The organism is Mycolicibacter kumamotonensis (assembly GCF_002086285.1).
In the GTDB taxonomy this organism is placed as follows: domain Bacteria; phylum Actinomycetota; class Actinomycetes; order Mycobacteriales; family Mycobacteriaceae; genus Mycobacterium; species Mycobacterium kumamotonense.
Genome location: NZ_MVHU01000015.1, coordinates 1 through 55,820, shown reverse-complemented (window position 1 = coordinate 55,820; position 55,820 = coordinate 1). Strand labels below are relative to the sequence as shown.

The 55,820-nt window shown below is 68.7% G+C and carries 53 protein-coding genes and 4 pseudogenes (1 of these 57 running past the window's edge); 35 read left to right on the top strand and 22 right to left on the bottom strand.

Annotation, left to right across the window (positions count from 1 at the left end; genetic code table 11):
- Positions 1–328 carry the 5' end (the start) of a type II NADH:quinone oxidoreductase Ndh gene (gene ndh, locus BST28_RS11875; protein WP_019737701.1) on the bottom strand. 1,058 nt of this gene lie to the left of the window's left edge, so 328 of the gene's 1,386 nt are visible here — the first part of the coding sequence; it begins with the start codon at positions 326–328; the stop codon falls past the left edge of the window.
- 108 nt (positions 329–436) lie between these two features.
- Entirely contained in the window at positions 437–1,108 is a 672-nt protein-coding gene (locus tag BST28_RS11870) for an SDR family oxidoreductase (RefSeq protein ID WP_019737700.1), read from the bottom strand.
- 171 nt (positions 1,109–1,279) lie between these two features.
- On the opposite strand from BST28_RS11870, the gene modA reads away from it, so the two are divergent.
- The 7 genes and pseudogenes from modA to BST28_RS11840 all read left to right on the top strand — a co-directional run bounded on the left by modA (position 1,280) and on the right by BST28_RS11840 (position 6,317).
- Entirely contained in the window at positions 1,280–2,044 is a 765-nt protein-coding gene (gene modA, locus BST28_RS11865; RefSeq protein ID WP_019737699.1) for a molybdate ABC transporter substrate-binding protein, read from the top strand.
- 4 nt (positions 2,045–2,048) lie between these two features.
- A complete protein-coding gene (locus BST28_RS11860) occupies positions 2,049–2,837 on the top strand; it encodes an ABC transporter permease (protein ID WP_065287319.1) in 789 nt (262 codons plus the stop codon).
- Positions 2,838–2,899: 62 nt separating this feature from the next.
- A pseudogene (locus tag BST28_RS25245) lies at positions 2,900–3,328 on the top strand (ATP-binding cassette domain-containing protein); the annotation flags it as partial.
- Between the two features lie 267 nt (positions 3,329–3,595).
- Positions 3,596–3,946 (top strand): TOBE domain-containing protein, encoded by a 351-nt coding sequence (locus BST28_RS25240; protein WP_420093438.1) that lies wholly within the window; start codon positions 3,596–3,598, stop codon positions 3,944–3,946.
- Positions 3,947–3,983: 37 nt separating this feature from the next.
- The gene (locus BST28_RS11850) at positions 3,984–4,883 is read left to right on the top strand and encodes an alanine and proline-rich secreted protein Apa (RefSeq protein ID WP_083081162.1); all 900 of its coding nucleotides are present in this window, start codon (positions 3,984–3,986) and stop codon (positions 4,881–4,883) included.
- A 56-nt stretch (positions 4,884–4,939) separates the two neighbouring features.
- Complete coding sequence (locus tag BST28_RS11845) at positions 4,940–5,254, top strand: GlsB/YeaQ/YmgE family stress response membrane protein (protein WP_019734801.1); 315 nt, start codon at positions 4,940–4,942, stop codon at positions 5,252–5,254.
- Between the two features lie 34 nt (positions 5,255–5,288).
- Positions 5,289–6,317 carry a zinc-binding alcohol dehydrogenase family protein gene (locus BST28_RS11840; RefSeq protein ID WP_019734800.1) on the top strand — a complete coding sequence of 343 codons (1,029 nt, stop codon included), beginning with the start codon at positions 5,289–5,291 and terminating at the stop codon, positions 6,315–6,317.
- Between the two features lie 26 nt (positions 6,318–6,343).
- Here BST28_RS11840 and BST28_RS11835 read toward each other — a convergent pair whose 3' ends face one another.
- From BST28_RS11835 to BST28_RS11825, 3 genes are all read right to left on the bottom strand, one after another.
- Positions 6,344–7,111, bottom strand: coding sequence for a CPBP family intramembrane glutamic endopeptidase (locus tag BST28_RS11835; protein WP_080575728.1), 768 nt, complete (start codon positions 7,109–7,111; stop codon positions 6,344–6,346).
- A gap of 67 nt (positions 7,112–7,178) precedes the next feature.
- Positions 7,179–7,580: an MmpS family transport accessory protein gene (locus tag BST28_RS11830; protein ID WP_234808262.1), complete on the bottom strand. Its 402-nt coding sequence runs from the start codon at positions 7,578–7,580 to the stop codon at positions 7,179–7,181.
- Between the two features lie 5 nt (positions 7,581–7,585).
- Positions 7,586–9,991, bottom strand: coding sequence for a phosphoketolase family protein (locus BST28_RS11825; protein WP_019738202.1), 2,406 nt, complete (start codon positions 9,989–9,991; stop codon positions 7,586–7,588).
- Positions 9,992–10,030: 39 nt separating this feature from the next.
- On the opposite strand from BST28_RS11825, the gene BST28_RS11820 reads away from it, so the two are divergent.
- Complete coding sequence (locus tag BST28_RS11820; protein ID WP_083081161.1) at positions 10,031–12,430, top strand: CaiB/BaiF CoA-transferase family protein; 2,400 nt, start codon at positions 10,031–10,033, stop codon at positions 12,428–12,430.
- A gap of 10 nt (positions 12,431–12,440) precedes the next feature.
- Positions 12,441–13,919, top strand: coding sequence for an acetyl-CoA acetyltransferase (locus tag BST28_RS11815; RefSeq protein WP_083081160.1), 1,479 nt, complete (start codon positions 12,441–12,443; stop codon positions 13,917–13,919).
- 15 nt (positions 13,920–13,934) lie between these two features.
- Here the strand turns inward: BST28_RS11815 and BST28_RS11810 are convergent, their stop codons facing one another.
- From BST28_RS11810 to BST28_RS11800, 3 genes are all read right to left on the bottom strand, one after another.
- Positions 13,935–15,167: an NAD(P)/FAD-dependent oxidoreductase gene (locus tag BST28_RS11810; RefSeq protein WP_083081159.1), complete on the bottom strand. Its 1,233-nt coding sequence runs from the start codon at positions 15,165–15,167 to the stop codon at positions 13,935–13,937.
- A 62-nt stretch (positions 15,168–15,229) separates the two neighbouring features.
- On the bottom strand, positions 15,230–15,865 hold the full coding sequence (locus BST28_RS11805; protein ID WP_083081158.1) for an endonuclease: 636 nt from the start codon (positions 15,863–15,865) through the stop codon (positions 15,230–15,232).
- 55 nt (positions 15,866–15,920) lie between these two features.
- On the bottom strand, positions 15,921–17,735 hold the full coding sequence (locus BST28_RS11800; RefSeq protein ID WP_234808261.1) for an NAD-binding protein: 1,815 nt from the start codon (positions 17,733–17,735) through the stop codon (positions 15,921–15,923).
- Between the two features lie 156 nt (positions 17,736–17,891).
- On the opposite strand from BST28_RS11800, the gene BST28_RS11795 reads away from it, so the two are divergent.
- A complete protein-coding gene (locus tag BST28_RS11795) occupies positions 17,892–19,367 on the top strand; it encodes a sensor domain-containing protein (protein ID WP_083081157.1) in 1,476 nt (491 codons plus the stop codon).
- Positions 19,368–19,375: 8 nt separating this feature from the next.
- Here the strand turns inward: BST28_RS11795 and BST28_RS11790 are convergent, their stop codons facing one another.
- Positions 19,376–20,611, bottom strand: a complete 1,236-nt coding sequence (locus BST28_RS11790; RefSeq protein WP_083081156.1) for an alpha-hydroxy acid oxidase — start codon at positions 20,609–20,611, stop codon at positions 19,376–19,378.
- A gap of 44 nt (positions 20,612–20,655) precedes the next feature.
- On the opposite strand from BST28_RS11790, the gene BST28_RS11785 reads away from it, so the two are divergent.
- Positions 20,656–21,129, top strand: coding sequence for a DUF1810 domain-containing protein (locus tag BST28_RS11785; protein WP_083081155.1), 474 nt, complete (start codon positions 20,656–20,658; stop codon positions 21,127–21,129).
- 19 nt (positions 21,130–21,148) lie between these two features.
- Here BST28_RS11785 and ahpD read toward each other — a convergent pair whose 3' ends face one another.
- Complete coding sequence (gene ahpD, locus BST28_RS11780; RefSeq protein WP_019739049.1) at positions 21,149–21,688, bottom strand: alkylhydroperoxidase, AhpD family; 540 nt, start codon at positions 21,686–21,688, stop codon at positions 21,149–21,151.
- A 49-nt stretch (positions 21,689–21,737) separates the two neighbouring features.
- Complete coding sequence (locus BST28_RS11775; RefSeq protein WP_019739050.1) at positions 21,738–22,325, bottom strand: peroxiredoxin; 588 nt, start codon at positions 22,323–22,325, stop codon at positions 21,738–21,740.
- A gap of 127 nt (positions 22,326–22,452) precedes the next feature.
- Between BST28_RS11775 and BST28_RS11770 the strand changes: the two genes are divergently transcribed.
- Both BST28_RS11770 and BST28_RS11765 read left to right on the top strand, forming a co-directional pair.
- Positions 22,453–23,388 (top strand): hydrogen peroxide-inducible genes activator, encoded by a 936-nt coding sequence (locus BST28_RS11770; protein WP_083081154.1) that lies wholly within the window; start codon positions 22,453–22,455, stop codon positions 23,386–23,388.
- A gap of 49 nt (positions 23,389–23,437) precedes the next feature.
- A complete protein-coding gene (locus tag BST28_RS11765) occupies positions 23,438–24,199 on the top strand; it encodes an enoyl-CoA hydratase/isomerase family protein (RefSeq protein WP_019738962.1) in 762 nt (253 codons plus the stop codon).
- On the opposite strand, the gene BST28_RS11760 is transcribed toward BST28_RS11765, so the two are convergent.
- On the bottom strand, positions 24,200–24,436 hold the full coding sequence (locus tag BST28_RS11760; protein WP_019738963.1) for a (2Fe-2S)-binding protein: 237 nt from the start codon (positions 24,434–24,436) through the stop codon (positions 24,200–24,202).
- Between the two features lie 10 nt (positions 24,437–24,446).
- Positions 24,447–25,151, bottom strand: coding sequence for a hypothetical protein (locus BST28_RS11755; protein ID WP_019738964.1), 705 nt, complete (start codon positions 25,149–25,151; stop codon positions 24,447–24,449).
- Positions 25,152–25,376: 225 nt separating this feature from the next.
- On the opposite strand from BST28_RS11755, the gene bfr reads away from it, so the two are divergent.
- The 4 genes from bfr (at position 25,377) to BST28_RS11735 (ending at position 30,472) form a co-directional block, all read left to right on the top strand.
- Positions 25,377–25,859 carry a bacterioferritin gene (gene bfr / locus BST28_RS11750; RefSeq protein WP_029249606.1) on the top strand — a complete coding sequence of 161 codons (483 nt, stop codon included), beginning with the start codon at positions 25,377–25,379 and terminating at the stop codon, positions 25,857–25,859.
- A 56-nt stretch (positions 25,860–25,915) separates the two neighbouring features.
- Entirely contained in the window at positions 25,916–27,958 is a 2,043-nt protein-coding gene (locus tag BST28_RS11745) for an MDR family MFS transporter (RefSeq protein ID WP_083081153.1), read from the top strand.
- Between the two features lie 61 nt (positions 27,959–28,019).
- The gene (locus BST28_RS11740) at positions 28,020–28,514 is read left to right on the top strand and encodes a carboxymuconolactone decarboxylase family protein (RefSeq protein WP_065287334.1); all 495 of its coding nucleotides are present in this window, start codon (positions 28,020–28,022) and stop codon (positions 28,512–28,514) included.
- Between the two features lie 194 nt (positions 28,515–28,708).
- Positions 28,709–30,472, top strand: coding sequence for a CocE/NonD family hydrolase (locus BST28_RS11735; protein WP_083081175.1), 1,764 nt, complete (start codon positions 28,709–28,711; stop codon positions 30,470–30,472).
- Between the two features lie 4 nt (positions 30,473–30,476).
- Here the strand turns inward: BST28_RS11735 and BST28_RS11730 are convergent, their stop codons facing one another.
- Positions 30,477–30,935 (bottom strand): SRPBCC family protein, encoded by a 459-nt coding sequence (locus BST28_RS11730; protein ID WP_083081152.1) that lies wholly within the window; start codon positions 30,933–30,935, stop codon positions 30,477–30,479.
- 123 nt (positions 30,936–31,058) lie between these two features.
- Positions 31,059–32,048 (bottom strand): esterase family protein, encoded by a 990-nt coding sequence (locus tag BST28_RS11725; protein ID WP_083081150.1) that lies wholly within the window; start codon positions 32,046–32,048, stop codon positions 31,059–31,061.
- A gap of 368 nt (positions 32,049–32,416) precedes the next feature.
- Here BST28_RS11725 and BST28_RS11720 point away from each other — a divergent pair, with 368 nt between their 5' ends.
- The gene (locus BST28_RS11720) at positions 32,417–33,499 is read left to right on the top strand and encodes a DUF7159 family protein (protein ID WP_083081148.1); all 1,083 of its coding nucleotides are present in this window, start codon (positions 32,417–32,419) and stop codon (positions 33,497–33,499) included.
- A gap of 1 nt (position 33,500) precedes the next feature.
- On the opposite strand, the gene BST28_RS11715 is transcribed toward BST28_RS11720, so the two are convergent.
- On the bottom strand, positions 33,501–34,073 hold the full coding sequence (locus BST28_RS11715) for a YceI family protein (protein WP_029248697.1): 573 nt from the start codon (positions 34,071–34,073) through the stop codon (positions 33,501–33,503).
- 142 nt (positions 34,074–34,215) lie between these two features.
- On the opposite strand from BST28_RS11715, the gene BST28_RS11710 reads away from it, so the two are divergent.
- The 8 genes from BST28_RS11710 to BST28_RS11675 all read left to right on the top strand — a co-directional run bounded on the left by BST28_RS11710 (position 34,216) and on the right by BST28_RS11675 (position 41,488).
- Positions 34,216–34,638 carry a hypothetical protein gene (locus BST28_RS11710; protein WP_019737859.1) on the top strand — a complete coding sequence of 141 codons (423 nt, stop codon included), beginning with the start codon at positions 34,216–34,218 and terminating at the stop codon, positions 34,636–34,638.
- A gap of 103 nt (positions 34,639–34,741) precedes the next feature.
- Positions 34,742–36,157: a glucose-6-phosphate dehydrogenase gene (locus BST28_RS11705; RefSeq protein WP_043337254.1), complete on the top strand. Its 1,416-nt coding sequence runs from the start codon at positions 34,742–34,744 to the stop codon at positions 36,155–36,157.
- Between the two features lie 13 nt (positions 36,158–36,170).
- A complete protein-coding gene (gene gnd / locus BST28_RS11700) occupies positions 36,171–37,190 on the top strand; it encodes a phosphogluconate dehydrogenase (NAD(+)-dependent, decarboxylating) (protein WP_065287337.1) in 1,020 nt (339 codons plus the stop codon).
- Positions 37,191–37,277: 87 nt separating this feature from the next.
- Positions 37,278–38,273: a DUF4129 domain-containing protein gene (locus BST28_RS11695; RefSeq protein WP_065287338.1), complete on the top strand. Its 996-nt coding sequence runs from the start codon at positions 37,278–37,280 to the stop codon at positions 38,271–38,273.
- On the top strand, positions 38,270–38,758 hold the full coding sequence (locus BST28_RS11690; protein WP_083081144.1) for a hypothetical protein: 489 nt from the start codon (positions 38,270–38,272) through the stop codon (positions 38,756–38,758). Before BST28_RS11695 ends, BST28_RS11690 begins: the two co-directional genes overlap by 4 nt.
- Positions 38,755–39,759 (top strand): AAA family ATPase, encoded by a 1,005-nt coding sequence (locus BST28_RS11685; RefSeq protein WP_413784767.1) that lies wholly within the window; start codon positions 38,755–38,757, stop codon positions 39,757–39,759. Before BST28_RS11690 ends, BST28_RS11685 begins: the two co-directional genes overlap by 4 nt.
- Complete coding sequence (locus tag BST28_RS11680; protein WP_083081142.1) at positions 39,756–41,039, top strand: DUF58 domain-containing protein; 1,284 nt, start codon at positions 39,756–39,758, stop codon at positions 41,037–41,039. The genes BST28_RS11685 and BST28_RS11680 overlap by 4 nt, the downstream gene beginning before the upstream one ends.
- Entirely contained in the window at positions 41,039–41,488 is a 450-nt protein-coding gene (locus BST28_RS11675; RefSeq protein ID WP_065287341.1) for a hypothetical protein, read from the top strand. The genes BST28_RS11680 and BST28_RS11675 overlap by 1 nt, the downstream gene beginning before the upstream one ends.
- 13 nt (positions 41,489–41,501) lie before the next feature.
- On the opposite strand, the gene BST28_RS11670 is transcribed toward BST28_RS11675, so the two are convergent.
- Together BST28_RS11670 and BST28_RS11665 are read right to left on the bottom strand one after the other, a co-directional pair.
- Positions 41,502–42,632, bottom strand: a complete 1,131-nt coding sequence (locus tag BST28_RS11670) for a nitronate monooxygenase (protein ID WP_019735362.1) — start codon at positions 42,630–42,632, stop codon at positions 41,502–41,504.
- Between the two features lie 155 nt (positions 42,633–42,787).
- Positions 42,788–43,579 (bottom strand): HAD family hydrolase, encoded by a 792-nt coding sequence (locus tag BST28_RS11665; protein ID WP_083081140.1) that lies wholly within the window; start codon positions 43,577–43,579, stop codon positions 42,788–42,790.
- 111 nt (positions 43,580–43,690) lie between these two features.
- Here BST28_RS11665 and BST28_RS11660 point away from each other — a divergent pair, with 111 nt between their 5' ends.
- The 5 genes and pseudogenes from BST28_RS11660 to BST28_RS24745 all read left to right on the top strand — a co-directional run bounded on the left by BST28_RS11660 (position 43,691) and on the right by BST28_RS24745 (position 48,322).
- Entirely contained in the window at positions 43,691–43,936 is a 246-nt protein-coding gene (locus BST28_RS11660) for a hypothetical protein (RefSeq protein WP_065287343.1), read from the top strand.
- A gap of 129 nt (positions 43,937–44,065) precedes the next feature.
- On the top strand, positions 44,066–44,545 hold the full coding sequence (locus BST28_RS11655) for a hypothetical protein (RefSeq protein WP_165758078.1): 480 nt from the start codon (positions 44,066–44,068) through the stop codon (positions 44,543–44,545).
- 24 nt (positions 44,546–44,569) lie between these two features.
- On the top strand, positions 44,570–45,844 hold the full coding sequence (locus BST28_RS11650; protein ID WP_083081136.1) for a competence/damage-inducible protein A: 1,275 nt from the start codon (positions 44,570–44,572) through the stop codon (positions 45,842–45,844).
- A 48-nt stretch (positions 45,845–45,892) separates the two neighbouring features.
- Positions 45,893–46,702, top strand: a pseudogene (locus BST28_RS24750) (lipase maturation factor family protein); the annotation flags it as partial.
- 180 nt (positions 46,703–46,882) lie between these two features.
- The gene (locus BST28_RS24745) at positions 46,883–48,322 is read left to right on the top strand and encodes a recombinase family protein (protein ID WP_079626715.1); all 1,440 of its coding nucleotides are present in this window, start codon (positions 46,883–46,885) and stop codon (positions 48,320–48,322) included.
- Positions 48,323–48,540: 218 nt separating this feature from the next.
- Here the strand turns inward: BST28_RS24745 and BST28_RS24070 are convergent, their stop codons facing one another.
- The 4 genes from BST28_RS24070 to BST28_RS11630 form a co-directional block, all read right to left on the bottom strand.
- A complete protein-coding gene (locus BST28_RS24070; protein WP_162936197.1) occupies positions 48,541–48,714 on the bottom strand; it encodes a hypothetical protein in 174 nt (57 codons plus the stop codon).
- Positions 48,714–50,270 (bottom strand): replication initiator, encoded by a 1,557-nt coding sequence (locus BST28_RS11640; protein ID WP_225520766.1) that lies wholly within the window; start codon positions 50,268–50,270, stop codon positions 48,714–48,716. The genes BST28_RS24070 and BST28_RS11640 overlap by 1 nt, the downstream gene beginning before the upstream one ends.
- Positions 50,271–50,350: 80 nt before the next feature.
- Positions 50,351–51,751, bottom strand: coding sequence for an FtsK/SpoIIIE domain-containing protein (locus BST28_RS11635; RefSeq protein ID WP_083081132.1), 1,401 nt, complete (start codon positions 51,749–51,751; stop codon positions 50,351–50,353).
- 48 nt (positions 51,752–51,799) lie between these two features.
- Positions 51,800–52,135, bottom strand: coding sequence for an SCO3933 family regulatory protein (locus tag BST28_RS11630; RefSeq protein ID WP_033711101.1), 336 nt, complete (start codon positions 52,133–52,135; stop codon positions 51,800–51,802).
- 164 nt (positions 52,136–52,299) lie between these two features.
- Between BST28_RS11630 and BST28_RS11625 the strand changes: the two genes are divergently transcribed.
- From BST28_RS11625 to BST28_RS11610, 4 genes and pseudogenes are all read left to right on the top strand, one after another.
- Positions 52,300–53,502 carry a hypothetical protein gene (locus BST28_RS11625; RefSeq protein WP_033711110.1) on the top strand — a complete coding sequence of 401 codons (1,203 nt, stop codon included), beginning with the start codon at positions 52,300–52,302 and terminating at the stop codon, positions 53,500–53,502.
- Positions 53,499–54,218, top strand: coding sequence for a creatininase family protein (locus BST28_RS11620; protein ID WP_033711100.1), 720 nt, complete (start codon positions 53,499–53,501; stop codon positions 54,216–54,218). The genes BST28_RS11625 and BST28_RS11620 overlap by 4 nt, the downstream gene beginning before the upstream one ends.
- A gap of 278 nt (positions 54,219–54,496) precedes the next feature.
- Positions 54,497–54,853, top strand: a pseudogene (locus BST28_RS11615) (alcohol dehydrogenase); the annotation flags it as partial.
- Between the two features lie 62 nt (positions 54,854–54,915).
- A pseudogene (locus BST28_RS11610) lies at positions 54,916–55,742 on the top strand (IS3 family transposase); the annotation flags it as partial.
- Between the last annotated feature and the right edge of the window lie 78 nt (positions 55,743–55,820).

The window sequence follows — 55,820 nt, the reverse complement described above, 5'->3', positions numbered from 1 at the left end:
TGTCGTAGGTGTGGCCGAGCACCTCCGAGGTGACGAACTTACCGGCCAGATCGATGTGCGTGACGTCACCGAGCAGCACCTGGGCGTTGCGCTGCTTGCGCAGCACGACGCGCGTCGACGGGGCGATCTCGCCTTCGGACAGGATCCCGGTCGCCACCTGGTACAGCAGCGGCTGGAACAGGTGGTGAGTGGTGCGGGCGATCAACTTGACGTCGACGTCGGCCCGCTTGAGTTTCTTGGCCGCGGTCAATCCGCCGAATCCGGAGCCGATGATGACCACCTGGTGGCGTCGTCGGCTCTGCGCAGTGACTTCAGGCTGGGCACTCATGGGAATGTGGTTGCTCCTCGACGGCGACTGCGTTCATAAATACGCTAGTCGACGGGGTTGGTGCTCACCGCATTCCCTGGTTGTGGGATTAACCACTCGGGCCCATTATCAGCCGAAATGGGCTAATGCCCCGTGGCTGACGTGCAGCGTCTGGCCGGTGATGTGCCGGGCGGACGGCGTGGTCAAGAACACCGCCAGGCGGGCGATCTCGGCGGCCGCGCTGGGCGGGGCACTGGTGAGCCCGTCGTAGCCGGGGCGCGCGCCGGCGCCGGAGGCGACGACGTTGACGGTGATTCCCCGGGTGCCGAAGGCGGTGGCTTGCCCGGCGGTCCAATTCGACAGCGCGGCCTTGATCGCCGCGTCGGCGCTGCCGTCGACCGGGTTGTCTGGGATCACCGAAACGATCGTTCCACCGGAGCGCAGGTGATCGCCGACGGTCGCGACGGTCAGCACCGCCGAGAGCACCGTGGCGTCCAGGGCGTTGCGCCAGGCGGCGGCCTGATCGGCCAGCGAGTAGGCGCGCGGATCGCCGCCCTGCCAGCGCGGCGCCGGCACGTTGACGATGGTGTCCAGGTGGTGCGGGAACAGGCCGCGGGCCTGCAGCAGGCTGGCCGGGTCGGTGTTGTCGCATACGACCGCGTTGGCCTCGAGTTCCTTGGCTGCGACCTCGAGTTCGGGACCCCGCATCCCCGCCAGCGTCACCTTGTGGCCGGCTTCGGTGAAACCTTCGGCTACGGCGCGACCCAGCTCGGTGTCACCACCGGTGACCAGCACATCCATCGGTAGGACCTCCTCGTGTTCCCAGCTATGTTACTGGACAGTAGCCGGTTTTCGGGCCAGGGGCGGAACTCGGCGCAGACACGATCCGGCCACGGTCCGGAAAAAGCGGGCCGAGGACGGCACCCGCTGTGCGGCTTCGCCGCGCTCGCGCTTCCCATTAGGCTGCGAGCCATGTGGCGAACCCGGGTGATCTCCGGTGCGGTATCGGTCATGCTGGCGGCGGGATTGACGAGCCTGACCGGATGTAGCTCCGAACCCGGCACGCCGTCGATCACGGTGTTCGCGGCGGCGTCACTGCGGCCGGCGTTCACCGAGATCGCCGAGCAGTTCACGACCGATCATCCCGGGGTCGACGTGGAGTTCAACTTCGCCGGCTCCTCGGACCTGGCCACCCAGCTGACCCAGGGTGCGGGCGCGGACGTGTTCGCCTCGGCCAACACCGCCCAGATGGACAAGGTCGCCCAGGCCGGCCTGCTCGACGGCGAGGCGCTGCCGTTCGCCACCAACACGCTGGTGATCGTCACCGCCCCCGGAAACCCGCACGCGGTGCGGTCCTTCGCCGATCTGGCCGCTCCCGGCCTGGCCGTGGTGTTGTGCCAACCACCGGTCCCGTGTGGAGCGGCCACCCACAAAATCGAGGACGCCACCGGTGTCCGGGTGCACCCGGTCAGTGAGGAACCCGACGTCACCGACGTGCTCAACAAGGTCACCACCGGCCAGGCCGACGCCGGTGTCGTCTACCGCACCGACGCGATCCATGCCGGCGACAAAGTCGCCACCGTCGAGTTCCCGGAGGCCGCCGGGGCGGTCAACACCTATCCGGTCGGAGTGCTCAAAGATGCGGCGCGACCCGGGCCTGCCCAACAATTCGTCGACCTGGTGACCGGTGCAGCGGGGCAGAAGATCCTGCACGCGGCCGGCTTCGGCAAGCCCTGATCCGGTGCACCGGCCCAACGACCTGCCGGGCTGGGTCTACGTGCCCGCCGCGATCGGCGCCGCGTTCGTGGTGTTGCCCCTGGCGGCGATCGCGGTCAGGGTCGACTGGCCGCATTTCTGGACGTTGATCACCAGTCCGTCGTCGACGGCCGCGCTGCGGCTCAGCCTCAAGACCGCCGCGGCCAGCACCGTGCTCTGCGTCCTCCTGGGCGTGCCGATGGCGCTGGTGCTGGCGCGCAGCCGGGCCCGGGTGGTGCGGCTGCTGCGGCCCCTGACGCTGCTGCCACTGGTGCTGCCGCCGGTGGTGGGCGGAATCGCGCTGCTGTACGCGTTCGGGCGACTCGGCCTGGTGGGGCGCTACCTGGACGCGGCCGGGATCCATATTGCGTTCACCACCACCGCGGTGGTGCTGGCGCAGACCTTCGTGTCGCTGCCGTTCCTGGTGATCGCGCTGGAGGGCGCGGCCCGCACCGCCGGCATCGACTACGAGGTGGTGGCCGCAACCCTGGGCGCACGGCCGAGCACCGTGTGGTGGCGGGTGACGTTGCCGCTGCTGACGCCGGGTCTGGTCTCGGGCGCGGTGTTGGCGTTCGCGCGGTCGCTGGGAGAGTTCGGGGCGACTTTGACCTTCGCCGGGTCCCGTGAGGGTGTCACCCGGACGCTGCCGCTGGCCATCTATCTGCAGCGGGTGACCGACGCCGACGCCGCGGCGGCGATGTCGCTGGTGTTGGTGGCGGTGGCCGCGGTGGTGGTGCTGGGGTTGGGCGCTCGCCGGCTGGCCGGTGTCTGGTGACCGCCGTGGCGGACGGGCTGACACTGCACGCGGTGGTGGCCGAGCGGGGCCTGGATGTGCGGGTGAGCGTTGCGCCGGGGGAGGTGCTTGCCGTCCTCGGACCCAACGGCGCCGGGAAATCCACTGTGCTGCATGTGATCGCTGGACTGCTGCGGCCCGACACCGGTGTGGTGCGAGTCGGCGATCGGGTGCTGACGGACACCGGAGCGGGGGTGCATGTCGCCACCCAGGACCGTCGGGTCGGTCTGCTGCTGCAGGATCCCCTGCTGTTTCCGCACCTGAGTGTGGCGGCCAATGTGGCGTTCGGTCCGAACAGCCGGCGTCGCGTCGGCCGCCGGCAGCGCACACGGGCGGTGGCGGCCCCGTGGCTGCGGGCGGTCGACGCGGCAGATCTGGCCGAGCGCAGGCCGCGCCGGCTCTCCGGCGGACAGGCGCAGCGGGTCGCGATCGCGCGTGCCCTGGCCGCTGAACCCGAGGTGCTCCTGCTCGATGAGCCGCTGGCCGGGCTCGATGTGGCCGCCGCGGCCGCGGTGCGCTCCGTGCTGCGCGATGTCATCTCCACCGCCTGCCGGACCACGGTGCTGGTCACCCACGACCTCCTCGACGTGTTCGGGCTGGCCGATCGGGTCCTGGTACTCGAGTCGGGCCGGGTCGCCGAGATCGGCGCCACCGCCGAGGTACTGGCCGCGCCCCGCAGCCGATTCGGGGCGCAGATCGCGGGATTCAATCTGGTGGCCGGGGTGATCGACGGCGAGGGCATGCTGCGCACCCGGTGGGGGGAGCGGTGGCATGGAACCGCCGATGACGATCTGGCCGTGGGGCGACCGGCGGTTGCGGTCAGCACACCGCAGGCGGTCGCGGTGTATCGGGAGCCGCCGCCACACGGCAGTCCGCGCAATCTCGTCGAGGTGACCGTCGCCGACGTACAAGCCCGCGGCAGCGCGATCCAGGTCCGTGGCATCGACCAGCCGGACGGGGCCCCGGGCCTGGCCGCAGACATCACCGCCGACGCCGCTGCAGAGCTGCGGCTGGCGCCCGGGCAGGTCGTCTGGTTCGGTGTCAAGGCGCAGGAAGTGACGCTGCGCGCGACACACCCCGGCGTGGATTAACTTGCGTACGGGTGCGGACGGGGTAGGTTTTTCTGCCATGAAGCAGGTGGACCCGACCTCAACGGCCCACAGGGGCATCCGAGCGCTGACCGCGACGACGTGGGCCGTCGCGATCGCCGGTGCGCTGGCGTTCGCCACGGCGACGCCGGCCTACGCCGACCCGGTGCCGCCACCTCCCCCCGCGCCGTCGGGAAGCGCCGACACCCCGCCGGCCGACACCCCGCCGGCCGACGCCCCGCCGGCCGACGCCAACACGCCGCCAGCCGACGCGAACGCGCCGGCACCCGTCGCCGAGCCGGGCGCACCCGAGGTGGGTCGGGTCGATGACGCGGCCGGCGGTTTCAGCTACGTCCTGCCGGCCGGATGGGTGCAATCCGACACCAGCCACCTCGAATACGGGTCCTCGTTGCTGAGCAAGAAGACCGGCGAGCCGCTGTTGCCGGGGCAGCCGGCGCCGGTGGCCAACGACACCCGGATCGTGCTCGGCAAGCTCGACCAGCGGCTCTACGCCAGCGCCGAGACCGACAACGCCAAGGCCGCCACCCGCCTGGGCTCGGACATGGGCGAGTTCTTCATGCCCTATCCCGGGACCCGCGCCAACCAGGAGAGCACCCCGCTGGCCGGGGGCGGGCTGACCGGTAGCGCGTCCTACTACGAGGTCAAGTTCACCGACCCCGCCAAACCCGTCGGCCAGATCTGGAGCGGCGTGATCGGTGTGCCGCCGGCCGACGGCAGCACCGCGGCCCAGGCCGAGCGCTGGTTCGTGGTGTGGTTGGGTACCGCGAACAACCCGGTGGACCGCGGCGCGGCCCAGGCGCTGACGGAATCGATCCGCCCGCTGCCCGCCGCACCGGCTGAGCCGGCCCCGGTGCCCGGCGTCCCGGGTGTTCCCGCGCCTGCGCCCGCGCCGGAGCCCGCTCCGGCCCCGGCGCCGTGATCACCGGCTGATCGCAGTCGCCCCCGCGGCGCTAGCAGACCGATTAGCCTGGCGCCATGAATGCGCAATGGGATGTGGTGGCGGCGAACGGCTTTCTGGCCGAGCGTTCGACCACGCTAACCAGTGTGGGCTGGGTCGGCTACATCATCATCGGGGCTATCGCCGGGTGGATCGCCGGCAAAGTCATCAACCGTGGTGCCTCCGGCATCCTGATGAACATCATCACCGGGATATGCGGTGCGTTGCTGGGCGGGTTCCTGCTGAGCTTCAGATTCGACACCGCGTCCGGCGGCTGGTGGTTCACCCTGTTCACCGCGACCCTGGGGTCGATCCTGCTGCTGTGGCTGCTCGGGCTGGTGCGTAAACGCTAACCCGTTTCGGGGCAACGGCGCGCAGAATGGCGTCATGGGCACACCGCAGTCCAACGTGACCATGAGTGCCTGGCGGGTGCAGCAGCCCGGCCCGATCGCCGGCAAGCCACTGCGCCGAGTCAGCACCGCTATGCCGCGGCCGCAGCCGTCGGAACTGCTTGTGGCGGTACGCGCCTGCGGGGTGTGCCGCACCGATCTGCACGTCGTCGAGGGTGACTTACCGGCTCACCGCCCCGGGGTGACACCCGGCCACGAGGTGGTCGGCGAGGTCGTCGAGGTCGGCGCCGAAGCCGGTGCGGACTTCGCCGTGGGTGACCGGGTGGGGATCGCCTGGCTGCGGCACACCTGTGGGTCCTGCCGGTACTGTCGCCGGGGCGCTGAGAATCTATGTCCGCAGTCGCGCTACACCGGCTGGGACGAGGACGGAGGCTACGCCGAGTTCGCCACCGTCCCTGCGGCATTCGCCCATCCCCTGCCCAGCGGTTACAGCGACAGCGAATTGGCGCCGCTGCTGTGCGCGGGCATCATCGGCTATCGGGCGCTGGCACGCGCCGACCTGCCACCCGGCGGCCGGCTCGGGCTCTATGGGTTCGGCGGCAGTGCGCACATCACCGCGCAGGTCGCACTCGCCCGCGGCGCAGAGGTGCACGTGATGACCCGCGGCCAGCGGGCCAGGGAGTTGGCGCTGCGGTTGGGTGCGGCCTCGGCGCAGGGGGCGAGCGACCCGCCGCCGGTGCCCCTGGATTCGGCGATCCTGTTCGCACCCGTCGGCGAGCTGGTGCTGCCGGCCTGTGAGGCCTTGGATGCCGGCGGCACCTGCGCGATCGCCGGGATCCACCTCAGCGACATCCCGCCGCTGAACTACCAGCGCCACCTGTTCCGCGAACGCCAGATCCGGTCGGTGACCTCCAACACCCGCGCCGACGCCCGCGAGTTCCTCGACTTCGCCGCGACACACCACATCGACGTGACCACACCGGAGTATTCGCTAGGTGAAGCGGACCGGGCACTGGCCGATCTGGAGGCCGGCCGGATCGCGGGGGCGGCGGTGCTGTTGGCGTGAACCGCCGGCGTCGGCGCTACCGCCGGTCAGGCGGACAGCTGCCACACCAGGGCAGCGGCCAGTGCGCCCACCCCGTTGAGCGACCAGTGCAGTGCGATCGGGGCGATGAGGCTGCCGCTGCGCCGGCGCAGCCAGCTGAACACGAAACCGGCCGCCGCGGTGGCCAGCACCGCAAGCGACACCCCGGCCACCATGCCCATAAATCCACCCCCGAACAGCCGGGTGAAGCCGACGTTGCTGCTGGTGAGCCCCAGCGAGGTGGCGATGTGCCAGAGCCCGAACAGCAGTGAGCCGGCCGCGGCGACCCCGCGGAAACCCCAGGCCCGGTGCAGCGCGCCGTGCAGCGCACCGCGAAAGGCCAGCTCCTCGGGGATGACGGTCTGCAGCGGGATGACGAGCATCGAGGCCACCACGGCCCCGGAAACGGTGGCGTAGTGATTGTTCAGGAACAGCGGCCGGGTCACGGGCAGCAGGGCGCCGACGGCGACCACCGACACCACCAGCAGCACCGCGGCTAGGGCGTAGCCGACTCCGGACTTCCAGTGCGCGCGGCCCAAACCCAGTTCGGCCCAGCTCAGGCCGTTGCAGCGGACCAGAACCACCAGGCCGATGGCGGTCGCGGGAACGGTGGCGACCGCCGCCCAGGGCGTGGTGAAATGCGCGACCAGATTGGCCAGCGCCAACACCACCACGACGACGGCGACGTCGACGAAGGCGCGAAACTGGTGCAACGCCGAGAGTTGCGACAACAACGGATGCCGCCCCCCGGGCGCCGCGAGATCGTGGCAAGGCATTGGACGGGATTCTACCCGCGGCCCGGCCCGGGCGTTGTTTCGCCGATTGCGGCCGGCCTCGCGCGGGTCAGCGCGGCCCGTGGGTCTCGCACAGCACCCGCGCCGGGTTGCCGGCCGCGGTGTTCTGGCTGACCACCTTGCCGTCGACGCTGACCGTGCAGCTCAGCGTTCCCGGACCGACGCCCTGGGCGCTCAGCGAGTAGGAGGCGGGACTGGCCATGTTCGTCTTGGAGCCGTTCAACTGGATCGACCAGGGCAGCGGCGCGTTGGTGGCGTGCGCCTGCCCGTTCTGGGTCTGGTAGGTGATGTAGCCGGCGACACCGGTCCCGGTCAGGTCGTAGCGCACCGGCACCTTGGTGAGGTCCGGGACCGCGCCGGCCGGGGCGGCGGTCGAGGCCGCGGCCGCGGCGATGAGGGCGCCCAGCAGCGCCGCCGCCTTGCGGGACATCGGTGACGGGTGAGCAATCATGGCCGTCACCTTATCTCGCCGTCGGCTTCGGCCATGCCGGTTCGCCACGTCCAGTCGGTGATGCGGGGGTCGTCCTCGCCGTGCTCGCGGGTGTAGAGCCGGGCGGCGAGCCGGGCGTCGACCATCTGCTGGCGCAGCACCGCACTGCGTTCACCCAGGCCCGGCACCCGATCGATGACGTCCATCACCAGATGGAAGCGGTCCAGGTCGTTGAGCATCACCATGTCGAACGGTGTCGTGGTGGTGCCGCGCTCCCGGTAGCCACGCACGTGCATCTGGTCGTGGTTCGTCCGCCGATAGGTGAGCCGGTGGATCAGCCAGGCGTAGCCGTGATAGGCGAAGATCACCGGCTTGTCGCGGGTGAACAAGGCATCGAACTCGTTGTCGGGCAAGCCATGTGGATGTTCAGTCGCAGGCTGCAGCCGCATGATGTCCACCACGTTGACCACCCGCACGGCCAGGTCGGGCAACTCCCGGCGCAGGATGTCGGCGGCAGCCAGTGTTTCCAGGGTCGGGATGTCGCCGGCGCAGGCCAGCACCACGTCGGGCTCACCGGCGGCGGTGCCGGCCCAGTCCCAGATGCCCAGGCCCCGGGTGCAGTGCGCCACCGCCTCGGTCACGTTCAGATAGGCCAGCGCCGGCTGCTTTCCGGCGACGATCACGTTGACGTAGTTGCGGCTGCGCAGGCAATGATCGGTCACCGACAGCAGGGTGTTGCCGTCCGGCGGCAGGTAGACCCGCACCACCTCGGGGCGCTTGTTGGCCACCAGGTCGATGAATCCGGGGTCCTGGTGTGACGCCCCGTTGTGGTCCTGTCGCCAGACGTGGGAGGTCAATAGATAGTTCAGCGAGGCGATCGGCCGCCGCCACGGCAGCTCGCGGCTTACGGCCAGCCACTTGGCGTGCTGATTGAACATCGAGTCGACGATGTGCACGAACGCCTCGTAGCAGTTGAACAGCCCGTGCCGGCCGGTCAGCAGATAGCCCTCCAGCCAGCCCTGGCACAGGTGTTCCGACAGCACCTCCAGAACCCGCCCGTCGGGGGCGACGTGATCGTCGCCGGGATCGATCGCCGACATCCAGACCCGGTCGGTCGCCTCGAACACCGCCGAAAGACGGTTCGAGGCGGTTTCGTCGGGACCCATCAAGCGGAACCGGTCGCGGTTGCGATCGATCACGTCGCGCAGGTACGCCCCCAGCACCCGGGTGGCCTCGTGGGTCTCGGTGGCCGGTGTGCTCACCGGAACGGCGTAGTCACGAAAGTCCGGCAGGTCGAGGTCGCGCAGCAGCAGCCCGCCGTTGGCGTGGGGACTGGCGCTCATCCGCCGATTCCCGCGCGGCGCCAACGCCGCCAGCTCCGGGCGCAGCCGGCCGGATTCGTCGAACAGCTCCGCGGGACGGTAGCTGCGCAACCATTCCTCCAGTTGCCTGCGGTGCTCGGGGTCGGTACGGGTCTGTGCGAGCGGCACCTGATGCGCCCGCCAGGTGCCCTCCACCTGCGTGCCGTCCACGATTGCCGGCCCCGTCCAGCCCTTCGGGGTGCGCAGCACGATCATCGGCCACACCGGCCGCATGGTCGCGTTGTCGGTGCGCGCGGTTCGCCGGATCACCGCGATGTCGTCGAACGCGTCGTCGAGTGCCGCCGCGAGCAACCGGTGCACGACGGCCGGGTCGTCGCCGGCGACGGTGATCGGCCGGTACCCGTACCCGCGCAGCAGCGCCTCCAACTCCGATTGCGGGATCCGGGCCAGAACAGTCGGATTGGCGATCTTGTACCCGTTGAGATGCAGGATGGGCAGCACCGCGCCGTCGACGGCGGGGTTGAGGAATTTGTTGGAATGCCAGCTGGCCGCCAGCGGCCCGGTCTCGGCCTCGCCGTCGCCGATGACACAGGCCACCACCAGCTCCGGGTTGTCGAAGGCGGCACCGAAGGCGTGCACCAGCGCGTAGCCGAGCTCGCCGCCCTCGTGGATGGAGCCCGGCGTCTCGGCGGCGACGTGGCTGGGTACCCCGCCGGGAAAAGAGAACTGCCGGAACAATTTTCGTATCCCGTCGGTGTTCTCCTCGATCCCGGTGTACACCTGGCTGTAGGTGCCCTCCAGGTAGGCGTTGGCCACCAGCGCCGGCCCGCCGTGGCCGGGGCCGGTGACGAAGATGACGTCGGCGTCGCGGTCGCGGATGATCCTGTTCAGGTGGGCGTACAGCAGATTGAGCCCGGGCGTGGTACCCCAGTGGCCAAGTAGCCGGGGCTTGACATGCTCGGGCCGCAGCGGCTCGGTCAACAGCGGATTGTCCAGCAGATAGATCTGGCCCACCGACAGATAATTGGCGGCACGCCAGTAGGCGTCGATGCGTGCCAGTTCATCGTCTGAGATCGCAGGCGGTGCCGGCGGCGTGGTCTCTGCACTCATCTCTGCGATTGTCCGCGTCGAAGCGGAGCCCCGGCAACCATTCAATACCCTGTCAGGGTGCTGCTGGAATCTGTTCGCGTCCTCGATCTGGCCGGGGGTGACGCGGACGCGGTCACCCGGTTGCTCGCCGATCTGGGGGCCGACGTGCTCAAAGTGGAGCCCCCGGGCGGTAGTTCGGCGCGCACCGCTCCTCCGCTGCTGGGCGGCGTGAGCATCTCGTTCGCGCTGCACAACGCCAATAAGCGGAGCGTGACCTTGGATCCGGCCGATGAGGCCGACCGCCGCCGGTTCGACGAACTGGCGGCGACCGCCGACATCGTGGTGGACAGCGGCCGGCCGGGGTACGGCGCCGACGTCGGGACCTGGCTTTTCGGGACCTCGTGTGCGGAGCTGGCCGACCGGTTCGGCCACCTGGTGACGATGTCGGTCACCGACTTCGGGACGAGCGGGCCGCGTTCACCGTGGCAGGCCACCGACGCGGTGCTCTACGGCCTCTCCGGTGCGCTGTCCCGATCCGGCCCGACCACCGGAACGCCGGTGCTGCCACCGGCCGGGATAGCCTCGGCGACCGCTGCGGTCCAGGCCGCTTGGGCGGTGCTGGTCGCCTACTACAACAGGTTGCGTTGCGGCACAGGAGATTACATCGACTTCTCGCGTTTCGACGCAGTGGTCACGGTGCTCGACCCGATATTCGGCGCCCAGGGCCAGGTCGCCGCGGCCCGCAGCGGAGCGAGCCGGTGGCGTGGTCGGCCCCGGAACCAGGACGCCTACCCGATCTACGCGTGCCGGGACGGCTACGTCCGGCTGTGTGTGCTGTCCCCGCGCCAGTGGCGCGGCCTCTGGAGCTGGCTGGGGGAGCCCGCGGAGTACGCCGACCCCAAATTCGGGGTGATCGGCGAGCGATTCGCGGTCTGGCCACAGATCAGCGTGCTGGTCCGCAACCTGTTCGCCGATCAGGACATGGCCGAGCTGGTTGCGGCCGGGCAGGCCCGCGGAGTGCCGATCGCCGCCGTGGGCGAACCGGCGCAGGTGCTGGCCGGCGAACACTTCGCGGCGGCCGGGGCCGCAACCCACGCCGAACTGGCCCCGGGCCGCACCGCGCTGATCCCGACCGGCTACTACGTGGTCGACGATCACCGGGCCGGCTTCCGCAGCCCGGCACCGGCCCTCGGCGGCCCGAACACCGGCTGGCGAGCCCGCCCGCCGGTCGGGCCGGCATCCGGCGGCGTGAGCGGAGCCCGGCCGTTCGACGGCGTCCGGATCGTCGACCTGGGGGTCATCGTGGCCGGCGGGGAAGCCAGTCGGCTCTTCGGCGACCTGGGCGCCGAGGTCATCAAGGTGGAGAGCGCGGCCTACCCCGACGGCCTGCGGCAGACTCGCCCCGGATCGGCGATGAGCGAATCGTTCGCCTGGACGCACCGCAACAACTTGGGGTTCGGCCTGGACCTGCGCAACCCGGCCGGCAAGGAGATCTTCGGCCGCCTGGTCGGCGGCGCTGACGCGGTGTTCGCCAACTTCAAGCCGGGAACACTTGCCGCCCTGGGATTTTCCTACGACACCCTGCGCGGTATCAATCCGCGGGTGGTGCTCGCCGAGAGCAGTGCGTTCGGCCAGACCGGGCCGTGGAGCGACCGTATGGGGTATGGCCCGCTGGTGCGCGCCACCACCGGCGTCACCGCGTTGTGGGCCGACCCCGATGCCACCTCGGATCCGGGCCGGCACCCCTTCTACGACGCCACCACCGTCTTTCCCGACCACGTGGTCGCGCGGGTCACCGCAATCGGGGCGCTGGCCGCACTGATCGCCGCCCGGCAGAGCGGCGCCGGAGTCCACGTCCACGTCTCGCAGGCCGAGGCCGCCGTCAACCAACTCGACACCTGCTATGTCGCCCGGGCCGGGGGAGCGGCGGTACAACCGGACACCGGGCTAGACCTGGTCTGCCCGTGCTCGGGTGATGACGAATGGTGCGTGATCTCGATCCGCACCGATGAGGACTGGCGTTGTGTCGCGGTGGCTTTCGAAGATGAGCGGTTGGCCTCCGATCCGCGCTTCAACACCGGTGCGGCCCGCATTGCCCACCGCGCGGAGCTGGTGGAGCAGCTGAGTCGGCACACCGGCCGGCGCGCCCCGGCCGACGTCGGGCAGCTGCTGCAGGCGGCCGGGGTGGCGGCCGCTCCGATGAACCGGCCGCCCGACATCGCCGAAGACCCGCAACTGGCCCACCGTTCGGTGTACGCCGAGATGACCCATCCGCTGATCGAGCATCCGTTGCCGGCTGAGACCGGTCCCGCACCGTTCCGCAACATCCCGCCCGCGCCGCAACGGCCCGCTCCGCTGCCCGGTCAGGACACCCGCGCGATCTGCCGCACGCTGCTCGGATTCGACGACGAGACAACGGAGCGGTTGATCGCCGACGGTGTGCTGTTCGGTGCCGATTAGTCTTACGCCCATGCCCGTAGACCCCCGGACACCGGTGCTGATCGGCTACGGCCAGATCAACCATCCCGACCACAGCGAACCCGTCGAACCCGTCGATCTGATGGCGGCGGCGGCGCGCCGTGCCGCCGAAGACCGGGTGCTGCGCGCCGTCGACTCGATCCGGGTGGTGAACCTGTTCTCGGCGCGCTACCGCGATCCGGGCGCGCTGCTCGCCCAGCGGATCGGTGCCGACCGGCCGGCCACCCGCTACACCCCGGTGGGCGGCAATGTGCCGCAGGCGCTGGTGAATCGGGCCTGTTTGGACATCCAGTCAGGCCGTGCGGGGGTGGTGCTGCTGGCCGGTGGTGAGATGTGGCGCACCCGAACCCGGCTGCGGGCCGCCGGCAGCAAGCTGGCCTGGACCCGGCAGGACGAAACCGTCCCGATGGCCGAATGCGAAGGCGAGGACGTGCCGTTGTCGGGCCCGGCCGAGGAAGGTATCGGCTTGGACCGGCCCGCCTACGTCTACCCGTTGTTCGAGCAGGCGTTGCGCATCGCTGCGGGGGAGAGCGTTGACGGCCATCGTCGGCGCATCGGTGAGCTGTGGTCGCGGTTCAACGCGGTCGCGGTCGACAACCCGCACGCCTGGATCCGTGAACCCGTTGGCGCTGAAGAGATCTGGCAGCCCGGGCCGAAGAACCGGATGATCAGCTGGCCTTACACCAAATTGATGAACTCCAACAATATGGTCGACCAGGCCGCTGCGCTGGTGCTCACCTCCGCGCGGGTCGCCACCGAGCTGCGGATCCCGGCGGAGCGCTGGGTCTTTCCACAGGCCGGCGCCGACGCCCACGACACCTACGCGATCGCCGAACGGGCCGAACTGCACACCTCGCCGGCGATCCGGATCGCCGGGGCCCGCGCCGTGGAACTGGCCGGCGCGGGCGCGATCGGCGAAATCGATTATGTGGACCTGTATTCGTGCTTCCCGTCGGCGGTCCAAGTCGCCGCGAACGAACTCGGACTGCCCACCGACGACCCCGACCGGCCGCTGACGGTGACCGGCGGGCTGACGTTTGCCGGCGGGCCGTGGAACAACTATGTGATGCATTCGATCGCCACCCTGGCCGAACTGCTGGTCGCCCACCCGGGCCGACGCGGCCTGATCAGCGCCAACGGCGGTTATCTGACCAAGCACAGCTTCGGGGTGTACGGCACCGAGCCGCCCGGAGCCGGATTCCGCTGGGAGGACGTCCAACCCGCGGTCGACGCCCAAGCCACTCGCAAGGGGATCGCGCAATGGCAGGGCGGCGGCACGGTGGAGTCCTGGACGACCCCGTTCGACCGGGACGGCTGCGCCCAGCAGGTGTTTGTGGCGGTCCGGACCCCCGAGGGCGCTCGGACCCTGGCGGTGATCCGCGATGCGGACGTCGCCGAATCCAGCGTGCGTGAGGACATCGCCGGCGCAGCCGTCGACGTCCACGAGGACGGCACCGCGGCGTTACGGTGACGCGAACGCCGGCGCTCAGGTGGACAGTTCGCCCAGCGGAGCCCGGGGATCGGCCAGCCGGTCGGGATCCACAGGTGCCTGCGTCTTGATCAGAGCCTTGATGTCGTCGAGGCCTTCCCAGATGTTGACGTTCATCCCGGCCAGCACCCGGTTGTCCTCGCCGAGCCAGAAACTGGTGAACTCACGCCCGGCGACGTCACCGCGGAACACCACGCGGGCGTAGCCGGGCGCGTGCCCGACGTATTCCATTCCGAGGTCGTACTGGTCGGTGAAGAAGTAGGGCAGTTCGGTGTATTCCGCCGTCTCGCCGAGCATGCCGGCCGCCGCGACCGCGGGCTGCTTGAGTGCGTTCGCCCAGTGTTCGGTGCGGATCCGGGTACCCAGCAACGGATGTTGTGCAGCCGCGATGTCACCGACCGCGTAGATGTCGGGATCGCTGCTGCGCAGTCCCGCGTCCACCAGGACACCGCCGTCACCGATTGCAAGACCGGCCTGTTGGGCCAGTTCGATATTGGGCTGGGCGCCGACGGCGACCAACACCGCGCCCGCATGGATCTGCGAGCCGTCGCCCAATCGCAGCCCGGTGGCGGCACCGCCGGACGTGGTGACCTCCGAGACGGCCGATCCCAGGTGTAGGTCCACGCCGTGCTCACGGTGCAGGTCGGCGAACACGGCGCCGTTCTCGGTGCCCAGGCTGGCCAGCAGCGGCAGCGCGGCGGTCTCCACCACCGTCACGTCGACGCCGCGCTGTCGTGCGCTGGCGGCCACCTCCATACCGATCCAGCCGGCGCCCACCACCGCCAGTGAGCTACCCGCCGCCAGCGCGGAGTCCAGCGCCGACGCGTCATCGATCGTGCGCAGATAGTGCACGCCGCCGGCGTCGGCGCCCGGGATCGGCACCCGCCGCGAGCGCGATCCCGTGGCCAGCAGCAGCTTCGCGTAGTCCAGGCTGGTGCCGTCGGCCAATCTGACCGTGTGACCGGTCGGGTCCAAACCCACCACGCGGGCGCCCACCCGCAGGTCGACATCGTGCTCGCGGTACCAGTCCTGGGGGTGCACGGTGAAGTCGCCGAGAGCCTTCTTGCCGGCCAGGAACTCCTTGGACAGCGGCGGGCGCTCGTAGGGAAGCTGCTGCTCCTCGCCGAGAAGCACGATGGGTCCGTCGAAGTTCTTGTCGCGCAATGCTTCCACGGCCTTGGCGCCGGCCAGACCGGCGCCGACGATGACGAATGGGGTTGATGCCGGCACGAGATCCTCCGCTCTGGGCGACGTAACCAGTCACCCTACCGGCGATCCGGTCGGGTGTTCGCTCAATCGACAAGCCGCTCGCGGACGTCGGCATCGATGGAGTAGCGCACCAGTGCCGCGGCGAGCTCGGCATTGCCTCCACGTGACAGCGCCCCGAGTTCGCTTGCGTCACCGGGTAACCCGAGATCGCGTGCTGCAGCCAGCGCGAGGTCATCAAAAGTGGACCGGGCCCAGGGCCAGACATCTTGGACCTCCCGAAGGAAGATGCTGGCGCCGGTGTCACCGATTCCCTTGAAACCCTTGAGCAGCTGAACGGCTGCCTCTACATTGCGACCGCTGCGCTCGGCCAGCAGGCGTAGGTCGCCGCGATAGTCCTGCTGCACGGCTTCGGCGATCTCGACCAGCCGCGTGGCCGAACTCTCGTCGTAACGGCGGTAATGGGCGCGGCCCATCGCCTCGATCATGGTGCGGCGATCGGCCTCGAGGACCTTGTGCGGGGTGCGCAGGCCGCTTCGGAACAGCTCACGCGCCGCCCGGGCCGCGATAGCGGCGTCGATCGGCTTGCTGGCGAGCATGCACAGGGTCAGCAGCTGAAAAAGCGGCATCGGCTGGTTGCGCAACCGGATGCCGGCCTCCTGTGCGTACGTCTTTCCTGCCCGCCGGAGCAGCCGGCGCACCAGTTCCTTGTGGGTGTGCACCGCGGGGGTCTACCCCCGTCTGCGGCGCGGCAAACCCGCAAGCGGCGGCCCTACGTCAGCGGGCCAGGTCGCACGCCGGGTACCTCGGCGCGCTCTGCGTGACGTCGACGATCTCCAGACCGACCGCGGCCAGCATCTCGGGGATCGCCCGGACGAAGATGCGGTCCACCTCTGCGACGTCGGGAGGCAGCTCCGCCATCGGCACCAGGTGCGGGTCCTTCTTGAGTACGGGGTCCTCATCGCCCAGGGTCCATCCGGCGGCGAGTTTTTCCTGCATCCACCGGTCGTGCTCCATGGAACCCAACTTGTCCAGCTCGGCGTCGGTGAACTGGAAGTCCTTGGCCTGCCAGTTGCGTAGCGGAGCGATGACACAGCCGATGCTGCGCAGCTTTACCCCGATGTGGCGCGCCTGGGCCCGGCTCGACTCCTTCAGCGCGTCGGCCAGTTCCGGCCACGGGGGCGGTGTGGGAGCACCCTCGGGCTGCATCAGGCAGTAGCGCCGGTGGATTTCCTGGGCGACGGCCTCCAGCGATCCACCCTCGACGAGTTCCACGCTGCAGGTCTCCTGCAGAGTCCTGAACACGGTGACCCCGGCCCCGCCGGGTGTCGCCTTCTCCTCCAGCAGTTCGGCCACTCCGTAGGCCCGCGAGATCGTCGCGACGACCGGAACCGAGTCGGGGAGGACGCGGCGCAGATTCAACGCCGCCTCCACGTTGCGCTCATCGCGATAGCCGGTCACATAGGCATGGGTGATCGGCCGGTCGGTTTCCTGCGCCAACCGGTCGATATCACGCATCGAGGTCGAGGCGTAGCTGAAGGCGCAGATCTCCTCCAGCGCGGGGTGCCGGGCGATCAGCGCGGCCACTTTGTCGGAGGCATGATCGTCGATCACCGTCACCGGCAGTGGCTGGTCATCGGGGCGTTCGGCGTGCCAGTGCCGGGCTGCTTGGAAGACCACCTCCGAACCGATGCCGTCGAGGTGAGCGACCGCTATATGCGGGTACCGGGCCTGTATGGGGTGCTGGTCCAGCAGAAGCCGGGCGGCGACGGTGTCGATGTTGAAGAAATCGACGACCGACTGCTCGTCACCGCGATTGAACTCCGCAATCCGCAGCAGCACGCACAACCCCGGATCGTCGATACGCGCCAGGCAGCGCGGAACGTGACCGCCGTTGCGGCCGAAGATCCGTCGGGAACGGCCGGAGTGGTCGGCCAATCGGCGCGCCAGCGTGAGGATTTCGGTGTTGGCGACGCTGTCCGACGTCACCGCGAGCAACCGGGACGCTCGTCGGACGCCGGCAGCTTCCAGGGTCGCGCTCAGCTGCGCATCCCCGATGACGACCGGGAACCCCCAGTTGCGGCAGGTCCTGATCCGAGGATTGGCCTCGTCGGATTCGATCACGACCACCCGGTAACCGGCAGCACGCAACTTGCGGACCAATTCGAACCCCGCGAAGCCCAGTCCACAGACCACCACATGCCCGTGCTTGAACGGGATCAGCAATTGCTGTACGCGATCACGGAACACCGAGACCACTGCGATGAGCGCTGCCCACCCGGCGACCAGAGGCGCCAAGAAGCGGGCGATGTCCAGCGCGATACCGACGTTGTTCTCCGGTTGCGGAGCGGCGTGCAGGAAGAACAGCTTGACCGCACCGTAGACCGCGTCGGAAATCGAATGATCGCCGTGCCCGTAGGATCCGTAGCCCCACATGCCCAGCGCGAAGGCCGCGATCCCCGCCGGTATCAGCGCCCAGTACCAGTGCGGATCGGTCAGACCGGTCAGCAGCTTGTGCTGGAAAGTCGCCGGCGGCGGTGCGTCGCGACCCGGCCCACCGGGGGCCCTCGACTCGGCCGCGGAACCGCTCATCAACGTTGCTCCTTCCAGGGCCGCTCGACCCGTCGCGCGGACGTGATGTCCCCTCGTACACTAACCCGGACACCTGATGACCGATGTCTGCCATCGGTCTTGCAATATGGAGACTGATCGGTTCGCTTTCGGAGCACACGGGCCCGGAGAGGGATCATGCTGTTTGTCAGTTACGCCAGCCAAGATAGGGCGCTGGTCGACCCGTTGGTCACGGTCCTGCGCGGCGCCGAGCAGCGGGTGTGGCTGGATGAGGAGCTGGGTGGGGGCGAAGCATGGTGGCAGGCGATTCTGGAGCGCATTCGTAGCTGCACGGTATTCGTCGTCGCACTGTCGAACAATTCACTGAGATCCAAACCCTGTCAGGCGGAACTGGCCTACGCGCGTGCGCTGCTCCGGCCGGTGCTGCCGGTGCAGATCGGCCCGGTCGACAGTGTGCGGGTCACACCGCTGGCCGCCACCCAGATCATCGACTACCGACACTGCAATGCCGCTACCGATGCCCGACTGGTCGCCGCGATGAGAAGCCTCTCGCTCCGCGCCGGGCCGCTGCCCGCGCAGTTGCCGGAGGAGCCGACCGTTCCCTTCGCCTATCTGATGCGGCTCTCCTCGGACCTGTCGGGACCCGAACTCAGTTACCGAAAGCAGGCCGAGCTGGTGTTCGAGCTCCGATCCCGGCTGGACGAGGACTGCCACGATCCGACGGTGCGCAACGACATCCTTCAGCTGCTGTGCCGCCTGCGCGACCGGCCGGACGTCACGGTGCGCACCCGTGCCGACGTCGATGCCGTCCTGGCCGCCAACGATCCGAGCTTCACTGCGGCCACCGTCGGGATGCCGGTCGCCGCGGTGACCGGACCTCGGCCGGCGATCACCCCGCCATCGCCGGGCGCCCCGACTGCTGCGGATGCGGAATCCACCGGTCGCCGCTGGCGGCTCGGGGGGTGGTCGAAGACGAAGCTGTCGATCGCCGGTGCCGTGGTGGCCGTGGCGGCCGGAGGCGCGGTGGCGGTCGGGATCGCCCGCACGCCCTCGGAGCCGGCCGCACCGGTCCTGGTCGACGACACCGACGTCGCGGCCGTGATGGCCACCCCGGGCATGGTGACCGTGCAGGCCGACCTCGAGGCTTTCAAGCCGTCCGGTTCCGTCGAGTTGTCGCGGCCGGAATGTCTGGGCGTGCTCTACCCGGGGATGGGGGAGGTGTACCCGGGCAGCCAGATTCGACAGGCGGCGTGGAAGGTCCTGGAGGAGCCCGGCGGCCTGCAGCGTGCCGGGGTTAACGGGCGGCCCTTCGTGGATCAGGACATCGCGGTCTTCGCTCCGAAGTCGGGCCAGGCCGCCGCGTTCGTCGAGCGGTCGGTGCCTCGGTGGCGGGAGTGTGTGGGACAGACGGTGACCGTGACCTATCCCGACCACAACACCTACACCTGGGAACTCGGGGACGTCGCGGGCGACGCGCCCCGGATCTCGCAGACCTACACCTTGGGCACCGACGGCTACACCTGCGAGCGGGTCCTCGACGCCGTGGCCGACACCGTGATCGACGTCAAGGCCTGCGGTGAACACATCAGCGGCCGAGCGGGGGTACTGACCGACATGATCGCCGCTATTGTGACGCGGGCACCGGCGTTCTGAGCGCGGTGTTACCGCCGCACCGAACGCTGCAGCCGGGTGACATGCTGCGGTGAGAGCTCTGCCAGCTCGCGGACTCCCAGCAGGCGCATGGTGCGCCGGATCTGCTCGGCGAGGATCTCGATGACGCGGTCCACCCCGGCCTGGCCGCCGGCCATCAGCCCGTACAGGTAGGCCCGGCCGATCAACGTGCATCGGGCGCCCAGCGCGATCGCCGCGACGATGTCGGCGCCGGACATGATCCCGGTGTCCAGCAGGATCTCGGTGTCGTCCCCGACTTCGCGCGCCACCTCGGGCAGCAGTGCGAACGGCACCGGCGCGCGGTCGAGCTGACGGCCGCCGTGATTGGACAACACGATGCCGTCCACACCGAGATCGACGACGGCGCGGGCGTCGGCGAGGGTCTGAATGCCCTTGACGACGAACCGGCCCGGCCACTGAGACCGGACCCAGGTCAGGTCGTCGAAGGTCATGCTCGGGTCGAACATGGTGTCCATGTATTCCGCCACGGTGCCCGACCAGCGGTCCAGCGACGCGAAGGCCAGCGGCTCGGTGGTGAGCAGGTCGAACCACCAGGCCGGGTGGACGGCGGCGTCGGCCACCGTGCGCAGCGTCAGGGCCGGCGGGATGGTCAGGCCGTTGCGGGTGTCGCGACGCCGCGCGCCGGGAACCGGACAGTCCACGGTCACCAGCAGGGTGTCGTAGCCGGCCTCGGCGGCGCGGCCCAACAGTGCCATCGACCGGTCGCGGTCGCGCCAGATGTAGAGCTGGAACCAGCGGCGCACATCGGGAGCGGCCGCCGCGACCTCCTCGATCGAGGCGGTGCCCAGCGTCGACAGCGAGAACGGGATGCCGGCGGCCTCGGCGGCCCGGGCGCCGGCCATCTCTCCCGCGGTGTGCATCAGCCGGGTGAACCCGGTGGGCGCGATGGCGAACGGCAAGGCCACCGATGCCCCGAGCACCTCGCGGCTGGTGTCGACATCGGTGACATCACGCAGGATCGCCGGATGAAACTCGATGTCGCGGAAGGCCTGGCGGGCCCGGTCGAGGGACACCTCCTCCTCGGCCGCACCGTCGGTGTAGTCGAAGGCGGCCTTGGGGGTGCGCCGTTTGGCGAGGCGGCGCAGATCCTCGACGGTCACCGCGGCATCAAGACGCTGCGCGGTGCGGTTCAGCCGGGGCCGACGGAATCGGATCAGCGGCGCCAGGTCGTGGACTCTGGGGAATCGTCGTCGCGTCACCGGCATCTGACTCCTTCACTGTCCCATCGAACTGTGCCACGGTTGGTGTCATGGCTGATCATTCCGAGTCGTTCGGGCTGCAGCGTTTCGTCGACGCGCAAGCACACGTCTACGACACCGTGGTCGCCGAGTTGCGTGACGGGCGCAAGCGTAGCCACTGGATGTGGTTCATCTTTCCGCAGCTCGCCGGCCTCGGCAGCAGCGCGATGGCCCAGCGCTACGGCATCGCCTCCGTGGCAGAGGCACGCGCCTACCTGTCCCACGAACTGCTCGGTCCGCGGCTGCATGAGTGCGCGCAGTTGATCAACGCGGTGCACGGCAGAGCCGTCCAGGAGATTCTGGGCCGGCCCGACGACATCAAACTGCGTTCGTCGATGACGTTGTTCGCCCGGGCCTGCGCCGACGGCGGCCACCAGGATCCTCAGTGCTGCAGCGATTTTCGCGCGGTACTGGACCGCTACTACGGCGGACAGGAAGATCCGGTGACCCGGGACCGGCTGGCGCGGCCAGCCGAGTTCGACTGAGCCGCGCCAGCACCGGTCCTTAGGCGGACGCTTCCGGCAGCGCCTGCCCGGCGAAGATCGCCTGGGCCACCCCGGCCACGATCGACGCGACCTTGAGGGCCTCCAGCAGCGCCTCACGGCCGACGCCCGCCTCGCGGACGACCTGCTCGTGGGAGGCGACGCAGGCCTGGCAGCCGTTGATCGCCGAGACCGCGAAGCTCCACAGCTCGAAGTTGGCCTTGTCGACCCCCGGGTTGCCGATGATGTTCATCCGCAACCCGGGCCGCAGGTCGTCGTAGGCGCCGTCCAAGAAGTGCCGACCCCGGTAGAACACGTTGTTCATACCCATGATCGACGCCGCACCCAGGGCGGCCTGGTAGGCCTCCGCCGAGAGGTTGTCGGCTGCTTCGGCGCTGATCTCGGTGAGCACCGTGGCGTTACGTGTCGCCGCGGCGCTGGCCAACAGGCTGCCCCAGAGCTGCTCCTCGTTGAGAGCCGTGGTGCGAGCGATCGAACCCAGGTTGAGCTTGAGGTCCTTGGCGAATTCCGGGACCGCGTTCTTGAGATTCTCGATGCTCATATGGCGCTACTCCTTCTCGTCGCCGGCGCTCTACACCGTTCGGTCCGGGTCAGACCGATTCTTTGAGCAGCTCGCCGGCGTTGATCGTCGGGTCGCCCTTCTTCCAGTTGCAGGCGCACAGCTCGTCGGACTGCAGGGCGTCGAGCACGCGCAGCACCTCGTCGACGTTGCGGCCCACCGATCCCGCCGTCACCGACACGAACTGGATCTCGTTGTTGGGGTCGACGATGAAGGTGGCGCGGTCGGCGACACCGTCGGCGTTGAGCACACCGGTCGCCTCGACCAACTCGCGCTTGAGGTCGGACAGCATCGGGAACGGCAGCGTCTTGAGGTCCTCGTGCTGCGCGCGCCACTGGAAGTGCACGAACTCGTTGTCGATCGAGGCGCCGAGCACCTGGGCGTCGCGGTCGGCGAACTCGTCGTTCAGCTTGCCGAAGGCAGCGATCTCGGTGGGGCACACGAAGGTGAAGTCCTTGGGCCAGAAGAACACCACCCGCCACTTGCCGGGGTGGTCGTCGCTGGTGACGGTGGTGAAGTAGTCCTCCGGCTGCTTGGCATCGACCTTGGACAGGTCGCCGGGGATAACCGCCTTGAGCCGGTAGGACGGGAACTGGTCGCCGATTGTCAGCAGTGCCATGACACTCCTCGTTGTGAGTCGTTGTGTGAGAATTCCGGGCGCTCGCTTCAGCTCAACGCCCGCACACTCCATGTTGCCCTATCTCAATTAAAAATGAAAGGTGATACTTCGCACTATACTTATCGGCATGACCGATTCAAGCTATCAGCCGACGCTGGCGGGACTGCGGGCGTTCGCCGCCGTCGCCGAGAAGCACCACTTCAGCCTCGCGGCGGCCGGCCTGGGACTGAGCCAGTCGACGCTGTCGCAGGCCTTGTCGTCGCTGGAGTCCGGTTTGGGCATCCAGCTGATCGAGCGGTCCACCCGGCGGGTGTTCCTGACCGCGGAGGGACAGCAGTTGCTGGCCCACGCCCACGCCGTGCTCGATGCGGCGGCGCAGTTCTCGGCCGCGGCTGCCGGGGTCGCCGACCCGCTGCAGGGCACCCTGCGGCTCGGCCTGATCCCGACCGTGGCGCCCTACGTGCTGCCCGCGGTGCTGGCCGGACTGGCCGAACGCTTGCCGGACCTGAACCTGCGGGTCATCGAGGACCAGACCGAACGGTTGCTCACCGCGCTGCGTGAGGGAGCAGTGGATGCAGCACTGCTCGCGCTGCCCGCGGACGCCGCCGGAATGACTGAAATACCCATCTATGACGAGGATTTCGTGTTGGCGCTCCCGCCGGGGCATGCGCTGGCCGGTAAGCGGCGGGTGCCACCGACCGCCCTGGCGGACCTGCCGCTGCTGCTGCTCGACGAAGGCCACTGCCTGCGGGACCAGGCGCTGGACATCTGCCGCAATGCCGGAGTGCGGGCGCAGTTGGCCAACACCCGGGCGGCGTCGCTGGCAACGGCGGTGCAGTGCGTCACCGGCGGCCTGGGAGTGACCTTGATTCCGCAGACGGCGGTGGCGGTGGAGGCCGAGCGCAGCGGGCTGGCGCTGGCCTACTTCGCCGCACCCCGCCCGGGCAGGCGGATCGGGTTGGTGTTTCGCGCCTCCAGCGGGCGTGAGAAGCCTTACCGGCGTCTGGCCGGTGTCATCGGTGACGTGATCGGCGCCGGACACCAGGTCGACCTGGTCCGTTAGGGGCCGCTGCCGGTCGGCGAGCCGATCGGGCCCGGTCTAGGCTGCACGGGTGATCCTGCAGATCGAAGACGACAACCGGGTCCGGACCTGTACGTTGAACCGTCCCGACGCGCTCAACGCGTTCAACGAGGCGCTCTACGACGCCACCGCCGAGGCGCTGCTGGCCGCCGCCGACGACCCGGAGGTCGCCGTCGTGCTCTTGACCGGCGCTGGGCGCTCCTTCAGCGCCGGCACCGACCTCAACGAGATGCAGGCCCGGATCAGCGACCCGCAGTTCACCGCAGGCAAGTACGGCTTCACCGGACTGGTCGAGGCCCTGGCCGGCTTTCCCAAGCCGCTGATCTGCGCGGTCAACGGCGTCGGCCTGGGCATCGGCGCCACCATCCTCGGATACGCCGACCTGGTCTTCATGTCCGCGACGGCCCGGCTGAAATGCCCGTTCACCAGCCTGGGGGTGGCTCCGGAAGCCGGGTCCTCCTTTCTGCTTCCCCAATTGATCGGACGGCAGAACGCGGCCTGGCTGCTGATGTCCTCGGAATGGGTCGACGCCGACGAAGCGCTGCGAATGGGTCTGGTCTGGAAGGTGTGCGAACCGCAGGTCCTGCTCGACGAGGCGCGTCGTCACGCCGAAGTGCTTGCCTCCCGGCCAATCTCAAGCCTGAAGGCGGTCAAGGCCGCCATGGTCGCGCCGGTGCGCGAGGAGGTCGCGGCCGCCACCGCGCGGGAGAACGCGTTGTTCGCCGAACTGATGGGTGCGCAGGCCAACGCCGAGGCACTGGCGGAGTTCACCGGGCGGCGGGGCGGGCGCTGATCAGTGGGATCCGACCGGGGTGATGTCCAGGGAGAGGTGGCGCAGCGAGCCGTTGGACGGACCGGGCGGCGCAGCGGCCAAGGTGGCTTCGATGATGCCGCGGACGGTGCACCGGCAGCGGCCGCAGTCGCCGCCCGCACCGCACATCGCGGCGACCTCTTTCGACGTCGATGCGCCGGCGGCGACAGCATCGGACACCATCTGATTGGTGGCTCCGACACACAGGCACACATACATCGCTCTACCCCTACCGACCGTCGCCCGCAGGCGTCATGAGATCGATTGCAGCAGCGAACTTTCCGACGAACGGTCCGGGGTAGCCACCGGCTCCCACTTCGGTCATCCACTCCGCAGCGGTGTCGGGGTGGTCGATCCAGCGCTGCGCGCTCGCCGCGTTGTCGATCTCCAACAGCGTCATCACCTCATTTCCGTCGTCGACGGCCCGATATACCCACACTTTGCGCACGCCCGCGTCGGCGAACCGATCCAGCCCGCGATGCACTTTTGCCATCAGGTCCGTGGGATCGGCGACGGTGGACACCACCCCGACGATCACCTCCGAACCCCGTGAACCGGGCCGATCGGGGTCGGGCTGGGCCAGGTCGATCTTCTCGGTGACCTCGCCGGCGAAGATCGCCGGCAGATCGTTGACCCCGGAGCGGTCGAACCACTCGAAGACGGCGGGGGAGCGCAGCAATTCCTTGACCGACAGTCGGTGACGCAAACCGATCGTCACCAGAACCCGCTGCGGCTCGGACACCGCGGTGTAGAGCACCGCATGGCGGGCTCCGAGCCCGAGAAGCGGGGTGTGGTCGTCGCGGATCAGCGACCAGGTCCGGTCGATGTCGTCGACGCGGTAGTCCAGCGCCAGCACCAGCGAATGCGGATTGTTGCGCTGCGACGTGCAACTGCCCGAAACGCCGGCAGGGCGGCTAGGCGAAGCAAGTCTCATGTTAGTAGAGTCTAACCTAAGTTCCGCGCACCGCGCAGGCCCGCATGGCGATCAGAACTCGCCGGGGACCGATGCCGATGCGTGGATTCGACGCGCCGAGACACGGGTAAACACCGCACTGCGACCGGTGACCTGCACTAGATTGAATTCGGCGCGTTACAGCGATGATCAAGCCCCAATCGGCGCGGGGGGCGTTCGCGGTTCTTCACACCAGAGGGAGTGATCATGCAAGGCGACCCAGAGGTTCTCAAACTGCTCAACGAGCAGCTCACCAGTGAACTCACCGCGATCAACCAGTACTTCCTCCACGCCAAGATGCAGGCCGACTGGGGCCTGACCGAGGTGGCCTCCCACACTCGCGATGAGTCCATCGAAGAGATGCGTCACGCCGAGACCATCACCGACCGCATCCTGCTGCTCAACGGCCTGCCGAACTATCAGCGGATCGGATCGTTGCGCATCGGCCAGACCTTGCGCGAACAGTTCGAGAGCGATCTGGCCCTCGAAATGGAGGTGCTCAACCGGCTGCGGCCGGGCATCGTCATGTGCCGCGACAAACAGGACAGCACCACCGCCAAGATCTTGGAGACCATCCTCGTCGACGAGGAATCCCACATCGATTACCTGCAGACCCAATTGGAGTTGATGGACAAGCTGGGCGAGGCGCTGTACCTGGCCCAGTGCGTCTCCCGCCCACCGACGACGTGATCTCCCGCCTCGACGCGGGTACCCGTTAGCCTTCACCGCCGACGGGAAAGGCGAGTATGACCGAATCGACGCTGGTCGCCGAGGACGCGCGACCTGCGCCGGTCAGCCCGCAGCGCCGCAACCTGATCTTTGTGGCGATCGTGTTCGGGCTGCTGATGGCCGCACTCGACCAGACCATAGTCGCCACGGCGCTGCCGACCATCGTCTCGGATCTCGGCAATGCCGGTCACCAGTCGTGGGTGGTCACCAGCTACCTGCTGACCTCGACGATCGCCACGATCCTGGCGGGCAAGCTCGGCGACCTGTTCGGCCGCAAACTGGTGTTCCAGGCCGCGGTGGTGTGCTTCGTCGCCGGGTCGGTGCTGTGCGGGCTGTCCGCATCGATGGGGATGCTGGTCGGCGCGCGAGCGTTACAGGGCATCGGCGGCGGCGCGGTCACCGTCACCGCCGCGGCGCTCATCGGTGAAGTCATTCCGCTGCGTGACCGCGGTCGCTATCAGGGCATGCTGGGCGCGGTCTTCGGTGTCACCACCGTGATCGGTCCACTGCTGGGCGGCTACGTCACCGACTACCTGACCTGGCGCTGGGCGTTCTGGATCAACGTGCCGATCTCGGTGGTCGTATTGCTCGTGGCCGGCGCGGCGATCCCGGCGCTGGCCGGCCGGACCAGGCCCGTCATCGACTACGCCGGGATCGTGCTGATCGGATTGGGGGCCACCGGGTTGACGCTGGCCACCAGCTGGGGCGGCAACCGCTACGCCTGGGGGTCGTCGGCGATCATCGGGTTGTTCGCCGGGTCGGTGGTGGCACTGGTGCTGTTCGCCTGGGTGGAGAAGCGGGCCGCGGCTCCGATCCTGCCGACCCGGCTCTTCGCCGACCCGGTGTTCGCGGTGTGCTGTGTGCTGGCGTTCGTGGTCGGCTTCGCCATGCTGGGCGCACTGACCTTCCTGCCGACCTTCATGCAGTATGTCGACGGCGTCTCGGCCACCACCTCGGGTCTTCGCACGCTGCCGATGGTGGTGGGCATGTTGCTGACCTCCACCGGCAGCGGCACCCTGGTCGGCCGCACGGGCCGCTACAAGATCTTTCCGGTCGTCGGCACCGCGCTGATGACGGTCGCGTTCGGGCTGATGTCGCAGATGGACGCGGCCACCCCGGCGCTGCTGCAGTCGCTGTACCTGATCATCCTGGGTGCGGGCATCGGGCTGTCGATGCAGGTCCTGGTCCTCGTCGTGCAGAACACGTCAAGCTTCGCCGACCTCGGGGTGGCCACGTCCGGGGTCACGTTCTTCCGGACCATCGGCAGCTCGTTCGGTGCGGCCGTATTCGGCTCACTGTTCGTCAACTTTCTGGACCGTCGCCTGGCTTCCGCCCTCAACACCGCCGGGCTGGCCGCCGACGCGGCCGCCTCGCCCGAGGCGGTACACCGTTTGTCACCGCAGCAGGCGGCACCGATCGTGCAGGCCTACGCCGAGTCGTTGGGCCAGGTGTTCTTGTGGGCTGCACCGGTCGCACTGCTCGGGTTTGTGCTGGCGCTGTTTCTGCCCGAGGTCCCGCTCAAAGAACTGCATGACAACGCGGTCGACCTCGGTGACGGATTCGGCATGCCCAGCACCGCATCGTCGGACGAACTGCTGGAGACCGCGATCGGACGGCTGCTGCGCAACCAACCCGGCGTGCGGCTGCGCAGCATCGCGATGCGCCCGGACTGCGAACTCGATGTCGCCGCGCTGTGGACGGTGCTGCGCATCTACCGCTACACCCAGGTGTTCCGCACCGCGCGGCTCAGCGATATCGGCAGGCGACTACGGGTCCCCTACGAAATCCTCGAACCCACCGTCGACCGCCTGGTCGCCCAGGGCTACGTGCTGCGCGACGGTGACCACCTGGGACTCACCCGGGCCGGACTGCGCCAGGTGACCTTCGTGACCTCGCTGGTGCAGGACTGGGTGAGCGACAAACTGGCCCGCTCGCCCGGGTTCGAGGGTCGCCCGGACCGCGCCGAGGTTGAGGCCGCGCTGCAGCGGATCGCCCACCGGGCCCTGGTCGACCCCGACGATGCGGGGGAGTCGGCGGAGTTCGCCGACAGCCGCGGCTGACGGCGACCACCCGCTTCGTCCGGCCCCGCCGCGCGGGCGATCGCCGCTAGTATCCCTGGGTATGAGCCGAATCGGGACGTTCCCCGCAGACGACGTGATGGGCTGGATGGCCAAATCTCCCGAGCTGGCCGCCGGGATCGGTGGGTTCAGCACCGCGGTCTACACCCGGGGGCGGCTGCCGATGCGCGTCCGGGAGCTGGCCCGGATGGTGATCGCCTTCGACAACGAGTGCGCGGTCTGTGTCAACACCCGCGACGCCGACGGCCCGGCGGCCGGGGTCAGCGAGGAACTCTACGACCACGCGGCGGAATGGCGCACCTGGCCCGGCTACAGCGACCAGGAGCGGCTCGCGGCGGAGTTCGCCCACCGGTTCGCCACCGACCACACCGGCCTGCGCGACGACGAGGACTTCTGGTCGCGCTGCTCCGAGCACTTCGATGACGAGCTGCTCGCCGACCTGGCGCTGTCGTGTGCGCTCTGGCTGGGCATGGGCCGACTGCTGCGCACCTTGGATATCGGGCAGGCCTGCAGCTTCACCCTGCCCAGTCGCGCTTGACGCGAACCGGACGGTCACGCCGGGCGGGATGGGCGTTGGCCGGTGTCGCCGCGGTGGGGGCTGCCGGTGTCGCGGCGCGCAGATTGAGCCGGACCAGAAGAATGCGTCCGGGCAGCGCCTCGCCGCTGCACCCGGAATGGGCCCCGCCGCCGGCACAGTACGGGGTCGGGGTGCGGCGCAACATCGCCGTGGAGATGAGCGACGGCGTGGTGCTGCGCGCCGACGTGCATTACCCCACCGAGCCCGAGACCGGGCTGCCGGCCGCGGGACCCTTCCCGGTGCTGTTGTCGCTGACCCCCTACGGCAAGCTGGCCCCACCCCCGGCCGCACAGATCGGCGGCGGTCCCACGCCGCGCCTGATCCGGCGGGGCTACATCGAGGCGATGGTCGATGTCCGTGGTACCGGAGCATCCGGCGGATCCTTCGAAATGTTCGGCCCGGACCAGGCCCGAGACGGGGCCGAGCTGGTCACCTGGGCCTCGACGCTGCCGAACTCCAACGGCCGGGTCGGCATGTTCGGTATCTCCTACCTGGCGATCAACCAGCTGTTCACCGCGGCCGCCGTCGGCCCGGACTCGCCGCTGAAGGCGATCTTCCCGGTGATGGCCGCCAACGACTTCTACCGTGATGTCGCCGCGATGGGTGGGGCGCCACACCTGGTGGCCGTGCGCGGCTACGGTGCGGTGTACTCGATGCTCAACGTCATCAACCCGGCGTTGGAGTTCGTCACTCCCGGCGGACACCCGCGGCCCCGATCCGGTGGACTCGCCGCGGTGCGCCAACGCGGCAGAGACCAACGCAAATTCTTCTGGCCGCTCATCGGTGAGGTGCGCGCCGGCGGTGATGCCGCCTACGACGGCCCGCTGTGGGACCGCATGCGCGCCGACCCGCTGCTGCCGGCGATCGCCGCGAACAAGGTCGCCGTCTTTCTGGTCGGCGGCTGGCACGACGCCTTCCAGCGTGGCGCGCCGCTGAACTACGCCGCCCTGCAGAACGCCGCCATCGGCCGGCCGGCGAGCGCCCCGATGCAACCGGGGCAGCCGCAGGTGGACCGGATCAGGCTGATGATGGGTCCGTGGTACCACGTGTCGGACTTCGACGGCCTGAAGATGCAGGACCTGCAACTGCGCTGGTTCGACTACTGGCTGAAAGACGATGCGGCCGCAGAGATCACCGGGCCGCCGTTCAGTTTTCAGCCGATCGGTGACCGCCGCTGGTACCACACCCCCGAGTACCCCATCCCGGCGGCGACTCCCGCCCGGTTCTACCTGTCGCAGGGTGGCCGGCTGGACGCCGATGCCCCGCCCGGGCAGAGCCTGGCCATCCTGCGGTACCGCCCGCGCGGACCGATGTCGGGGCGCAGCCTGGAACAGTGGTCGTTGGGTCTCAGCAGTTTCGTCACCACGTCCGCCGGTGGCCGCACCCGGCACGACCAGGACAACCGCCGGGTGCAACGGGGCGCGCTGACCTACACGACCGACGCCTTCGAGGCTCCGGTCCTGCTTGCCGGACCGATCGCACTGCGCATCCACGCCACGGCCGACACCACCGAGACGCTGTGGGTCGCCCACCTCGACGATGTCGCCCCCGAGGGGGTGTGCCGGCCCCTGACGCAGGGGGCGCTGTTGGGCTCACACCGTGCCCTCGACCCCGACCGCACCTGGTATCTGCCCGATGGCACGGTGCTGCGCCCGCACCACATCAGCACCCGCTCTGCGGTGCGCCCCGTCGAACCGGGGGAGCCGACCGGCTACGACATCGAGATCTTTCCGACCGCCGCACTGATCGCCCCCGGGCACCGGCTGCGCCTCACCCTGACCACCTACGACTTCCCGCACCTGGTGCCCACCGCGCCCGCGCGGCAGGCGCTGGCCGGCGGTACCTACCAGCTGCATCAGGGCGGGCGGACCCCGTCGTTTCTGCTGTTGCCGCTGGCCGACCCGGACGCGCTGGACTGAGTGACTACGCCTGTTCGGCGACGTCGCGGATGCGTTCCAGGGTGCGCCGCATGTCGCGAATGTTGTTGCGCTGCCGCAGGAAACCACCGAAGATCCAGTAGTAGACGCTGGTCAGGACGGAGTCGGCCAGCTTGAACGACTCGGTGACGTCGGTGCCATCCGCGGTGGGGGTGAGCTCGTAGCGCCACCGGTTCAGCGGACGATCACCGGCGAGCACCGCGAACCCGAACACCCGGTTCGGCTCGCACTCGGTGACCCGGCACGTGGTCCAGTACACCGGCCCGATCCCGTTGCGCCGGACGTGCCCGCGAAAGCGTGCGCCCTCCGCGGGGCCGTCGGCGCCGTCGAGCCATTCGGCCTCGAAGGTCTCCGGGGAGAACCGCCCGATGTTGCGGACATCAGCCACCAGATCCCAGATCCGCTCGGGTGGGGCTGCCATGTGAACTGTCGCGGAACCCTGCATGTTCGCCAATCCAAGCACGTCTTCGGTGGTGGGGCTACCGCGATTCCCCGGCCACCCCCGACAAAGCACTGAGCCCCACCCGGATCGGATGGGGCTCAGTGATGACGCTGTCTGGCTGGCGGGTCAGCCCTCGCCGCCGCCGGCGCTGGCGCCCAGGTGGCTCTGCAGGTCGGGCTTCATCGCCTGCAACTGAGCACCCCAGTACTCCCAGCTGTGGGTCCCGTAGTCGGGGAAGTTGAACACGGCGTTGCTGCCACCGGCTGCGTTGTAGAGCTCCTGGAACTTCTTGTTCTGGCCGATCATGAAGTTGCCCTCAAGGAATGTGGCCGGGATGTTGTCGCCGCCCAGCTCGTTGGGGCGCCCGTTGCCGCAGTACACCCAGAGCCGGGTGTTGTTGGCGACCAGCTTGTCGACGTTGAGCGTCGGGTCATTGCGCACCCAGGCCGGGTCGTCGTCGGGACCCCACATGTCTTCCTTCTTGTAGCCACCGGCGTCACCCATGGCCAGGCCGATCCAGCTCTTGCCGTCCGACGGGTTGACGTAGCCGGACAGCGAACCGGCGTAGGTGAACTGGTTGGGGTGGTAGATCGCCAGGTTCATCGCCGACGCGCCCGCCATCGACAGGCCGACCGCCGCGTTGCGGCTCTGGCTCACGCCGTACTCCGAGGCCAGGTAGGACGGCAGCTCACTGGTCAGGAAGGTCTCCCACTTGTAGGTGGAGCAGCCCGCCTTGCCGCAAGCCGGCTTGTACCAGTCGCTGTAGAAGCTGGACTGGCCACCGACCGGCATGATCACCGAGAGCCCGGACTGGTAGTACCACTCGAACGCCGGGGTGTTGATGTCCCAGCCGTTGTAGTCGTCCTGGGCCCGCATGCCGTCGAGCAGGTACAGGCCCGGCGAGCCCTGACCACCGCTCTGGAACTGGACCTTGATGTCGCGGCCCATGGAGGCCGAGGGCACCTGCAGGTACTCGACCGGCAGACCCGGCCGGGAGAACGCCGATGCGGTCGCCTCGCCACCCGTCAGGCCGATCAGGCCGGGCAGCGCTGCTGCGGCCACCGCGCCGACCATCAGTCGGCGCACCCAGCGCATTCCCTTGGTCACGTCTGTCATTCCTGCCCCTTGTCGTCTGATGCGGAACGCTCTCGAAATATTCTCAAAGTAGCTAATCTGCCGATCGCGACGCAAAGCACGCCACCTCCGCGCCGGGCCCTCAACATGCAACAACGGCCGCCATCCGCAACTCCGCGGCCGTCTCGGGGATCCGACTAGCGACATAGCATACCTGATTTAGGTGCTGGACCCGGTTAGGCACAACGGTCGCACGCGCGTAGGCTCGCCTCCGGTAAGCCGACAAGACCACACTGTCCTGGGCTGTCCCCGGTCCGTTCCGGTGCCCGCCGGGCCCCACCCCGGGTGAGGCGCAGGCTCTCCCGCCGACGCGGTGACATCGCAGATCAGGACGATTGGGGCGCGCGATTTTGGACACGGTACTGGGGCTGGCGATGACGCCGACGACGGTCGGCTGGGTCATGGCCGAGGGACGGGCCGATGGCTGCCCGACGGTTTCCGGTGACGAGTTCGGTATCACCCGCGGTGACGCCGGGTTGGATGCGGTGAGCATGGCGGCGTCGGCCTCGGCAGTGGCCGCCCGGGCTCGCGCGGCACTGACCTCCCGTGGCGACCGGCTGCACGGCGTGGGCGTGACCTGGAGCGATGAGGCGGCCGTCGGGGCGGCGCTGCTGCTGGAATCGCTGGCCGACGCCGGGTTCGACAACGTGGTGCCGGTGCGGTTCAGTCAGGCCGCCGCCTCGCTGACCAGTGGTATCGGACGGAGTGGTGAACGGCCCGCGGTCTGTGTCATCGAGCCCGGCTTGGCGACGCTGGTGCTCTACGACGGCGGCGGCGGCGATGAGGATCCGATCGTCACCGCATGCCCGATCGGTGGCACCGATGACGTGATCGGCTGGCTGGCCGATGCCTTCGGCGCGCGCCGCCGCAGGCCCGAGGTGCTGATGATGGCCGGCTCGATGCGCGGCATGGACCGGCTCGGGCGCCGCCTGGAGTCCAAGCTTTCGGTACCGGTCTTCGTTCAGGCCGGAGCCCAGCAGGCGTTGGCGCGTGGTGCGGCGCTGGCCCTGGCACCGCACGCCGACCTGGCCGGGGCCCCGGACGGGCCGCTGATCGGGGGCGCAGCGCGCCGCTCGATGCCGCTGGCGTACGCGGGGGCCCTGACGATGCTGGCCGGGGGAGCGGTGACCTTTGTGGCCTCCCTGTCGGCCGCGCTGAGCCTGCAGCTGGGCCCGGGCCGGGATGTCCCGGATGTGCGGGCGCCCGAACATATGACGGTGGCTCGTGTCGCGGTGCCCGCTGCCCCGCCCGCCGCACCCGCACCGCCGCCGGCCGCCCCGGGCCCTCCGGCCGAACTGCCGGAGGAGCCGGTGGAGTTCGGTTCGCTGTGGGACGGGCCGGCCGTGGCCCCGGAGCCGCCGGCACCCCCGCCGAGCGGCCGGTCATTATTGGACCGGTTCCGCGAGCGTCTTCCACGACTGCCCGGCCGCTGAGTCAGGCTCCGCGGATCTCGTCGTCCGAGACGGTCGCCGTGAAAGACACTCTCACCTCGTCGGCGACCTGCATGGCGCCCATCAGCATCGAATAGCGCCGTACGCCGAAGTCGCTGTGGCGCACCACGGTGTCGGCGTCCAGCCGCCAGGAACCGCCCGGCTGCCCGAGCTCAGTCACCCGCACCTCGACGACGTGCGGCTTGGTCCGGCCGCGGATCTGCAGGGTCCCGGCCAGCCGATAGCCGTGGTCGGTGGCTTCGATGTCGGCGGCCTCGAAGCGGATCTGGCCATGCCGGCCGGCGTCGAGGCAGTTGCGCGCATTGGTGCGGATCAGTGACTTCTCCGGGGCGGTCAGCGGGGTCAGTCCGCCGTCGCCGCGCAGCACCTGCAGCGAATCCACCTCGACCGTCAGCGCCACGGCGGCGGGTCGCGTGCCGGACCACGACACCACCGCCTGCCAGCGCTCCATGGCGATCGTGAGCCGATGACCCATCTTCGCCGCTCGCCCGGACACGTCGGTGCCGAGCCGGAGCTGTCCGTGCGATGCGTCGCACCGCCCCCGCGTCCCGGCCATCTGCGGCACTCTAGCGGCGTGGCCGGCGGGCGGCCGCGCCGGCGACGGCATTCGGCGGATTCGCGGTGAGGCGCCGCGGCCACCCGTTAGGCTTCCCGCGGGGCCTCCTGCTGGCCAGGATCGAGAAGACTAAGGGCGAAGAATGATTCGTGAACTAGCTGCAGCTGCTTTCCTCGCCGGTGCCGTGGGGGCGGCCGCCGTGAGCGTGGCACCGGTCGCCGCTGCCTATCCCGGTGACGTACCGGGCATGGCCGAAGGCGCCCGGCAGGGTGATGCCTGCTTCAGTTGGGAGCGCTTCATCTACGGTCACGGCCCCAACGGTCAGGCGCTGGCATGCCATTTCATCGCCAACCAGTGGCCGCCCAAGGACACCGGTTTCTGGCAGATCTCCTACCCCCTCTACGGGGTGCAGGACATCGGGTCACCGTGCCCGAACCCGCAGTCGGCCGCACAGTCGCCGGACGGTCTGCCGCTGTTGTGCCTGGGCGCGCAAGGCTGGCAGCCGGGCATCTACACCGGCGGCATCGGACCGTACTTCCCGCCCGGGATCGCCCAGGTCGGCTAACCGCCGCGTGAGGTGAGCCCGCCCCGCAGCGTCGACGGACAGCATTCGTCCAGGCGGTTGCATTAGCTTCGGGCGGGGTAGCTACACGCAGGAGGTGCAGGGCTTGGGCGGACGCGATGAGGCAACGTCGGAACTGTTGGTGATCTTCGGGATAACCGGAGACCTGGCCCGCAAGATGACGTTCCGCGCGCTGTACCGCCTGGAACGCCGCAAGCTGCTGGGCGGTGCCATCCTGGGCGTGGCCGGCGACGACATCACGGCCGAGGAGCTGATCAAGCGGGCCGGCGAGGCGATCCGGGACACCGGCGAGCCGTTCGACGAGGCGGTGTTCGGCCGGCTGGCCAAGCGGCTGTCCTACCTGCACGGCGACGTCACCGAGGCCGCACTCTACAAACAGCTCGCCGAGCGGGTCGGGACCGATCGGCGGTGCCTGTACTACCTGGAGATGCCGCCCTCGCTGTTCGCTCCGATCGTGGAGAACCTCGGCCGGGCCGGGCTGCTGACGCACTCCCGGGTGGCGGTGGAGAAGCCGTTCGGCCACGACCTGGCCTCCGCGCGCGATCTCAACACCCGGCTGCGTGCGGTGCTACGGGAGGACCAGATCCTGCGGGTGGATCACTTTTTGGGCAAGCAACCCGTCGCCGACCTCGAGTGCCTGCGATTCGCCAACACCACGCTCGCCGAGCTGTGGGACCGGCGCAGCATCGCCGAGATCCACATCACCATGGCCGAGGACTTCGGCGTCGAGGACCGCGGTAGCTTCTACGACGCCGTCGGCGCGTTGCGCGACGTGGTGCAGAACCATCTGCTGCAGGTACTGGCGCTGGTCGCGATGGAGCCCCCGGTCGGGCCCGGTGACGACGACCTCAACGACAAGAAGGCCGAGGTGTTCAAGGCGATCCCGGCAGCCGACCCCGCACACTACGTGCGGGGCCAGTACCGCGGGTACACCGATGTCGCCGGGGTGGCCGACGGGTCACAGACCGAGACCTTCGTCGCGCTGCGCCTCGAGATCGACAACTGGCGCTGGGCGGGGGTGCCGATCTTTCTGCGGGCCGGCAAGGCACTGCCCGAACGCGTCACCGAGGTGCGGCTGTTCACCCGGCGAGTGCCGGCGCTGGCGTTCATGCCGCACCGCGAACGGGCGCAACGCAATCAGATCGTGTTGCGCATCGATCCCGATCCGGGTCTGCGGTTGCAGCTGGTGGCCCAGGACGACCAGGACACCCGAACCTGGCGCGATGTGCATTTGGACTCCTCCTTCGCCGAGGACCTGGGGGACCCGATCCGGCCCTATGAGCGGCTGCTGTACGCCGCGATGACCGGCGACAGGCGGCTGTTCGCGCGGGAGGACAGCATCGAGGAGACCTGGCGAATCGTGGCGCCGCTGCTCGAACACCCGGGGCCGATCCACGCCTACCAGCGCGGCTCGTGGGGACCCGAGGCTGCGAGCGAGCTGGTCCGCGGCCATCGAAGCTGGCAGGAGCCCTGGCTGCCGCCGGGCGGCCGGTCACACTGAGGGAGGAAAAGACATGCGACTGGGGATGATCGGCCTGGGCCGGATGGGCGCCAATCTCGTTCGGCGGCTGGTCGCCGACGGCCACGAATGCGTGGTGTATGACCACAACCCCGACGCGGTAGCAGCATTGGCGGCCGAGGCCAACACCACCGGGGTGTCCTCGCTGGCCGAGCTGGCGGCGAAATTACCCGCTCCGCGCGTGGTGTGGGTGATGGTGCCGGCCGGTTCAATCACCACCGGGGTCATCGAAGAGCTCGCCGGCACACTGTCGGCCGGCGACATCGTGATCGACGGCGGCAACTCCTACTACCGCGATGACATCAAACATGCAAAACTATTGGCAGACAAAGGTATTCGCCTATTAGACTGCGGAACCAGCGGCGGCGTGTGGGGCCGCGAGCGCGGCTACTGCCTGATGATCGGCGGCGAACGTGACGCATTCGACCACGCCGAGCCGATTTTCGCCACCATCGCACCGGGGGTCGATGCCGCCCCGCGCACCCCGGGACGCGACGGTGAGATCTCCCAGTCCGAAAACGGCTATCTGCACTGCGGCCCGTCGGGGGCGGGCCACTTCGTGAAGATGGTCCACAACGGCATCGAATACGGGATGATGGCCTCGATTGCCGAGGGGCTGAACATCCTGCACCACGCCAACATCGGCAAGACCGATCAGCAGGGCGACGCCGAGACCGCACCGCTGAACCACCCCGAGTTCTATCAGTACGACATCGACATCCCGGAAGTGACCGAGGTCTGGCGGCGGGGCAGTGTGATCGGCTCCTGGCTGCTGGATCTGACCGCCAGCGCACTGCAGAAATCCCCGGCGCTGGAGGAATTCGCCGGGCGGGTCTCCGATTCCGGGGAGGGCCGCTGGACGGTGATCGCCGCGATCGACGAAGGGGTGCCCGCACCGGTGCTCACCACGGCGCTGTATGCCCGCTTCGCCTCGCGTCAGCTGTTCGAGTTCGGCGCGAAGGTGCTCTCGGCGATGCGCAAGCAGTTCGGCGGGCACGACGAGAAGTCTGCGTGAGCTGACCGCACTCGCCGGCGCATCGGCACACCGCAGCCCGATGCGCTGATTCTGGCCGCTCACCGTCCTGGCGTGCCAGTATTGGGAATGCCGCAGCGACGGCGAGTGACTCAGACCAGCGCTGTTCCGGTCGTGGCAGCTGCCGGCCGGAAGACCGGGCCGGTGGTCTCGCTGATCATGCTGCTGCTCGTCGCCGGCGCGGCGACGCGCGGAGATCTGCCCGGCGGCGAGCACGTGGCGCGGCGGCCGGCCGCACCGGGCCCGCTGGAACCGATCATCCTGGCCGCACTGCTCGCGGTGTGCGTCGGCGCCGTCGCGGTCGCGGTCGTGCAGCGGGCGCGCCACCGGCGCGCTGTCCCCGGCAGCATGGGAACACTTTCTGCGACAGCGGGTGCCCATCGGGGGAGGCCGGCATGGCGGGTACTGCTGATCGGTTTGGCCGCCGTGGCGGTTTGGCTTTTGGCGGTCGTGGTGCTGGCAAGATGGGGCCGGGCCCACCGATTCGCGATTCCGGCCGGATTCTTCGGCCAGCGCGGTGAGGTGCCCGCATCGCCGAACGCCCCGGAAACGCCGGCTCCGGCGCCGTTGCATCCGCTGCCGGACGGTGCCCGAGGCGAGGTGTTCGGTTACCTGCTGGTGGCGGCCGCAGTCTTGCTGGTGTTGGTCGCCGCGGCGGTCGTCCTGGCGCGGGCCCGCCGAGCCGGGTCGCCGGAAGCCGGGGTACCGGCGGCAGCGGTGCGCGCTCCCAGTCCGGGCGAAACCCTGGCGCGGGCAGCAGAACTCGGCCTGAGCAGGATCGTCGACCCAAGTCGCGGGCCGCGGGAGGCGATCATCGCCTGCTACGCGGTCATGGAACGCCATCTCGCCGATGTTCCCGATGCCGCGCCGCGGGAGTTCGACACCCCCACCGAAGTGCTGGCCCGCGCCGTCGAGCACCATGCGCTGCCGGCGGAAAACGCGTCCCGGCTGGTGGAGCTGTTCACCGAGGCCCGGTTCAGCCCGCACCTGATGACCGAGCGACACCGTTCCGACGCGGTCGCGGTACTGCGGCTGGTCCTCGACGAGTTGCGGGGTGGAATATGAAAATTCTTGCGCTGCAAGGTTTTCTGCTGGTGTTTGCGGTGCAGCTGGCGGTGTTGTTCGCCCACCGTCCTGAGCTCCTGTTGTGGGCCGCGAGTTTCGCTGTCGCCGTGCCCCTGGTCGGCATCCGGCGGCTGCTGACCACGGGCGGCGCCGGATCGTCTGCGGGGCCGCCAGTCACCGATGAGGCGGGCGAGTCGTTGCGGCGATGGCTGTCGGGCACTGAGGCCAGAATCCGCTGGGCGGAATCGACCAGAGCGGACTGGGACCGGCGCTGGCGGCCGATCCTGGCGCGTCGGTTCGAGGTCTCCAGTGGTCAGCGGCGGGGGAAGAACCCCGCGGCATTCGACGCCACCGGGGTGATGCTCTTCGGTGACGAGCTGTGGCCCTGGGTGGACCCCGGCAACGTCGCGCCCGCCGGAGACCGTGGGCCCGGCCCGGGACGGGCTGTGCTGGAGGAGATCCTCTACCGACTGGAGCAGCGATGAGCGCGGGGCTGTCGGGTGCGGCGGCGACCACCGCCGAGCGGTGCACCGCGGTGCTCGACGAGATCGAGCGGGCCGTGGTGGGCAAACGGGCCGCCCTCACGCTCATCCTGACCACAGTGCTCGCCGGTGGTCACGTGCTCATCGAAGACCTTCCGGGCCTGGGCAAGACGTTGATTGCGCGGTCGTTCGCCGCCGCGCTCGGCCTGGACTTCACCCGGGTGCAGTTCACCCCGGATCTGCTCCCGGCAGATCTGCTCGGCACGACCATCTACGACATGGCCTCGGGCCGATTCGAGTTCCGGCGCGGGCCGATCTTCACCAATCTGGTGCTGGCCGACGAGATCAATCGGACCCCGCCCAAGACGCAGGCTGCGTTGCTGGAGGCGATGGCCGAAGGCCAGGTCAGCATTGACGGCCAAACCCATCGGCTGCCTTCGCCTTTCATCGTGCTGGCCACCGACAACCCGATCGAGTACGAGGGCACCTACCCGCTGCCGGAGGCGCAGCTGGACCGGTTCGCGATCCGGCTGCGCCTGGGCTACCTCTCGGAACCCGGCGAAGCGGCCATGCTGCGCCGGCGACTCGATCGAGGCGCGGCGCTGCCCACGGTGCGCCAGGTGATCGACGCCGGCGACGTGATCGCGATGCGGGAATCGGTGGAACAGGTCAGCGTTCACGACGACGTGCTGCGCTACGTGGTGTCGCTGGCGAACGGAACCCGGCACCATCCGCAGGTGGCCGTGGGCGCCAGTCCACGATCAGAACTCGACCTCATCCAGCTCGCCCGGGCCCGTGCGCTGCTGCTCGGCCGCGACTACGTGATCCCGGAGGATGTCAAAGCGCTGGCCACTTCGGCTATCGCGCACCGGATCACGCTGCGGCCCGAGATGTGGGTGCGACGTATCCAGGGTGCGGACGTGGTGGACGAGCTGCTGCGTCGTCTGCCGGTGCCTCGGACCCAGGCCGCGCCCGCACCGGCGCCGGACGCGACGCCGCCATGACGCACGACCGGCCCTTCCGAGAGGTCTTCGACGTCGACATCGAGTTGCTCTGGCGGGCCTCACCATTGGCGCGCGCGCTGGCGTCCGGCGCAGCGCTGGCCCTGGTGGTTGCGGTGGGCGGGTCACGCTGGCAGGTGATCGCCTTCGCCGCGCCGCTGCTCGGCGTGCTGTGCTCACTGGGCTGGCAGCCCCCCGTGCCGAAGGTCCGGGTGCACGCGGACCCCGCGGCGCAACGTTGCTTCGAATGCGAGCCGGTCGAGTTGACGATCCGGGCCGAAGCATTGGCGGGCGAGGCGACAGTGATGGACCTGCAGGTGTCGGCGCATCCGGCGATCGAACTCGACAGCGCGGCCGAGGCCGTCACACCGGGGCGCCGGACGTCGGTGACGGCCAACGCCCGACGCTGGGGCCGCTACCCGATCGGGGCCACCGTCACGGCGGTGGGGCGGGGCGGGCTGCTGGTCGGGACCGCCACCGTCGAAGTCGCCGAGGTCGCGGTGTTCCCGCCGGCGCCCCCGCAGCCCACGCCGATCCCGCACAGCGAACTGCTCGACCGCGTGGGGACCCACCTGACCCGGCATCCGGGTCGCGGCGTGGAATACGCCGACATCCGGCCCTATGTACCCGGTGACGCGATGCGCTCGGTGAACTGGCGGGTCAGCGCGCGGCGGGGGAGCCTGCACGTGACCGAGCGGCTGACCGACCGGGCCGCCGACGTGGTGGTGCTCATCGACGCCTACCCGCAACCGCGCGGACCCGCGACGGCCGCGACCGAACGGTCGGTGCTGGGCGCGGCGCAAGTGGTGCAGACCGCATTGCGCAACGGGGACCGGGCCGGGATCGTCACGCTCGGTGGTCGGCACCCGCGCTGGGTCGGCGCGGATATCGGGCAGCGCCAGTTCTTTCGCATCGTCGATGCGGTTCTGGGCGCCGGCGACGGTTTCGAGACCACCACCGGAACACTCGCACCGCGGGCGGCGGTGCCGCCGGGTGCCCTGATCATCGCGTTCTCGACCCTGCTGGACACCGAGTTCGCGCTCGCACTGACCGATCTGCGCAAGCGCGGGCACGTGGTGTTGGCGGTGGACGTGCTGGCAGGCCCCCCGTTCGAGGAGGACCCCGATCCGCTGGTGGCGCGGATCTGGACGCTGCAGCGCACCGCCATGTACCGGGACATGGCCAGCGTCGGTGTCGACGTCGCATCGTGGTCGCAGCAGCAGGCGCTGGAGCAGGCGATGCTGCTGGTGACCCAGCGTCATCGTCCAACGGCGGTGCGGTGATGAAGCATTCAGCCCACCCCGCCCGGAGTCTGCCGTTGGCGCTGTCCGCTGCGTGCGGGCTGGCGATGGCCGCGGCCGCCGGCTCCGGAGCGTCCGGTATTGCCGCGGGCGGGGCGCTGCTCGCGGCCGGCGCGGTGCTCGCCGGCCTCTGGTGGCGACCCGCGGCGACGGCTGCAGTGCTGCTCGCCGTCGCCGTGATCGGGTTCGCCGACGCGCCGACGGTTTCGGCGGCGGTGGCCGGGCTGGCCGCGGTCGGCCACCTGCTGTTGCGGCACGCCGCCGACGGCGCCACCACGGTGACCGGGCCGGCGCTGCTGGGCGCGGCCGGATTCAGCGTGGTCGGTGTGGTGGCGGCGAGCTTCCCACTGCAGCTGCCGTGGTTACCGCTGGCGGCAGCGCCGGCCGCCCTGGGCTGCTATGTGCTGGCGCTGCGGCCGTACCTGGCGTAGCGCCAACGCAGCGTCAGACCGAGGCCGCGGCGTTGATCTCGTCCAGTCGGCCGGTGGCCTCTAGGTACTCCTGCACCCAGCGCTGCATGACCGTCGCGGTCTTCTCCACCTTGGTGAACTGGCCGACGACCTGACCCACCGGGTTGAACGCCACGTCGACGCTCTCGTTGGGGTACTTGTTCGTGGCCCGCACCGCCATGCCCGAGACCATGTATTGCAGCGGCATGCCCAGCGGCTTGGGGTTCTCGGGCGCCTCCCACGCCTCGGTCCAGTCGTTGCGCAACATCCGGGCCGGCTTTCCGGTGAACGAGCGGCTGCGAACGGTGTCGCGGCTGGTCGCTTTGATGTAGGCCTCGTGCTGGGCCTCGGTGTTGGAGGATTCCTCGACCATCAGCCACTGCGAACCGGTCCACGCGCCCTGGGTGCCCAGCGCCAGGGCCGCGGCGATCTGCTGACCGCTGCCGATACCACCGGCGGCCAGCACCGGAACCGGTGCCACCGCCTTGACGACCTCGGGCCACAACACGATCGAGCCGACCTCGCCGCAGTGGCCGCCGGCCTCGCCGCCCTGAGCGATGATGATGTCCACCCCCGCTGCGGCGTGCTTCTTCGCCTGCGAGGCCGAGCCGCACAACGCGGCGACCTTACGGCCGGCCTCGTGGATGTGCTTGATCATGTCGGCCGGGGGAGTCCCCAGCGCGTTGGCGATCATCGTCACCTTGGGGTGCTGCAGGGCCACCTCGACCTGCGGGGTGGCGGTCGCCTCGGTCCAGCCGAGCAGTTGCAGGCTGTCCTCGTCGGCGCCTTCCACCGGAACGCCGTGGTCGGCCAGCAGCTTCTTACCGAAGTCGAGGTGCTCCTGGGGCACCAGCTTGCGCAGTGATTCGGCGAGCTCCTCGGCGGACTGCCCGGAGTCCATGCCCTCGTACTTGTTGGGGATGACGATGTCGACGCCGTAGGGGTGGTCCCCGATGTTCTCGTCGATCCAGTTCAGCTCGATCTCCAGCTGCTCGGGAGTGAACCCGACCGCGCCCAGCACCCCGAAACCGCCGGCTTTGCTCACCGCGACGACCACGTCGCGACAGTGGGTGAACGCAAAGATCGGGAACTCGATGCCGAGTTCGTCGCAGAGGGGAGTGTGCATGACCTACTCCTTCAAAGGGCGGCGGGATTGAAGTGGAACGTGTTCTAATTTAGTACCAGACTCGGCTCGGTGAGGCCAGTCGGCCACCACTGGGCCTCGTGGCCGCCACACTACCGCCAATCGTGTCCCGGCTCAGGGGTGGTTCCGGGTCCCGCTCAGGGTGTGGCGACGGCACGCAGCACCGCCACCCCGAAACCGGCGGCGCGACGCAGGGACCGGCCGTTCGTGCGGCGGGAACCGGTGACATGCAGCACCGGCCAGCCGTGCTCGGCCGCCAGCGCCGCCAGTCCGGGGCGCGGATTGACCGGCCGCGGCCGGCCCACCAGCGACATCAGCGCGGCGTCCTCATCGCCGTCGGCGTAGAAGAAGCTCTGGGCGAGGTCGATGCGGTTGTCCGCACAGAACCGCTGCACCACCGCCGCCTTCTGGGGCCCCCACACCACCGGCTTGGCGATGCCTCCGGTCAGCAGGCCCCGCTCGTCGAGTTCGAACCGGTTGCACAGCACCTGCGGAATACCCAGGTGGCGGGCGACCGGTTCGGCGTGGATGGTCAGCGCCGAGGAACTCAGCACGACGGTGTGGCCCTGCTGCTGATGGGCAGCCACGACTTCCTGCATGTGCGGGTAGACCCGGCTGGTGATGTGCTCGGCGAACAGTCGCTCGCCGACCTCGTCGAGTTCGGTGATGGACTCGCCGCGCAGGTAGCCCGCCGCGCGCACCAACAGTCGCTCGAATTGCATCCGGCCCAAGCGATATCGCACGGCGGCTTCGACGACGCCGAGCACCTCACCGGCCCGGGCCTGGCGCCGGCGGATCCGGTCGCCGGCATGCGCGGTAGCGGTGAACCCGGACACCAGCGTGCCGTCCAGATCGAAGAACGCCCCGATCCGGGCTCCCGGTTCAGTGTTGCCGATCTCGGCGATCAGATCGCGCGGTGATGCGGTCATCGGCGTCGATGTTACGTCCGCTGCCGCCTGCTCGGGCCACCACGCGCCGCACGAACAGGCGCGAAACCGGCAGCTGATAGCGTGTTTGGCCTAGCGAAAGAGGCCGGCGCAATGACCAAAGAGACCAGCGAGACCACCGCGACCGATGTGCGGCAAACCCTGTCCGAGCAGGCCGCGCAGCTCGGTTGGCAGCGCACGCAGCGGGAGCGTGTCGATATCTACCGCCGCGGGGCCTCCCACGTCCACGCGATGTGGCGCGACAGCGACACCGTCAACGGCGGAGCCCACTACGAAGACTCGATTCTGCTGGCCTACACCCCTGAACTGGCGAAGATCCAGAGCTGGTTGGCCCGGTAGAGCGGCGGATCACCGCGACGCCTCCGGTTCGCAACGGTTGGATAACCGCCCCTCGTGTCACACAGGCAACATTTTTCACACGGCTAACTTCGGTCTCGACCTTGTTGGTATCGGGATGGGGAAGAAGCCATGTCACGTATCCGTACTTGCCTTACTGTCGCGGCCGGCGCCGCCGCGGGATTGTTCCTGACGGCGCTGGCGTCCAGTGCAGCCGCCGGCGCCGACGCGGTGCCGATCAACCCGGGGCTGCCCGGAGTCGTCGAGCAGGTGGTTGCGTCCTCGACCACCATTCCGCAGCAGTTGCTGCAGACCACCACCTCGGCGCTGAGCGGAACCTCGGTCGCCCCGGCCGCTGCACCGGCGCAGTCACCGATCGCCACCGCCACCTTCAACGTTCCGCCGGCCTCGAGCGGCCTGACGCCGGCCACCCAGGCCACCGGTCTGCCCGGACTGGCCGGGTTTCCCGCCAATCTGACTTCGGTGCTGCCGTTCCCGATGCCGAACTTCGGCCCCTCGACGCCGACACCGACCGCGGTTGTTCCGGGTGCGTTCGCGCCGTCGGCCCCGGTGGCTCCGATGGAGGTCATGCTGATTCCCGGCTTGCCCTGACGGTGAGGCCGTAACCTCGGACCGGTGAGCGCACGCGCAGGAATCGTGGTCACCGGTACCGAGGTACTCACCGGACGGATCGCCGATCGCAATGGGCCGTGGCTGGCCGACCGGCTCCTGGAACTGGGAGTCGAGTTGGCGCACATCACGATCTGCGGTGACCGGCCCCGTGACATCGAGGCCCAGCTGCGGTTCCTGGCCGGCGAGGGTGTCGACCTGATCATCACCAGCGGCGGTCTGGGACCGACGGCTGATGACCTGACGGTCGACACCGTCGCCCGGTTCTGCGGGCGCGACGTCGTGCTCGACACCGCCCTGGAAGAACGGATCGCCGAGATCATCAAACCGATGATGGCGCGCTTCACCGGGCCGGGCGCCCCCGATTTCGCGACCGTGCGAGCGGCCAACCGCAAGCAGGCGATGGTTCCGGCCGGCGCGACGGTGCTCGATCCGGTGGGTACCGCACCCGGCGTGGTGGTGCCCGGCGCTCCGACGGTGGTGGTGTTGCCCGGGCCGCCACGCGAGTTACAACCGATGTGGCACAAGGCGATCGCCACCACCGACGTGCAGCAGGCGATCGCCGGCCGCACCCGCTACGAACAGCAGACCGTGCGGATGTTCGGGTTGCCCGAGTCCGGCCTGGCCGACACGCTGCGACACGCCCAAGCGGCCATTCCCGACTTCCTGCGACTGGAGATCACCACCTGCCTGCGCCGCGGTGAGCTCGAGATCGTCACCCGTTACGAGCCCGACGACGCCGCCACCTACGGGCAACTGCTCACGCTGCTGCGTGAGCGGCACGGCCGGGCGATCTTCTCCGAAGACGGTTCGGGTATCGACGATCTGGTGGCGGCCCAGTTGGCCGGCCGGCGGATCGCGACCGCGGAATCCTGCACCGCCGGACTGCTGGCAGGGCGGCTGGCCGACCCGCCCGGGGCCTCGGATTACCTTGCCGGCGGGGTGGTGTCCTACTCCAACGATGCGAAGGTGGACCTACTCGGCGTCGACGCGGCACTGATCGCCGAGCACGGCGCGGTCTCCGAACCGGTGGCCGAGGCGATGGCCGCCGGCGCGCTGCGCCGATTCGCGGCCGATACGGCGGTGGCGATCACCGGAATCGCCGGCCCCGGGGGCGGAACACCGGACAAGCCGGTGGGCACGGTCTGCTTCTGTGTAGCGCTCGGGGACGGCCGGCTACTGACTCGGACCACCCGGCTGCCGGGGGAGCGGGCCGACGTCCGCGAACGGTCGACCACGGTGGCCATGCATCTGCTGCACCGCGCATTGTCAACCGCCTGATTACGGCCGCAACCGGTGGTATGAACATCTCACCGAGGAGTTGCGGATGTGAACACGGCGTGGTCTGGCGAATCCGGTTACTGGCTGGGCCGGTTGGTGCTGGAACGCGGGATCGCGGCCATCTACGCCGTCGCGTTCGTCGCCGCCGCACGGCAGTTCCGTGCACTCATCGGTGAGCACGGCATGCTGCCGGTGCCGCGGTATCTGCGCCGACGGCCATTTTGGGTGACACCCAGCATCTTTCAGCTGTACTACTCCGATCGGTTCTTCGCCGCCAACTGCTGGCTGGGTGCGGTGCTGGCGGCCGCCCTGGTGGTCGGCGCCGGCGAACTGATGCCGTTGTGGGCTGTCATGGCGGTCTGGCTGCTGTTGTGGGCGATGTATCTGTCGATCGTCAACGTCGGCCAGACCTGGTACGCGTTCGGCTGGGAGTCGATCCTGCTCGAGAGCGGGTTGCTGGCGGTGTTTTTGGGCAACGATCGGGTTGCGCCGCCGGTGCTGGCGATGTGGCTGGCCCGGTGGTTGCTGTTCCGGATCGAGTTCGGGGCCGGGCTGATCAAGCTGCGCGGCGATTCCTGCTGGCGCGACCTGACCTGCCTGTACTACCACCACGAGACCCAGCCGATGCCCGGACCGCTGAGCTGGTTCTTCCACCACCTGCCCCGACCGCTGCACCGCGTGGAAGCCGCCGGCAACCACGTCGCCCAACTCGTGGTGCCGTTCGGACTGTTCGCCCCGCAGCCGGTCGCCGGGGTGGCGGCGACGATCATCATCGTCACCCAGTTGTGGTTGGTGGCCTCCGGCAATTTCGCTTGGCTGAACTGGGTGACGATCGTTTTGGCCGCCAGCGCGATCGACCAGTCCTGGCTCACCGGACTGTTTCCCGGGCTGCAGGCCCCGGCGATGCCCGCCGCCCCGGTGTGGTTCGACGTCCTGGTGATCGCCTTCGCGGTGATGGTGGTGGTACTCAGCTACTGGCCGGTGCGCAACATGGCGTCACGCAACCAGCGAAGCACATATGTTGCTAAACTACCTGCTATGGCGAAAGCGAAAACTGCTGGTCAGCGTATTGGCGTGGGGTCGGCGGCGATCTATGCCCGGATTTCGGCCGATGTGGAGGGTACCGGGTTGGGGGTGGCGCGGCAGTTGGAGGATTGCCGCAAGTTGGCCGCTGACCGAGGTTGGCCGGTCGGAGCCGAGTACGTCGACAACGATGTGTCCGCGTTTTCCGGCAAGCCCCGCCGGGAGTACGCCCGGATGCTGGCTGACCTGGGCTCGGGTGCCTGCGATGCGGTGATCGTTTACAACTTGGATCGGCTGCATCGGCGTCCGGTGGAGTTGGAGGAGTTCGTCGCGCTGTGTGAGTCGGTGGGGGTTCGCGATGTGGCGACGGTGACCGCTGACATCGATCTGGGCAATGATGACGGGTTGTTTATGGCGCGGATTTTCGCGGCGTTCGCCGCCAAGGAGTCGGGCAGGAAGTCCGCACGTATTCGCCGCAAGATGTTGCAGAACGCCGAACAAGGACTACCGCACGGCTCGGTGCGCCCGTTCGGCTACGAGGACGACAAGATCACGCTGCGGAACTCGGAGGCGGCGGTGGTGCGTGAGATGGTGGACCGCTACCTGGCGGGCCAGTCGTTGTTGTCGTTGACGGTGTGGCTCAACGACTCCGGCGTTTCCCCGGCGGTGGCCAAGTCGTGGCAGACCTCGGCGGTGCGCCAGATCCTGTGCTCGGGTCGTATCGCGGGTCTGCGGGAGCATCGTGGTGAGGTGATCGGCCCCGCCAAGTGGCCGGCGATCATTACGCCGGCGGAGCGGGACCGGATCTTAGCGCGTATCGCGGCGCGTGCGGTGACCAAGACGCGGGCGGCACGCACGTATGTGTTGTCGGGGATGCTGCGGTGCGGGCGCTGCGGCAATCGGCTGTATTCGCAAGCCCGGCACAGTAATCCCGGTCATCGGGTGCGCCGCTATGTGTGTTTGAAAGGCCCTGATCATGGTGGCTGTGGCCGGTTGACGGTGGTCGCCGAACCGGTCGAGGCGTTGTTGACTGATGCGGTGTTGACCCGCCTGGACTCTCGGGATCTGGCGAAGGTGTTGGCCGGCAAAGCCAGTCCTAATCATGATGTGGCGGCGTTGGCGGCGGCCGTGGAGGCGGATCAAACGCGCCTCGATGAGCTGGCCGGGTTGTATGCCGACGGCGCGATCAGCGCGCGGGAGTGGATCGCGGCCCGTGACCCGATCACCAGCCGCATCCAGCAGGCCAGGCGTGACATCGCTGAGGCCACCGATACCAGTGAGGTCTATGAGTTGGCGGGCACCGGCGGGGCGTTGCGCGTCCGGTGGCCCGACCTCGATGTGGAACGCCAGCGGAGCATCGTTAAATCGATCCTGGATCACGCGGTGATCGCACCGGGCACCCCGGGTTCGCGCAGTCTGGACATTAACCGCGTGCAACCCCATTGGCGTATCTAGGTTTTCGGCGTCGCGGATGTTCCCTGGCGAGCGCCGAGTGGGGGTCTGGGCTTGTGGCCTGTCAAGGCCACGCCGCACGCGGTCGAAGCCAGCTTCGAGCCTAGACAGCCCAGCAGCCCAGACACCAGACATGCTCTTATCGCCAGGGGAACGGTTGTGTTGAAACGGCTTTCGTCGTCTATCCGGTTGGCCGGTGACGGTACGGTGCCTTTGCGTGCTTAGCGCAGTAGGGTTGCGATGGCGGCCAGGGTGGTGGGGTCGGTGACGGTAACCGCCAAGTTCTGGCGTTCACATGAGGCGGTCAGCCAGGCTATGAACTCCGGGCGCTCGTGCAGCGGGACCGCGCCGGCATCGTGGTTGTTGCCGGCCGCTGGCGGGGTTGTCGTGGTCATCACCCTGCCCCGCGTGGTGGCGGCGGGATGCGGGTGGAGACAGTCCGGGATTCGGTGATACCGGTGATACGGGCACCGATGTGGCGCAAGGCTGCGGAGATGACCAGGACGTGGTCCCCCGCGCTGGCGTGTCCGGCGCGGTCGAACTCCCACAGCATCTCATCGGTGTCGATCGGTTGCTGCCGCCTGCCTGTGCTCGCCGTCACGTCGTCAGCGGAATGGGCGGATTGCGTATCGTCTTGTTGCCCTGAATGTTTGGCTATCTGGTTACGGGTCCAGGTGGCGCGGGCGGCGCGCAGGGCACCCATGGTGGTCGAGTAGTGCCGCGATTTGGTGGTGATATGGCCGCGGTAGCCCAGGGTGTGCAGCCAGCGCCCGATCCCCGCCAACGACGGACCTGCGGAGGCTGGGTGTTCGGCGAGTCCGGCGATGGTGGACAGGATGGCCCGCACATGCTCGCTGACGGCCAGCTCGCTGATCGCCTCGGCGGACAGCCGGCGCGCGGTGATGCCGAAGTCGTGCAGGGATTTGGTGACGTATTTCGCCAGATATGCCGCGACCCGACGCGGCCAAAGCCGCGATGTCGTCATGCGCGCGGTGTCGTCGACTTCGGAATCGCTTGCGGTTATTGGCGTTTCGGGTGTCAATGGTTGGGTATCAATTTGGGTGCCGAACCGCACCGTGCGCACCCCGCCCTGGTTGGGGTAATCGTCGTCGCCGGCGGGCACGTCGATACTGATGCGACCGGCAGCGTGTTGGATCAAGGCGGCCAGCTCGGCGGCGGTGATCGGTGACGACCAGCCGGGATGCTGCTCGGCTACCGGACGGGACTCCCCACCACCCCGCGGGGCGGCGGGGCCGTGACGATCGTGGTCACCTGATTTCGTGGTGTCGTTGGCGGCGGGCGGTGGGTCGAGGCGGATCAGGGCGTGGATGTGGGGGATGGCGCGGGCTTGCAATTCAACGACTTTGACGAAGCTGATCCGCACCGAGCCGGGCTTGACGCCAACTGTTTTCAGGTGCGTCGCCACGGCGCGTCGTAGTGCGATGGTGAAGCGCCGCCACAGCTCGGGCAGATGCCAGGTGAACAAGACATGCCCGAGGTAGTCGTAGCAGTCCCGGCACAATGGTTGGCCCACCATAGGGTCATCGACACTGTGGATTATGTTGCACCACAAATGATTTCCGCGCAAGCACCGGGTGGCTGAGCTGGCACCATTGCGGGGGTGGCAGGGTGTGCCGGTGGCGTTGTGCACGGCCCCGTAACTGGGGGCGGTCAGGGTGGTGAACACTTGCGGACGGTTGGCGACCTCGACGGGTATGTCGTGGTGGCCGCCGGCGGCTCCGGCATGCACGAGTTGCCAGGTGTCGCGGGCGTAGAGGTCTGAGCATGACGGGCACACCGACGCGCGGCGGTTGTTGCAGCGCGTCCACACCATATGCTGACGCCCGGCGGTGTCGGCACCGAGCAGCTGGATCGGGTGGGCGCAGTAACCGACCGATTCCACTCGCCGCCACCACGACCCGAAACCGGGTGAGGAAGCGCGCCGGCACATCTGAGTGACCACCGCATCGGCATCGATGGTGGCCGGCAGGCCCGGCAGCACGATCACCGGGCTCTGCGTCGTTACGGTCTTCACCGATTTCCCTGTTCGCCTGAACGCGGTGCCCGAAAGGTGCGGGCCAACAAGGTGATATCGCGATCGGTGACGTGAAAGGCCCGGACCCGTATCGGTTCGGCGGTGCCGTCAATCATCACGTACCCGATGCCGGGGGTGGTATCAGCGATCAGGTCGCATTCGGCGCCGGCATCGCGGGCTCCTTGGCCCAAGACCATGGCGGTTTGGGTGGCCTCGGTCATGCGTAGCCCGATGCGCACGGTGAACAATTGGCGTACCGGCAGGGTGTCTTTGGCCGGGTCTTGCACCGCGGCTACCACCGATATCCCGACCGCACGCCCCTGGGACAACAGCAGGCCGAGGAGTTGTTCTGTCTCGGCGCGGAGTTTGCGGTCGGTGACGTAGGCGGTCAGCGCGGCGATCTCATCAATGATCAGCACGATCAACGGCTCAGAAAGGGTGGGGGTATGCAGGCGGGTGTGCCCGCGCAGCCGGGTGGCGCGGGTCTGCATCAGCTCCACCAGCTCGCGCAGCAGTTCCACGGTGGGCTGACCGGTGTGGTAGCAGAACCGGGTGAACAGCGGCGCGCCGGCACCGAGTTCCATGCCGCCTTTGGGGTCGATCACCCACAACCGCACCCGCCCCGTTTTAACGTGGGGTGCCAGCCCGGCGACCAGCGACCACAGGACCGAGCCTTTGCCGGCTCCGGTGGCACCGGCGGCCAGGATGTGCTGGCCCAATACCGGTAGGTGCCACCAGCGCCGTGATTCGGTGACCCCGACCCGCACCGCGCCCAGATCGACCGCCGAACCCGGGGTTGGCATGGGCACCGCGATCGGCTGGCCGAGCACATCCCCGCGGCCGATGATGATCCGCAGCTGGCCCGGCGTGGTGGCGCGGATCGTCAACCGCTCCGCGTCCCAGGTCGCCGCCAGTGCGGGAGCGCGTTTCTGCCAGTCGGCAATCGACTGGCCGGTCACCACCTTGACGATCAGCACGTCGGCGTGATGGCCGATCCGCACCGATTGCAGGGCAGGCACCAACGTGCGTTCACCCAGTTTAGCGGTCAGGCCGTGCAGGGCGCAGACCGATTCCCAGTTGCGGTGATAACGCCACCACGCCCAGAAACGCTGCCGCAGCGGAGCGCTGACCCACCGGGTGAATGAGGACGGCTGGCACACCCACCAGCCGAGGTATGCCGCGGCCTCGACAACGGCGGTCAAAACGCCGGCTCGGGCGCCGTGACTGAAACCGACCCAGATGGCGACGACGGTGGGAATGCTCAGGGCGGGAAACAGGATTGCCCACCACAGCAGATACCCGCCGGCTTTGAGTAGTCCGACGATCAGCTCGCCGATCCAGTCATCATCGGGTGATGGATTGTTGTTGTGGTTCTTACGGTTTGGACTATTCGACATGACGGTCTGCCTTCACTTGCGACGGGGAAAGAAGGGGCCGGCCTGCGGTTACCGGGCCTGCTGGCCCGTCTTGACGGTGGCGGGGTCGGTGGCGGTGATGGCTTCGGCCCGGTAGGCGATGCCCGAGCGGCCGTCTTGCGACCACGGCAACGCCACCAGACCCGTCACAGACACCGGTTGGCCGACAACGACTTTCGGTTCCCCGACCACGGTGACCGCCAGCACTTCACCGCCGGTGGCGTCCAGGGCGATCAGCTGCACCTGCCACAACGCCTGCCCGGTGGCCTTGTCCACGCGCGGTGCACCGGTGTCGAAATTGGTGCGCTGCTCGGGAATCCGAGTACAGAGGAACGTCACCCCGGTGGTGTCGATACGTAACTTCATGGATTGCTGTCCTTCCTTGCGGTGTTGGCGCGGTCTGTTCGGCCGCGACTCAAGGACAGCGCCATCCCGGATGCGCCCGGAAGTGACAGGCAGTGATACTGGTGATGACCGCACACGCGCACACGTAGCTGACCTGCGCTGATGTATGCGGCATGATCGAAGCCATGGCCGCAGTCGACCCGATCCGGGCACTCAATGCGCAGCGGCTCAGCCAAGCCCGCAAACGCTACGGCTACAGCTTGCGTGAGTTGGCGATCGAGGTCGAAAACGTGCGCAAGCTACGCGGCGATCCCGACCTGCCCGCGCGGGAATCCCTGCGGCAAAAAATCGCCCAGATCGAGCGGACCGGAATGCTCGGCCCGGTGTGGCGTGAAGACCTGGCCGCGGTGTTCGGCGTCGAACCCGACGAAATGTTCAGCGTGCCGATCGCCTCCGAGCTGCCGCACCCGCTGCTGATACAACTACCCGTCGACCGTGACGTACTCGCCGTCATCCAGGCCCAGCAACATGCCCACATCCAAGCTGAGCACACCTTCGGCCCCCAACACGCCCGCCCCCTGGTGGAATCCGATCTGGTCACCATCGAATCCCTGATTGCCCACGCACCCTCGCAGGTCAAGGCAGAGATGCGGCGCGCCGCTGGGGCTATCGCCGAAGTTGCCGGGTGGATCGCCCAAGACCTCGGAGATCACGCCGCCGCGGAGAAGCTCACCCACACCGCAGCCCTGCACCTACGTACGGCCGGCCCGGCATTCAACGCCATGATCTTGATGCGCCAATCCAACATTCTCACCCGCACCAACCCCGACCTGGCCACCGCCTTGGCCACCGATGCCGCCGACCTCATCGACGGCCACGACGTGGGTCGCCTGGCCGCCAGCATCGCCCGCCAACAGGCCCTTGCCGAGCTGGCCAATCACAATGAGCGGGGATTTCATCGCCACGCCGCCGCAGCCCTCGAACTCGGTGACCTGCAACCCCACCCGCATGATCATGCGATCTACGCCCACGGCGCCTACGTCGCCAGCGAGATCGCCTCCGGCTACCTGCGCATCGGTGACCCGGATAAAGCCCTAACCCTGCTCGCCGGGCACCATCACGCCTGGACATCACAGCAGCACCGCGATCAGACCGTGGCCGATATGCGACTCCTGCACGCCTACATCGCCACCGGCGAATACCAGCAAGCACTGGCACTGACCGCCACAGCGATCCCGGGCTACCTGGCCGCGCCCTCGCAGCGAGCCAGGATTCATCTGGCCAGGGCAGGCACAATCGTGCGAGACCGTCGACGGCGAAACAAAGACCCGATCCTGCAACAGCTCGCCGGCCGCATCAAAAACGCCACCCAAGGAGTCACCCCGTGAGCCGTCGAGTCATCCCCGACACCACCACCACCGACCCCGCGGCCACCCACACGGTCGCGGTGCTGCCGGTCGGCTCATTCGAACAACACGGCCCCTACCTTCCGCTGGGCACCGACACCCTCATCGCCACTGCCATCGCATCCGCAATCAGTCGGCACCACAACGTATTTCAGCTACCACCGGTCGCGTTCGGCTGCTCCCACGAACACGCCGCCTACCCCGGCACCATCAGCATCAGCGCCACCACCTTGGCCGCGATCGTCGCTGACACCATCGAGTCGCTGGCACGCCAGAACACCGCCGGGCTGATCGTCGTCAACGGCCACGGCGGCAACGCGGTACTGACCAACGTCGTCCAACAAGCCAACCACCCCAAGAACCCCGTCAAGGTTGGGCTCTACCCCAGCCGCGAAGACTGGACCGAGGCCCGCGCCGCCGCAGGAATCCACAGCAGCAACCACGACGACATGCACGCCGGCGAACTGGAAACCTCCATCCTGCTCGCCACCCACCCCGACTACCTGCGCGACGGCTGGCAGACCAGCGACCACACCGCCAACGACCGCCGCTACCTCACCAGCCTCGGCATCCACGCCTACACGCCCACCGGCGTCATCGGCTCACCATCCCAGGCCACCGCCGCCAAGGGCAGCAGTGCCCTCGACCACCTCGGCCGCAACGCCGACACCCTGATCGAACTCCTCACCACACGTTGAGCACAAGCGACAGCTCGGCGGCTACCTTCCGGGCTTCGCTGCGCTCCCTTCGCTTCCGTCCGCTGGCGCTCCCGTCCGCGCCGGTCGCTCCACTGCGCCCTGCGTCCGCCGCCGAGCACCAGACCAGCGCCCACCACCCAGTGAGAACACCGGCCGTGTTCGCGCCTGCCGCCGCCAGGCCAACGGCGTTTGCGCCTCTCGCGCGGCGACCAGAGCCGGGCCAGACCGCCGGCCACCGTGGGACACATGCCCTGACCTCGCGCGTGAGGACTTTCTTTACTGCTATCAAGCTCGCTGATGTGTGCATGTTGACCACCGATGTCGCCGAGGGGTCCTACATCGGCGAGGCGCTGTCTTTGGTCGGTAAACGCGGCCGTGTGGTCGTTACCGCGATCGGGCACCCCGAAGAGACCTCGATATCGGGTTCACTGCTGGAGTTGACGCTGTATGAAAAGCAGATCCGCGGCGCGCTGTACGGCTCGTCGAACGCCGCCCACGACATCCCGCGGCTGGTCGAACTCTACAACTCCGGACAACTCAAACTCGACGAGCTGATCACCCGTGAGTACACCCTCGATCAGATCAACGAGGGCTACGCCGACATGCGATCAGGCCGTGAGGTGAGCCCGTCGTAGTGGTCCAGTCGTTATGGGACTCTGTTGCCCGGAGTGTTTGGGCAGGAAGAATCACCAACGACATGGCATCGAACAAGCGTCGGCGGCACACGCCGGATCAGATCATCCGCAAACTCGCTGAGGGCAACAAGCTGCTCGCCTCGGGTCAGGAGCTGGCCGAGGTGTGCCGGCATTTGGAGATCGCGGAATCGACGTGGCATCGCTGGTTGGCCCAGTACGGCGGCATGAAGTCCAACGACGCCAAGCGGCTCAAGGAGCTCGAGGCCGAGAATGCCCGTCTCAAGAAGCTGGTCGCCAACCAGGCCCTCGACATCGACATGCTCAAGGAGATTGGGTCGGGAAACTTCTGACCCCGAACCGCAAACGCCGCGCAGCGACCATGCTGCGTGAGCGGTTCGGGGTGTCTGAACGCCGGGCCTGCACCGTGGTGGGCATCCACCGATCCACGATGCGTCTGACACCGCCGCCGATGACCACCGAGGAAGCCGAACTACGTTCCTGGCTGCGCCGGTTCTCCACCGATCGGCCGCGGTGGGGATGGCGCCGCGCTGCCAAGATGGCCCGCCGGGCGGGCTGGCAGGTCAACAACAAGCGCATCCGCCGGCTGTGGCGCGAGGAGGGTCTGCGGGTACCCCAGCGTCGCCGCAAGAAGCGGTTGACCGGCATCGGGGTCGCCGTAGGCGCGATGTCACCGATCCGCCCGAACGTGATCTGGGCGATGGACTTCCAGTTCGACACCACCGCCGACGGTCGCACACTGAAGATGCTCAACGTCATCGATGAGTTCACCCGCGAAGCCCTGGCCATCGAGGTCAACCGCTCCATCGACGCCGACGGCGTGGTCGACGTTCTGGACCGCCTCGCTCTGGTGCACGGAGTGCCGCACTATGGAGCAATGATCAGAACCTGTGGATGAGCCTCGGTGAGGTGGCGTAGGAAAGGGCGCACCTTCCCGAGGATGATCTTC

What these genes read in the sequence shown, in the direction of transcription:
- BST28_RS11640 (WP_225520766.1), bottom strand. Translation starts at nt 50,270, where the DNA reads ATGTGCCGGCGCGCTTCCTCACCCGGTTTCGGGTCGTGGTGGCGGCGA.
- bfr (WP_029249606.1), top strand. Translation starts at nt 25,377, where the DNA reads ATGCAAGGCGACCCAGAGGTTCTCAAACTGCTCAACGAGCAGCTCACC.
- BST28_RS11785 (WP_083081155.1), top strand. Translation starts at nt 20,656, where the DNA reads ATGGCTGATCATTCCGAGTCGTTCGGGCTGCAGCGTTTCGTCGACGCG.
- BST28_RS11665 (WP_083081140.1), bottom strand. Translation starts at nt 43,579, where the DNA reads ATGACCGCATCACCGCGCGATCTGATCGCCGAGATCGGCAACACTGAA.
- BST28_RS11730 (WP_083081152.1), bottom strand. Translation starts at nt 30,935, where the DNA reads ATGCAGGGTTCCGCGACAGTTCACATGGCAGCCCCACCCGAGCGGATC.
- modA (WP_019737699.1), top strand. Translation starts at nt 1,280, where the DNA reads ATGTGGCGAACCCGGGTGATCTCCGGTGCGGTATCGGTCATGCTGGCG.
- BST28_RS24745 (WP_079626715.1), top strand. Translation starts at nt 46,883, where the DNA reads ATGGCGAAAGCGAAAACTGCTGGTCAGCGTATTGGCGTGGGGTCGGCG.
- BST28_RS25240 (WP_420093438.1), top strand. Translation starts at nt 3,596, where the DNA reads ATGCTGCGCACCCGGTGGGGGGAGCGGTGGCATGGAACCGCCGATGAC.
- BST28_RS11755 (WP_019738964.1), bottom strand. Translation starts at nt 25,151, where the DNA reads ATGAGACTTGCTTCGCCTAGCCGCCCTGCCGGCGTTTCGGGCAGTTGC.
- BST28_RS24070 (WP_162936197.1), bottom strand. Translation starts at nt 48,714, where the DNA reads ATGACCACGACAACCCCGCCAGCGGCCGGCAACAACCACGATGCCGGC.
- BST28_RS11795 (WP_083081157.1), top strand. Translation starts at nt 17,892, where the DNA reads ATGCTGTTTGTCAGTTACGCCAGCCAAGATAGGGCGCTGGTCGACCCG.
- BST28_RS11625 (WP_033711110.1), top strand. Translation starts at nt 52,300, where the DNA reads ATGGCCGCAGTCGACCCGATCCGGGCACTCAATGCGCAGCGGCTCAGC.
- BST28_RS11775 (WP_019739050.1), bottom strand. Translation starts at nt 22,325, where the DNA reads ATGGCACTGCTGACAATCGGCGACCAGTTCCCGTCCTACCGGCTCAAG.
- BST28_RS11710 (WP_019737859.1), top strand. Translation starts at nt 34,216, where the DNA reads ATGATTCGTGAACTAGCTGCAGCTGCTTTCCTCGCCGGTGCCGTGGGG.
- BST28_RS11830 (WP_234808262.1), bottom strand. Translation starts at nt 7,580, where the DNA reads ATGATTGCTCACCCGTCACCGATGTCCCGCAAGGCGGCGGCGCTGCTG.
- gnd (WP_065287337.1), top strand. Translation starts at nt 36,171, where the DNA reads ATGCGACTGGGGATGATCGGCCTGGGCCGGATGGGCGCCAATCTCGTT.
- BST28_RS11850 (WP_083081162.1), top strand. Translation starts at nt 3,984, where the DNA reads ATGAAGCAGGTGGACCCGACCTCAACGGCCCACAGGGGCATCCGAGCG.
- BST28_RS11845 (WP_019734801.1), top strand. Translation starts at nt 4,940, where the DNA reads ATGAATGCGCAATGGGATGTGGTGGCGGCGAACGGCTTTCTGGCCGAG.
- BST28_RS11630 (WP_033711101.1), bottom strand. Translation starts at nt 52,135, where the DNA reads ATGAAGTTACGTATCGACACCACCGGGGTGACGTTCCTCTGTACTCGG.
- BST28_RS11870 (WP_019737700.1), bottom strand. Translation starts at nt 1,108, where the DNA reads ATGGATGTGCTGGTCACCGGTGGTGACACCGAGCTGGGTCGCGCCGTA.
- BST28_RS11745 (WP_083081153.1), top strand. Translation starts at nt 25,916, where the DNA reads ATGACCGAATCGACGCTGGTCGCCGAGGACGCGCGACCTGCGCCGGTC.
- BST28_RS11735 (WP_083081175.1), top strand. Translation starts at nt 28,709, where the DNA reads ATGAGCGACGGCGTGGTGCTGCGCGCCGACGTGCATTACCCCACCGAG.
- BST28_RS11675 (WP_065287341.1), top strand. Translation starts at nt 41,039, where the DNA reads ATGAAGCATTCAGCCCACCCCGCCCGGAGTCTGCCGTTGGCGCTGTCC.
- BST28_RS11715 (WP_029248697.1), bottom strand. Translation starts at nt 34,073, where the DNA reads ATGGCCGGGACGCGGGGGCGGTGCGACGCATCGCACGGACAGCTCCGG.
- BST28_RS11740 (WP_065287334.1), top strand. Translation starts at nt 28,020, where the DNA reads ATGAGCCGAATCGGGACGTTCCCCGCAGACGACGTGATGGGCTGGATG.
- BST28_RS11835 (WP_080575728.1), bottom strand. Translation starts at nt 7,111, where the DNA reads ATGCCTTGCCACGATCTCGCGGCGCCCGGGGGGCGGCATCCGTTGTTG.
- ahpD (WP_019739049.1), bottom strand. Translation starts at nt 21,688, where the DNA reads ATGAGCATCGAGAATCTCAAGAACGCGGTCCCGGAATTCGCCAAGGAC.
- BST28_RS11680 (WP_083081142.1), top strand. Translation starts at nt 39,756, where the DNA reads ATGACGCACGACCGGCCCTTCCGAGAGGTCTTCGACGTCGACATCGAG.
- BST28_RS11790 (WP_083081156.1), bottom strand. Translation starts at nt 20,611, where the DNA reads ATGCCGGTGACGCGACGACGATTCCCCAGAGTCCACGACCTGGCGCCG.
- BST28_RS11815 (WP_083081160.1), top strand. Translation starts at nt 12,441, where the DNA reads ATGCCCGTAGACCCCCGGACACCGGTGCTGATCGGCTACGGCCAGATC.
- BST28_RS11695 (WP_065287338.1), top strand. Translation starts at nt 37,278, where the DNA reads ATGCCGCAGCGACGGCGAGTGACTCAGACCAGCGCTGTTCCGGTCGTG.
- BST28_RS11760 (WP_019738963.1), bottom strand. Translation starts at nt 24,436, where the DNA reads ATGTATGTGTGCCTGTGTGTCGGAGCCACCAATCAGATGGTGTCCGAT.
- BST28_RS11685 (WP_413784767.1), top strand. Translation starts at nt 38,755, where the DNA reads ATGAGCGCGGGGCTGTCGGGTGCGGCGGCGACCACCGCCGAGCGGTGC.
- BST28_RS11655 (WP_165758078.1), top strand. Translation starts at nt 44,066, where the DNA reads ATGTCACGTATCCGTACTTGCCTTACTGTCGCGGCCGGCGCCGCCGCG.
- BST28_RS11825 (WP_019738202.1), bottom strand. Translation starts at nt 9,991, where the DNA reads ATGAGTGCAGAGACCACGCCGCCGGCACCGCCTGCGATCTCAGACGAT.
- BST28_RS11670 (WP_019735362.1), bottom strand. Translation starts at nt 42,632, where the DNA reads ATGCACACTCCCCTCTGCGACGAACTCGGCATCGAGTTCCCGATCTTT.
- BST28_RS11770 (WP_083081154.1), top strand. Translation starts at nt 22,453, where the DNA reads ATGACCGATTCAAGCTATCAGCCGACGCTGGCGGGACTGCGGGCGTTC.
- BST28_RS11635 (WP_083081132.1), bottom strand. Translation starts at nt 51,751, where the DNA reads ATGTCGAATAGTCCAAACCGTAAGAACCACAACAACAATCCATCACCC.
- BST28_RS11800 (WP_234808261.1), bottom strand. Translation starts at nt 17,735, where the DNA reads ATGAGCGGTTCCGCGGCCGAGTCGAGGGCCCCCGGTGGGCCGGGTCGC.
- BST28_RS11690 (WP_083081144.1), top strand. Translation starts at nt 38,270, where the DNA reads ATGAAAATTCTTGCGCTGCAAGGTTTTCTGCTGGTGTTTGCGGTGCAG.
- BST28_RS11725 (WP_083081150.1), bottom strand. Translation starts at nt 32,048, where the DNA reads ATGACAGACGTGACCAAGGGAATGCGCTGGGTGCGCCGACTGATGGTC.
- BST28_RS11660 (WP_065287343.1), top strand. Translation starts at nt 43,691, where the DNA reads ATGACCAAAGAGACCAGCGAGACCACCGCGACCGATGTGCGGCAAACC.
- BST28_RS11840 (WP_019734800.1), top strand. Translation starts at nt 5,289, where the DNA reads ATGGGCACACCGCAGTCCAACGTGACCATGAGTGCCTGGCGGGTGCAG.